The sequence below is a fragment of the Ruegeria atlantica genome, assembly GCF_013032505.1.
Lineage (GTDB): Bacteria > Pseudomonadota > Alphaproteobacteria > Rhodobacterales > Rhodobacteraceae > Ruegeria > Ruegeria atlantica_F.
Genome location: NZ_WQCG01000003.1, coordinates 281,006 through 338,676, shown reverse-complemented (window position 1 = coordinate 338,676; position 57,671 = coordinate 281,006). Strand labels below are relative to the sequence as shown.

Annotated in this window: 54 protein-coding genes (2 of these 54 running past the window's edge); 40 read left to right on the top strand and 14 right to left on the bottom strand. The window is 58.1% G+C overall.

Going from position 1 to position 57,671, the window contains the following annotated elements; genetic code table 11:
• From GOW92_RS13310 to GOW92_RS13295, 4 genes are all read left to right on the top strand, one after another.
• A protein-coding gene (locus GOW92_RS13310; RefSeq protein WP_170561083.1) for an NAD(P)H-dependent oxidoreductase subunit E crosses the window boundary here: on the top strand, positions 1-58 show its 3' end. The gene continues 1,643 nt to the left of window position 1, outside the view; only the last 58 of its 1,701 coding nucleotides appear in the window; the start codon falls outside the window, past its left edge; it ends in the stop codon at positions 56-58.
• 13 nt (positions 59-71) lie between these two features.
• Entirely contained in the window at positions 72-2,855 is a 2,784-nt protein-coding gene (gene fdhF / locus GOW92_RS13305) for a formate dehydrogenase subunit alpha (protein ID WP_170561082.1), read from the top strand.
• Positions 2,856-2,961: 106 nt separating this feature from the next.
• The gene (locus GOW92_RS13300; protein ID WP_170561081.1) at positions 2,962-3,768 is read left to right on the top strand and encodes a cyclase family protein; all 807 of its coding nucleotides are present in this window, start codon (positions 2,962-2,964) and stop codon (positions 3,766-3,768) included.
• Positions 3,752-4,273, top strand: a complete 522-nt coding sequence (locus GOW92_RS13295; protein ID WP_170561080.1) for a thioesterase family protein — start codon at positions 3,752-3,754, stop codon at positions 4,271-4,273. The genes GOW92_RS13300 and GOW92_RS13295 overlap by 17 nt, the downstream gene beginning before the upstream one ends.
• Positions 4,274-4,285: 12 nt before the next feature.
• Here GOW92_RS13295 and GOW92_RS13290 read toward each other — a convergent pair whose 3' ends face one another.
• From GOW92_RS13290 to GOW92_RS13275, 4 genes are all read right to left on the bottom strand, one after another.
• Positions 4,286-8,365, bottom strand: a complete 4,080-nt coding sequence (locus GOW92_RS13290) for a translocation/assembly module TamB domain-containing protein (protein ID WP_254453025.1) — start codon at positions 8,363-8,365, stop codon at positions 4,286-4,288.
• A complete protein-coding gene (locus tag GOW92_RS13285; protein ID WP_254453024.1) occupies positions 8,362-10,110 on the bottom strand; it encodes an autotransporter assembly complex protein TamA in 1,749 nt (582 codons plus the stop codon). Before GOW92_RS13285 ends, GOW92_RS13290 begins: the two co-directional genes overlap by 4 nt.
• A 746-nt stretch (positions 10,111-10,856) precedes the next feature.
• Positions 10,857-11,843 carry a type I glyceraldehyde-3-phosphate dehydrogenase gene (locus GOW92_RS13280; RefSeq protein ID WP_170561078.1) on the bottom strand — a complete coding sequence of 329 codons (987 nt, stop codon included), beginning with the start codon at positions 11,841-11,843 and terminating at the stop codon, positions 10,857-10,859.
• Between the two features lie 54 nt (positions 11,844-11,897).
• Positions 11,898-12,221 (bottom strand): hypothetical protein, encoded by a 324-nt coding sequence (locus GOW92_RS13275; RefSeq protein ID WP_170561077.1) that lies wholly within the window; start codon positions 12,219-12,221, stop codon positions 11,898-11,900.
• Positions 12,222-12,313: 92 nt separating this feature from the next.
• Between GOW92_RS13275 and GOW92_RS13270 the strand changes: the two genes are divergently transcribed.
• Positions 12,314-12,649, top strand: a complete 336-nt coding sequence (locus GOW92_RS13270; RefSeq protein WP_170561076.1) for a hypothetical protein — start codon at positions 12,314-12,316, stop codon at positions 12,647-12,649.
• Between the two features lie 168 nt (positions 12,650-12,817).
• Complete coding sequence (locus GOW92_RS13265) at positions 12,818-13,174, top strand: hypothetical protein (RefSeq protein ID WP_170561075.1); 357 nt, start codon at positions 12,818-12,820, stop codon at positions 13,172-13,174.
• 7 nt (positions 13,175-13,181) lie between these two features.
• On the opposite strand, the gene GOW92_RS13260 is transcribed toward GOW92_RS13265, so the two are convergent.
• Positions 13,182-14,117, bottom strand: a complete 936-nt coding sequence (locus tag GOW92_RS13260) for a 2-hydroxyacid dehydrogenase (RefSeq protein WP_170561074.1) — start codon at positions 14,115-14,117, stop codon at positions 13,182-13,184.
• 127 nt (positions 14,118-14,244) lie between these two features.
• Here GOW92_RS13260 and GOW92_RS13255 point away from each other — a divergent pair, with 127 nt between their 5' ends.
• From GOW92_RS13255 to GOW92_RS13240, 4 genes are all read left to right on the top strand, one after another.
• On the top strand, positions 14,245-15,480 hold the full coding sequence (locus tag GOW92_RS13255; RefSeq protein WP_170561073.1) for an acyl-CoA dehydrogenase family protein: 1,236 nt from the start codon (positions 14,245-14,247) through the stop codon (positions 15,478-15,480).
• Positions 15,481-15,488: 8 nt separating this feature from the next.
• Positions 15,489-16,295 (top strand): thioesterase family protein, encoded by an 807-nt coding sequence (locus GOW92_RS13250; RefSeq protein WP_170561072.1) that lies wholly within the window; start codon positions 15,489-15,491, stop codon positions 16,293-16,295.
• 74 nt (positions 16,296-16,369) lie between these two features.
• On the top strand, positions 16,370-17,017 hold the full coding sequence (locus GOW92_RS13245) for a DUF1007 family protein (protein WP_170561071.1): 648 nt from the start codon (positions 16,370-16,372) through the stop codon (positions 17,015-17,017).
• Positions 17,002-17,961, top strand: coding sequence for a nickel/cobalt transporter (locus tag GOW92_RS13240; protein WP_170561070.1), 960 nt, complete (start codon positions 17,002-17,004; stop codon positions 17,959-17,961). Before GOW92_RS13245 ends, GOW92_RS13240 begins: the two co-directional genes overlap by 16 nt.
• Here the strand turns inward: GOW92_RS13240 and truA are convergent.
• Positions 17,958-18,725, bottom strand: a complete 768-nt coding sequence (gene truA / locus GOW92_RS13235) for a tRNA pseudouridine(38-40) synthase TruA (protein ID WP_170561069.1) — start codon at positions 18,723-18,725, stop codon at positions 17,958-17,960. The two genes, GOW92_RS13240 and truA, sit on opposite strands and share 4 nt — an antisense overlap.
• Before the next feature lie 107 nt (positions 18,726-18,832).
• On the opposite strand from truA, the gene GOW92_RS13230 reads away from it, so the two are divergent.
• From GOW92_RS13230 to GOW92_RS13195, 8 genes are all read left to right on the top strand, one after another.
• Positions 18,833-20,248, top strand: a complete 1,416-nt coding sequence (locus tag GOW92_RS13230) for a YcjX family protein (RefSeq protein WP_170561068.1) — start codon at positions 18,833-18,835, stop codon at positions 20,246-20,248.
• Positions 20,245-20,700, top strand: a complete 456-nt coding sequence (locus GOW92_RS13225) for a GNAT family N-acetyltransferase (protein WP_170561067.1) — start codon at positions 20,245-20,247, stop codon at positions 20,698-20,700. Before GOW92_RS13230 ends, GOW92_RS13225 begins: the two co-directional genes overlap by 4 nt.
• Complete coding sequence (locus tag GOW92_RS13220) at positions 20,693-21,682, top strand: YcjF family protein (RefSeq protein WP_170561066.1); 990 nt, start codon at positions 20,693-20,695, stop codon at positions 21,680-21,682. The genes GOW92_RS13225 and GOW92_RS13220 overlap by 8 nt, the downstream gene beginning before the upstream one ends.
• Before the next feature lie 54 nt (positions 21,683-21,736).
• Positions 21,737-22,447: a VIT1/CCC1 transporter family protein gene (locus GOW92_RS13215; RefSeq protein ID WP_170561065.1), complete on the top strand. Its 711-nt coding sequence runs from the start codon at positions 21,737-21,739 to the stop codon at positions 22,445-22,447.
• 207 nt (positions 22,448-22,654) lie between these two features.
• Positions 22,655-25,354: a DUF2339 domain-containing protein gene (locus tag GOW92_RS13210; RefSeq protein ID WP_170561064.1), complete on the top strand. Its 2,700-nt coding sequence runs from the start codon at positions 22,655-22,657 to the stop codon at positions 25,352-25,354.
• 163 nt (positions 25,355-25,517) lie between these two features.
• Positions 25,518-28,430, top strand: coding sequence for an isoleucine--tRNA ligase (ileS, locus tag GOW92_RS13205; RefSeq protein ID WP_170561063.1), 2,913 nt, complete (start codon positions 25,518-25,520; stop codon positions 28,428-28,430).
• Between the two features lie 81 nt (positions 28,431-28,511).
• On the top strand, positions 28,512-28,967 hold the full coding sequence (locus tag GOW92_RS13200) for a methylated-DNA--[protein]-cysteine S-methyltransferase (RefSeq protein WP_170561062.1): 456 nt from the start codon (positions 28,512-28,514) through the stop codon (positions 28,965-28,967).
• 76 nt (positions 28,968-29,043) lie between these two features.
• Positions 29,044-29,511, top strand: a complete 468-nt coding sequence (locus tag GOW92_RS13195; protein ID WP_170561061.1) for a hypothetical protein — start codon at positions 29,044-29,046, stop codon at positions 29,509-29,511.
• 3 nt (positions 29,512-29,514) lie between these two features.
• Here the strand turns inward: GOW92_RS13195 and GOW92_RS13190 are convergent, their stop codons facing one another.
• From GOW92_RS13190 to fsa, 4 genes are all read right to left on the bottom strand, one after another.
• Positions 29,515-30,210, bottom strand: a complete 696-nt coding sequence (locus GOW92_RS13190) for a CDP-alcohol phosphatidyltransferase family protein (RefSeq protein WP_170561060.1) — start codon at positions 30,208-30,210, stop codon at positions 29,515-29,517.
• A gap of 86 nt (positions 30,211-30,296) precedes the next feature.
• Positions 30,297-31,217 (bottom strand): tyrosine recombinase XerC, encoded by a 921-nt coding sequence (locus GOW92_RS13185; protein WP_170561059.1) that lies wholly within the window; start codon positions 31,215-31,217, stop codon positions 30,297-30,299.
• Positions 31,214-31,921: a DUF484 family protein gene (locus tag GOW92_RS13180; RefSeq protein ID WP_170561058.1), complete on the bottom strand. Its 708-nt coding sequence runs from the start codon at positions 31,919-31,921 to the stop codon at positions 31,214-31,216. Before GOW92_RS13180 ends, GOW92_RS13185 begins: the two co-directional genes overlap by 4 nt.
• Positions 31,922-32,115: 194 nt before the next feature.
• Positions 32,116-32,769, bottom strand: a complete 654-nt coding sequence (gene fsa, locus GOW92_RS13175) for a fructose-6-phosphate aldolase (RefSeq protein ID WP_170561057.1) — start codon at positions 32,767-32,769, stop codon at positions 32,116-32,118.
• A 90-nt stretch (positions 32,770-32,859) separates the two neighbouring features.
• On the opposite strand from fsa, the gene GOW92_RS13170 reads away from it, so the two are divergent.
• The 4 genes from GOW92_RS13170 to GOW92_RS13155 all read left to right on the top strand — a co-directional run bounded on the left by GOW92_RS13170 (position 32,860) and on the right by GOW92_RS13155 (position 37,754).
• Positions 32,860-35,055, top strand: a complete 2,196-nt coding sequence (locus tag GOW92_RS13170; RefSeq protein WP_170561056.1) for a primosomal protein N' — start codon at positions 32,860-32,862, stop codon at positions 35,053-35,055.
• Between the two features lie 79 nt (positions 35,056-35,134).
• Positions 35,135-36,367, top strand: a complete 1,233-nt coding sequence (locus tag GOW92_RS13165; RefSeq protein WP_170561055.1) for an MFS transporter — start codon at positions 35,135-35,137, stop codon at positions 36,365-36,367.
• A 66-nt stretch (positions 36,368-36,433) separates the two neighbouring features.
• Positions 36,434-37,306, top strand: coding sequence for a 50S ribosomal protein L11 methyltransferase (locus tag GOW92_RS13160; protein WP_170561054.1), 873 nt, complete (start codon positions 36,434-36,436; stop codon positions 37,304-37,306).
• 103 nt (positions 37,307-37,409) lie between these two features.
• Positions 37,410-37,754, top strand: a complete 345-nt coding sequence (locus tag GOW92_RS13155; protein ID WP_170561053.1) for a hypothetical protein — start codon at positions 37,410-37,412, stop codon at positions 37,752-37,754.
• Between the two features lie 104 nt (positions 37,755-37,858).
• On the opposite strand, the gene GOW92_RS13150 is transcribed toward GOW92_RS13155, so the two are convergent.
• The gene (locus GOW92_RS13150) at positions 37,859-38,071 is read right to left on the bottom strand and encodes a DUF1127 domain-containing protein (protein ID WP_108861009.1); all 213 of its coding nucleotides are present in this window, start codon (positions 38,069-38,071) and stop codon (positions 37,859-37,861) included.
• A gap of 335 nt (positions 38,072-38,406) precedes the next feature.
• On the opposite strand from GOW92_RS13150, the gene ruvC reads away from it, so the two are divergent.
• From ruvC to GOW92_RS13130, 4 genes are all read left to right on the top strand, one after another.
• Positions 38,407-38,904, top strand: a complete 498-nt coding sequence (ruvC, locus tag GOW92_RS13145; protein ID WP_170326920.1) for a crossover junction endodeoxyribonuclease RuvC — start codon at positions 38,407-38,409, stop codon at positions 38,902-38,904.
• Positions 38,901-39,578, top strand: coding sequence for a Holliday junction branch migration protein RuvA (ruvA, locus tag GOW92_RS13140; protein ID WP_170561052.1), 678 nt, complete (start codon positions 38,901-38,903; stop codon positions 39,576-39,578). Before ruvC ends, ruvA begins: the two co-directional genes overlap by 4 nt.
• Before the next feature lie 4 nt (positions 39,579-39,582).
• On the top strand, positions 39,583-40,602 hold the full coding sequence (ruvB, locus tag GOW92_RS13135) for a Holliday junction branch migration DNA helicase RuvB (RefSeq protein ID WP_170561051.1): 1,020 nt from the start codon (positions 39,583-39,585) through the stop codon (positions 40,600-40,602).
• Positions 40,603-40,665: 63 nt separating this feature from the next.
• Positions 40,666-41,289: a hypothetical protein gene (locus tag GOW92_RS13130; RefSeq protein WP_170561050.1), complete on the top strand. Its 624-nt coding sequence runs from the start codon at positions 40,666-40,668 to the stop codon at positions 41,287-41,289.
• 12 nt (positions 41,290-41,301) lie between these two features.
• Here GOW92_RS13130 and GOW92_RS13125 read toward each other — a convergent pair whose 3' ends face one another.
• Positions 41,302-43,011, bottom strand: coding sequence for a SulP family inorganic anion transporter (locus GOW92_RS13125; RefSeq protein ID WP_170561049.1), 1,710 nt, complete (start codon positions 43,009-43,011; stop codon positions 41,302-41,304).
• Positions 43,012-43,199: 188 nt separating this feature from the next.
• Between GOW92_RS13125 and ybgC the strand changes: the two genes are divergently transcribed.
• The 14 genes from ybgC to GOW92_RS13055 all read left to right on the top strand — a co-directional run bounded on the left by ybgC (position 43,200) and on the right by GOW92_RS13055 (position 56,780).
• Positions 43,200-43,607: a tol-pal system-associated acyl-CoA thioesterase gene (gene ybgC / locus GOW92_RS13120; protein WP_170561048.1), complete on the top strand. Its 408-nt coding sequence runs from the start codon at positions 43,200-43,202 to the stop codon at positions 43,605-43,607.
• 110 nt (positions 43,608-43,717) lie between these two features.
• Positions 43,718-44,413 carry a protein TolQ gene (gene tolQ / locus GOW92_RS13115; RefSeq protein WP_170561047.1) on the top strand — a complete coding sequence of 232 codons (696 nt, stop codon included), beginning with the start codon at positions 43,718-43,720 and terminating at the stop codon, positions 44,411-44,413.
• Between the two features lies 1 nt (position 44,414).
• A complete protein-coding gene (gene tolR, locus GOW92_RS13110) occupies positions 44,415-44,891 on the top strand; it encodes a protein TolR (RefSeq protein ID WP_170561046.1) in 477 nt (158 codons plus the stop codon).
• Positions 44,892-44,900: 9 nt separating this feature from the next.
• The gene (locus GOW92_RS13105; protein ID WP_170561045.1) at positions 44,901-46,001 is read left to right on the top strand and encodes an energy transducer TonB family protein; all 1,101 of its coding nucleotides are present in this window, start codon (positions 44,901-44,903) and stop codon (positions 45,999-46,001) included.
• Positions 45,998-47,317 (top strand): Tol-Pal system beta propeller repeat protein TolB, encoded by a 1,320-nt coding sequence (gene tolB, locus GOW92_RS13100; protein WP_170561044.1) that lies wholly within the window; start codon positions 45,998-46,000, stop codon positions 47,315-47,317. The genes GOW92_RS13105 and tolB overlap by 4 nt, the downstream gene beginning before the upstream one ends.
• An 89-nt stretch (positions 47,318-47,406) precedes the next feature.
• Positions 47,407-47,910: a peptidoglycan-associated lipoprotein Pal gene (pal, locus tag GOW92_RS13095; RefSeq protein ID WP_109312610.1), complete on the top strand. Its 504-nt coding sequence runs from the start codon at positions 47,407-47,409 to the stop codon at positions 47,908-47,910.
• A gap of 4 nt (positions 47,911-47,914) precedes the next feature.
• Entirely contained in the window at positions 47,915-48,748 is an 834-nt protein-coding gene (ybgF, locus tag GOW92_RS13090; RefSeq protein WP_170561043.1) for a tol-pal system protein YbgF, read from the top strand.
• Positions 48,745-49,998, top strand: coding sequence for a tRNA lysidine(34) synthetase TilS (gene tilS, locus GOW92_RS13085; protein ID WP_170561042.1), 1,254 nt, complete (start codon positions 48,745-48,747; stop codon positions 49,996-49,998). The genes ybgF and tilS overlap by 4 nt, the downstream gene beginning before the upstream one ends.
• Positions 49,999-50,074: 76 nt before the next feature.
• Positions 50,075-51,991, top strand: a complete 1,917-nt coding sequence (gene ftsH, locus GOW92_RS13080) for an ATP-dependent zinc metalloprotease FtsH (protein ID WP_170561041.1) — start codon at positions 50,075-50,077, stop codon at positions 51,989-51,991.
• Between the two features lie 108 nt (positions 51,992-52,099).
• Positions 52,100-52,675 carry an MOSC domain-containing protein gene (locus tag GOW92_RS13075; protein ID WP_170561040.1) on the top strand — a complete coding sequence of 192 codons (576 nt, stop codon included), beginning with the start codon at positions 52,100-52,102 and terminating at the stop codon, positions 52,673-52,675.
• Positions 52,676-52,840: 165 nt separating this feature from the next.
• Complete coding sequence (locus GOW92_RS13070; protein ID WP_170561039.1) at positions 52,841-54,517, top strand: formate--tetrahydrofolate ligase; 1,677 nt, start codon at positions 52,841-52,843, stop codon at positions 54,515-54,517.
• A 57-nt stretch (positions 54,518-54,574) separates the two neighbouring features.
• Entirely contained in the window at positions 54,575-54,880 is a 306-nt protein-coding gene (locus GOW92_RS13065; RefSeq protein WP_170561038.1) for a chorismate mutase, read from the top strand.
• A gap of 53 nt (positions 54,881-54,933) precedes the next feature.
• Positions 54,934-55,824: a bifunctional methylenetetrahydrofolate dehydrogenase/methenyltetrahydrofolate cyclohydrolase FolD gene (gene folD, locus GOW92_RS13060; protein WP_170561037.1), complete on the top strand. Its 891-nt coding sequence runs from the start codon at positions 54,934-54,936 to the stop codon at positions 55,822-55,824.
• A gap of 218 nt (positions 55,825-56,042) precedes the next feature.
• The gene (locus tag GOW92_RS13055; protein WP_170561036.1) at positions 56,043-56,780 is read left to right on the top strand and encodes a LytTR family DNA-binding domain-containing protein; all 738 of its coding nucleotides are present in this window, start codon (positions 56,043-56,045) and stop codon (positions 56,778-56,780) included.
• Between the two features lie 2 nt (positions 56,781-56,782).
• Here GOW92_RS13055 and pdeM read toward each other — a convergent pair whose 3' ends face one another.
• The gene (gene pdeM, locus GOW92_RS13050; protein WP_170561035.1) at positions 56,783-57,445 is read right to left on the bottom strand and encodes a ligase-associated DNA damage response endonuclease PdeM; all 663 of its coding nucleotides are present in this window, start codon (positions 57,443-57,445) and stop codon (positions 56,783-56,785) included.
• Between the two features lie 41 nt (positions 57,446-57,486).
• Positions 57,487-57,671, bottom strand: partial view of a ligase-associated DNA damage response DEXH box helicase gene (locus GOW92_RS13045; protein ID WP_170561034.1) — the final stretch only. The gene runs 2,227 nt beyond the window's last position; the window shows 185 of its 2,412 coding nt (coding positions 2,228-2,412); the start codon falls outside the window, past its right edge; the stop codon is at positions 57,487-57,489.

Below are 57,671 nucleotides of genomic sequence, written 5' to 3'. Positions count from 1 at the left end.
GCAGGCGGCCCCGAACCCGATCCGCCTGGTCATGAAACATTTCGCTGACGAAATCTGAGGGAGACAGAGCCATGCTTGATGCAAGCCCAAACAAGACCGTCACCTTCAACCTGAACGGCGAAGATGTCACAGTGCCCGAAGGCTGGACCATCTGGGAAGCCGCCAAGGGGCAGGGGTTCACAATTCCACACCTGTGCCACAAGCCTCAGCCAGGCTACAAACCTGACGGCAACTGTCGCGCCTGTATGGTCGAGGTGGAAGGCGAGCGCACTCTGGTCGCCTCGTGTATCCGTCCTGCAGCCGAGGGAATGGTCGTCAAGACCGACAGCGACCGCGCCGAGAAATCACGCGCCATGGTCATGGAGCTGCTGGTTGCCGACCAGCCCGAGGAAGCGCACGATAAATCGAGCCACTTTTGGGATATGGCCAAGCTGAACGATGTCAGCGACAGCCGTTTCCCAGCGAAAGAGGCCGAGAAGATCCCGCTGCTGGATGACAGCCACGTTGCGATGCGCGTCAATCTGGACGCCTGTATCAACTGCAACCTCTGCGTCCGGGCCTGCCGTGACGTGCAGGTCAATGACGTGATCGGCATGGCAGGTCGTGGTCATACTTCGCAGGTGGTGTTCGACCAGAACGACCCGATGGGCGCATCAACCTGTGTGGCCTGCGGTGAATGCGTTCAGGCCTGCCCGACCGGTGCCTTGATGCCCGCCACTGTTCTGGACGACCAGCAGAAGGGTGACAGCAAGGACTACGACAGCGAAACCGAAAGCGTCTGCCCATTCTGCGGTGTGGGCTGCAAGGTCTCGCTGAAAGTCAAAGACAGCAAGGTCAAGTATGTCGAGGGCATCAACGGCCCCGCGAACGAAGGTCGCCTGTGTGTCAAAGGTCGCTTTGGCTTTGACTACATCCACCACCCGCACCGCCTGACCAAGCCGCTGATCCGGCGTGAGGACGCGCCTGAGAAGGGCCTGAACGTCGATCCGGGCAATCTGTCCACCCACTTCCGCGAAGCAACGTGGGAAGAGGCGATGGATCTGGCCGCCAACAAGCTGAAAGCTTTGCGCGCCGAAAATCCGCGCTCGGTTGCAGGCTTTGGTTCGGCCAAATGCACGAACGAAGAAGCCTATCTGTTCCAGAAGTTCATTCGTCAGGGCTTCAAGCACAACAACGTCGACCACTGCACGCGTCTGTGTCACGCCTCTTCCGTGGCGGCATTGATCGAAAACGTTGGTTCAGGTGCGGTGACCGCGACCTTCAATGAGGTTGAAAATTCGGACGTGGTTATCATCATCGGGGCCAACCCGATCGAGAACCACCCGGTTGCGGCGACCTACTTCAAGCAGTTCACCAAACGTGGCGGCAAGCTGATCGTGATGGACCCGCGCGGCGTTGGCATGCGCAAGTTCGCAGACGAAATGCTACAGTTCCGCCCCGGTGCCGATGTCTCGATGCTCAATGCGATCATGAACGTGATCGTCGAAGAGGAACTTTACGACAGCCAGTACATCCACCGCTGGACCGAAAACTGGGAAGCCGAAAAAGAACATCTGCGCCAGTTCACGCCCGAGGCGATGGCGCCGATCTGTGGCATCGAACCGGATCAACTGCGCCGCGTCGCACGTACCTTTGCGCAGGCCAAGGCCGGTCTGATCTTCTGGGGCATGGGCGTCAGCCAGCACATCCACGGTACCGATAACTCACGTTGTTTGATCTCGCTGGCTCTTATGACCGGAAACGTTGGTAAACCTGGCGCGGGCCTGCACCCGCTGCGCGGCCAGAACAATGTTCAGGGCGCGTCTGACGCGGGTCTGATCCCGATGTTCCTGCCCGATTACCAGTCGGTTATGGACGATGACGTCCGGGCCAAGTTCAACAACGTCTGGAACTCGGACGATTTCTCGAACGAGAAAGGCCTGACCGTCACCGAGATCATCGATCAGGCGTATGCGGGCAACATCAAGGGCATGTATATTCAGGGTGAAAACCCTGCCATGTCCGACCCGGATGTCGGTCACGCGCGTGAAGCGTTGGCCAAGCTGGAGCTGATGATCGTGCAGGATATCTTTCTGACCGAGACGGCGAACTATGCCGACATCATCCTGCCCGCCTCAGCGCTGTATGAGAAGAACGGTACGGTGTCGAACACCAACCGTCAGGTGCAGCGGGTGCGCCCCGCAGTTGCACCTCCGGGTGAGGCGCGTGAGGACTGGAAGATCACGGTCGAACTGGCCCAGCGGATCGGTCTGAACTGGGATTACACGGATGTGTCTCAGGTCTTTGCCGAGATGAAACTGACCATGGCATCTTTGGACAACATCACCTGGGACCGTCTGGAGACCGAGACAATCACCTACCCGTCGCTCAGCGAGACCGATCCGGGTCAGGCAATTGTGTTTGGCGATGGTTTCCCACGTGCGGATGGCAGGGCCAAGTTTACTCCGGCCAGCGTCATCCCGCCGGATGAGGCCCCGGATGACGAATACCCGATGATTGCCACCACGGGGCGTCAGCTGGAACATTGGCACACCGGGTCCATGACACGCCGCGCCAAGGTTTTGGATGCGGTTGAGCCCGAGGCGAACTGCTCGATGAACCCGCGGACGTTGAAGCTCATGGGAATTGAGCCGGGTGAAATGATCCGTCTGACCACTCGCCGTGGTTCGATCGAGATCATGGTTCGCGCGGACCGGGCAATTGCCGAGGATATGGTCTTCATCCCGTTTGCCTATGTTGAAGCGGCGGCGAATATCCTGACCAACTCGGCCATCGACCCCTATGGCAAAATCCCCGAGTTCAAGTTCTCGGCGATCCGGGTGGAAAAGATCGAAGACGCCATCGCGGCAGAATAGACTTAAGACGATATGCAAGAAGGGCGGCCCATGTGGCCGCCTTTTTCTTTGCTTGACAGCCGCTTACCTGCAGCCAACCCTGTCACCGGTTCTGAAGGAGGTGCACATGGCTCGCCGTTTTGTCGATTTGTCCGTTCCGCTGGAAACCGGGATTGTGTCCGATCCGCCGATCATGCTGCCTCAGATCGAATACCTGACCCATGACCAGACTGCTGAGCAGGTCATGTCTTTCTTTCCGGGGCTGAAGAAAGATGACTTACCGGGCGGTGAGGGCTGGGCCATCGAACGCCTTCAGATCGCCACGCACAATGGCACCCATCTGGACGCGCCCTACCATCATCACTCGACCATGAACAAAGGCGAGCGCGCGATCACCATTGACGAGGTGCCGCTGGAATGGTGCATGAACCCCGGCGTCAAACTGGATTTTCGCCACTTCGATGACGGGTATGTGGCAACCGCCGCCGACGTTGAGGCCGAGTTGAAACGCATAGGTCATGACTTGCGACCGTTGGATATCGTGGTCGTAAACACCTCAGCCGGGACGCGGTACGGGCATCCGGATTACCTGGCCAAAGGGTGCGGCATGGGGCGTGAGGCAACGCTGTATCTGACCGAACGCGGGGTGCGCGTGACAGGAACCGACGCGTGGAGTTGGGACGCTCCGTTTCCCTTGACCGCTCAGGAGTATGCTGAGACCCAAGATGCATCCATTATCTGGGAAGGGCACCGTGCCTCGATGGAGGTCGGGTATTGTCATATGGAAAAACTGACGAACCTTGAAACCTTGCCGCCCAACGGGTTCGAAATTTCCTGTTTCCCGTTCAAGATCAAAGGGGCCTCAGCCGGATTTATCCGCGCTGTCGCGATTTTTGAAACGCAAGAAGGAGCACCTGATGCCACCGCCGCCTGAAACTTTGGCCGGTCATGACGGACCCTATGACGCCCCGCTTGAATTCCACGGCTTCAAGGCGCGCCCCGAGTGGATCGACTATAACGGTCACATGAACGTGGGCTACTACGGGGTTGCGTTCGACAATGCGCTTGAATTGTTGATGGTGGATCATCTTGGCCTGGGTGAAGCACAGGTTAATGCGATTGGGCAGGGGCCCTACATTTTGCAATCCCACATGAATTTCCTCCGTGAGATTCTAGAGGACGAAGTCTTTAGCATCCGGTTCCGAATGTTGGACGCAGATCACAAACGCGGCCACTTTTTTGCGCAGATGGTGTCCGAGAAGGACGGTGCCATTTGCGCCACGCAAGAGGCGCTGTTCATGAATGTCAGCCATAAAACTGGACGGTCGGTTTCCTATCCGGACTGGGCGGTCGCTCGTTTGCAGCGCATGGTGCAGGACCATGCACCGCTGGGCTCGGCCCCTGAAGTTGGACAGCAGATTGGTATCCGTAGAAAATGAACTGAGGCCCGCTTAGTAGTCGCGCGAAAAGAATATCCCGACCCCGGTCTCACCCCGGCCGTCTACAGTGCCCTTCACGGTGAAATTGTCGGTGACGTCCAGGTTGAGGTTCACCTCGGTGTCACCTTCGGTGTTAACGGTGAAATCGGTATAGAGGTTGTCGCTCAGATACGCCCCTGCGCCGAGCCGGCCCGCGCCACCATCGGACACGCCGATGTCCACGGTGTCGACGCCTGTCGACTCACGCAGACCTTTGGTTGCGTCTCCGCCAGCGCCGCTGAGTTGCGCCAACGAGGCGGCCATCTGAGCGATCACGAACGGCGACAATTCCGAGAACCGATTGCCAAACAACAGCATTGCCAGCGCTTCTTCGGCCGGGCGCTCTGGGTCGGAAAAGACGTTGACCTCGGGCGAATCCAGTGGCCCGGCGATCTCGATCGTTGCGGTGCCGTCAGAGGTGCTGGTCGAGGATTCGAACTCGATATAGGGCGTCAGGTCCCCCTGCAGCGTAACAATGCCTTTGGTCAGTGCCAGCCTGCGACCAAGAATGTCAAAATTGCCACGGATCAGCTCGATCTGACCGGATGGAATGACCGAGGTAGTGGTGCCGCCGATGTGGATTTTTCCCCCTAGCTCTGCGTTAACACCACGCCCGCGGACAAACACGGCCTTCGGGGCTAAAAGACTGACGTCCAGCGCGATACGTGAAGCGCTTTTGCCTGCGCCTTCTTTTTCGACCAGACCAGCGCGCTCACGGGTGACATAGCCCGCCTGGCTTTCGTTAACATGCACGATGTCCGGAATGGGCGCAGCCCCAACGGCACCTGATGCAGCCGCGAGGTTGATATTGGTTTCGTCAAACGTGATCTGCCCAGCGATCGAACTGTTACCCGCCAACGCCCCGGTCATGGCAATTTCCCCGTTCAGCGTTGTTTCATACAGCAACTTGTCTGTCAGAACGACGCTGTTGAGTGCGGTTACGATATTGGCATTGAATGGTGGCGTAAGGTCTACAGGTCCGCTGACGGTGAAGTTACCGCCCGAGCGTGGGCCGCCGCTCACGGAAATCGTGGCGCGGCTGTTTGCAAGTTGGACCGATCCGCTGATGCCTGTGATCGTTTGTCCTGCACCGGGAATTGCCAGCGAGGTACCGGACGTGGTGATCGAACCGGACAGGGATTCCAGCGCGGGTTTACCTGATAGTGTCAGATCATAGCGGGCGCTGCCTTCGATCTTGTTGGGCGTGATAAAGATGTTGGCGATGCCAAGATTGACGCCGCCGACTGCCTTCATGTTGGCTTCACCGGTGCTTTCGTCAAACGTTCCCGAGACGTTGCTTTTGATATCCGCGGGTCCGTCGGCCGTTGCGTCGATAGTCCAAACACCCTTGTTGCGCTTGGCGCTGCCATTGGCGGCTACGGTACCGGGAAATTCAGGCAAAAAACGCTCGATCCGGTTGAACTTGGCGTCAAAATCCAGATCCGCCGATCCATCACTGTCCACCGTCCCGGCAAGTTTGGCGAACGAACTGTCGGGACCATTCAGGTTGACCGTGCCTTCCACGCCCGAAGATGTCGGGGCCACGTTTCCGTCCAGGGTCAGCGGACCGGACATTGTGTTCATCACCCGTGCCAGATCGTCCAGCTTGACCGAGAAATCCAAGCCACCTGACTGACGATCCAGCGTTCCCGATGCTGTGGCAGTTATGGCTGTTCCGTTCAGGCGGAATGTTTGGATGCTTAGGCCATCTTTTCCGTTCTGAGCATCAACCGACAGTGTCGTCTGACCCTGGATCAACTTGTCCACGGCGTCGATACCGGTTTGAATATCTTTCGCGTCTAGTTTGCCCTGCAGATCAAATGCTCGGGTGGCCAATGTGCCATTGCCTTGCACGTTCGCAGCGACAGAACCCGCCAGATCACGCCCAGCCAAACCGGAAAACAACGAGAGGTTTGGCACGCTCATCTGCGCTTGACCATCAGCCGACAGATCGCCGGAGGGATCGTCTATTGTCGCCTGAACCTGCGCGCTCAGGGCACGACCGTTCACGGTTGCGTTGCGGATTTCGATACTGTCTGCGGTTCTGGCACCGTCCCATTCAATCTCGGTTCTGCCGGTAAGCAACGGGTCAATATCAGACATTCCTGTTTTGATGTTCTGACCAATCACACTGGCTGTACCATCAAACTCCAGCGTTTGTACCGTGCCTTTGCCGTTTACGGTCGCCTGCAGCGCACCACCCAGATCGCGTTTTGCCAAGCCCGAGAAAACAGACAAATCCGATGCGTTGACCCGAGCCTGCCCATCAATCGTTAGATTGCCGTTCGGGGTTGTCACAACACCGCTGGCTACGGCCTTGGCGGCCTCGCTGTCCAGATCAAACTCGCGGATGGTAATACCGTCTGTACCGCGGCTTGCGTCCAGAGTGATCGTGGTCTCTCCGGTGATCACCGGGTCGATATCGTCACGGCCAGTAGACAAGTCGCGGCCCTGGACGACGACTTTGCCGTCAAAGCTGCGTTCCAGCGGTGAACCTTTTCCGGTCACGCTGGCCGAGACCTGCCCGCCAAGATCCAGCTTGGCAAGGTCCGAAAAACGCGACAGGTCAGTTGCGTCCAGCTTAGCCGTACCGTCGACCGTCAAGCCGCTGGTCAGACCTGAGATCAGCGCGTCCAGCGCTAATGTGTAATCAGACCCCACAAGCTCGAACCCCGACAGGTTCAACGATTGGTCGCTGCTATAGTTGAACTGGCCATCCAGTGTGATCTGATTGCCCAATGCTGTGGTCAGTGCGTCATCGGCCATATCCAGCCCGTCAACCACGGCTTGAACGTCGCCATCGACCGTCAAAACGTCTCCCTGATCCAGGGTGCCCTGAGCGGTGATCCGGGCATCGCCCAGTTTTGCCTGCGGAGATGTAAACTGGTTGGCCGTCAGGCTCAGGTCCCAAAGGTTACCGTTCTGACGATCGAAAAGCGCTGAAAGCTGCGCCGACTTGATTGAGGTGTCGCCTCCGGCGACCGGAAGAACGACGGCTTCGCCATCTGGCGGGGTGATGCGCCCCTGCAGCGCAGCCAGTTGTAATGTGCTACCTTCGCCCAGCTGCAACTCACCCTTCAGGTCCAGCGCCTGCGTGATGAGTTCCAAATCCGAGATATCCAAAGCGCCTTCGGGCTTGGTCTGGCCATCCACAAAAAGCCGTGATTTTGGGCCAAAGAAGGGATCGACATCCGGCCCCAGGAAAGGGGTCAGATCGCCATTCAGATCCGCGGTGAACGCAATGCCGTCGGCTGCTCCGCCGTCGGCCGCCTGGAGTTGAACCTGTCCGGTGACGCGCATCTGGTTGTCGCTGCTCAGCCCGATATCGGCGGTAAAGTCCGTCAGAGGACCCGTGCCCTTGGCTGTCAGGCCGATCGGCGGGCTGTCGGGGATCTTCAGCGCGGTTGAAATTAGACCACCAGAGGCTTCGTTCACCTGTAAATCTAGGTTGATCTCACTTGTAGAGTTTTGGAACCCGGCCGCTAGCTTGATCTCATCCCCTGCGCGGTCCAGTCGGATCACGTCTAGATTGGTGTCCAGCGCCCCATCTGCCAGCGACAGGTTGCCTGTCACGCTCAGATCAGCGGCGACACCGATCAGTGGCTGACCAAGAGACAGCTCATCCACCCGGATTTCACCGATTTCGATGGAAACCGGTAGTTCGGGCAGTTGAAATGGTTGAGTTTCCACCGAAGCAGGTGGTGCTTCCTTGGTCGTTGTGCCTGGCGCACGGGCAATGTCGATTTCCTGCGCGGTCAGAGAGTTGACCGAAAACCGGCCGCGGATCAGCGCCAGACGGTTCCAGTCAAGTTCGGCGTCCTTGATGGTCAGCCATACACCTTCATCATCGGCAACTGTGATCTCTTCAATTGTCGCGCGGGCGCTCAGCGCGCCTTGCAGGCCCTTAACGGTCACGTTTTGGTCGTCGCCAGAGAGCGTATCCTGCAGGAAGTTCTCCAGCATGCTGCCGCCTTCGTCCTGCGCGGCAAGTGGCAGAGGGGCAGACAGCATCAGCCCCGAAAACAATAACGGATATGCGCGACGTCCAATCAAAATGCCTGTCCGATCCCGATATAAAACTGCAAACCGTCGCCGGTGTCACCCTGCACTGGAACGGCCAAATCCAGCCGCAACGGACCAAAGCCGCCCAGATCATACCGAACCCCAAGTCCGGCACCCGCGTGGTATTCTGCGCCGCTGCCGATGAATGAGGATGTGTCAACGGTACCGTAGTCATAAAAACCAACCAGGGATATGGCTTCGGTGACTTTGCCGCGCACCTCTGCAGAGAGGCCTAGGAAAGATTTACCACCTGCAATACCGGTGCCGACAGGGACGCCAAGGCTTTCGTAGGGTTGGCCTCGAACCGTTCCGGCACCGCCTGAGAAAAACAGGAAGTCAGGCGTTACACCGTCTGGCGAGGGCCCGAGCACCGATCCCAGTTGCACGCGACCGGCCAGAACCAACCTGCCGCCCGTGCCCAAGCTGGTGTAGCCGCGCCCATCGAAAAACATCCGAATTCCGCTTTCGGTTTCGGACAGACCGGCAAATGGAGTGATCTGCGCGTCCAGATAAAAGCCGCGTGTTGCGCTGACTTTGCTGTCGCGCTCGTCCCATTCTGAGCGCAAAGGGAGGATGAAATACCTAAACCTGCGGTCGTCGCCATAAGCGTCGTCCGCACTGGACCACTGAAACCCGGCTGAGGCTTCGGCATATAGCCGATCAGAGAATGTGCGCCGGGCACCATATGCCAGCGAAGCAACTGTGACGTTGTAGTTTTCAGTATTGCGTCGTTCCAGAAGCGCGTTCCAGAAGGTGTTGTCATCAGGGCCAAGTCGGTCGGGTTGATCAAGACGCAGACCGATCCGACCGTCGATGTCCTCGGCACCGCCGATATTGCGGACCGCCACTTCGAACCGCAAGCGTTCAGCACGCCGGAACACGTTGCGATGCGTCCAGGTCGCGGTGACGTCGACCCCGTCGCGCGATGCGATCTCAGCGCCAAATGTCAGTTGGCGTTTTGGCAGATCTTCAAATGTGGCATCGAAATCCAATGTGCCGTCTGGGTTCGGGGTTTCCCTCTCTTCGATTGAAACCACATTGAAGGTGCCGGTTCGTCGCAGACGCGTGCCGACCTTCTGAATTTTCTCGGGCGAATACACCTCGCCTGCCGGAAAGCCGGCGATCTTTTCGATCGACCGATGGCGCACGTCGGTGTCGCCCTTGATGATCATCTTGCCAAATCTCAGGCGCGGGCCGGGGGCAAGGTCGATTTCGGCATCCAACTTGGCCTCGGAGTGGCGGGCAATCACTTTCTGACCTTCGACCGCTGCCTTGGCATGACCTGCGTCGCGCCACCCCTGCACGCCAGCGGACGCGGCTTGTTGGATAGCGCCAGTGGTTGCGAGTTTGCCGACTGCAAAATCTTCAGGCAGTGCTGTTTCAGGTGTAACCGGTTGCACTATGGCTTCGCCGAAAGTGAATTTGGGGCCGGTATTGACCGTGATGACCGCGTTATTGATCTGCGCCGGTACGCTGAGAGAGCTGATCTCAGCCGCTTCCTTGCCATCCAGTTTGATGCTGACAACCGGGCTGAAATACCCCTCGTCATACAGGATCTGAACGAGTGTGCGGTAATCCGACAGCGCTGCCGACAGGATCTCAAGTGGCGTTTCCAGCCCGCGGGATTCCGCGGTTGCAACCGAAGACGTTTCCTCCATCCGTTCGACAAGCTCTTTTGAGGCACCCGGTGCCGTCAACGTGGTTTCCAGCGCGGCCAATGCGGTCGGCAGGGTCATTGCAAGCGCGCCAAGAAGGCATCTCTTCAAATAGGCGCGCGATCTGCTCCCCGTCATCTGATAGCTCCAACTGCCCCAACTCGAATTCACATTTGCCGTTTTGTACGAAACAACGGCTGATTACATTCATGTTAGAGCATCAGAGTACTCACAGGAAAAGGTCAAATCCTGTGTCACGCGAATTTAGCGGTTTGTGTGTTTGATCGGTCCCGGGATCAGGAACCAGCATTGCGGAACCTGTGAATGATCAGATCGCAGCCCTCAGGTTCCAAGCAGGCGACCTTTGCAGCGTCGCGGCTACACCGCGTCAAAATCGGATACCGTGACAACCCGCCGGGAGATTAAAAGCGGGCGACGTACCCGGCTTGAACCTTCGATGCATCCAGACGTTTGAGTTTCTTTTTGTCTTCGTTGTTCGGAACCGCGACAAGGCGTAAACCGGCAAATGTTCGAAAGACGGGTGGCATAGAATCCAAACACAGAATTCAGCGAAGCGTGCTGTCAGGTGAATTCGAACGCTGAGTTTCGGTTGCCGGAGGTGCTGATCTGATTGCGCGGGGCCGATTTGAGTGCCGTGATACTTCGGGTTGGCACGGCGCCAAACCTGGAAGAGTTCAGGTGCGATACTTCGTCGGAGATCGTAGAAAATTTGGGTTCTCCCGCCTGGCCCCTGCGCATCAGGGATGCTTGGGCCCAGTTGGGCCCGGCAGCGTGCGGGCAAGCCCGCCCGCTGCGGCACCGCAAGTTCAGCGGTATGTCATAAGGTGGGCAACATCCAGCATACGCGCTGAAAACCCCCATTCATTGTCATACCATCCAAAGACGCGGACCTGATGCTCTCCGACCATCCGGGTCTCGGGTCCGGCGATAACCAGTGACTCAGGGCGTGTACGTAGGTCTGACGAGACCAGAGGGAAATCGGTCCATCCCAAAACGAGCGATGCCTGAACGGCCGCGCGAAATTCGGTTTCGAACAACTCTGCAGACATTCCACGGTTCAGGGTCACGACCAGATCAACGGCGGATACGCTGGCTGTCGGAACCCGAACAGCAGCGCCTGAGATGCGGCCCGCGAGATGCGGCATGACGTCGTCGATCAGGTGTGTGGCGCTTGACGTAGTGGGCACCATCGACAGTGCGCCTGCGCGCGAACGCGCCAGATCGCCGCGTGGCGCGTCGACCATGGGCTGGCTGTTCGTATAGCAGTGGATCGTGGTCATGTGGGCCGATGCGATCCCGCCGATCTGGTCCAGCACCTTGACCAAGGGCGCAAGTCCATTGGTGGTGCACGACGCGTTCGATACGATCCGCGCATTACCCAGCTGGTCTTCATTGGCGCCCAATACGACAGTGATTTCAGTCGCGGGCGAAGGGCCTGAGATCAGCACCTTGCTGGCCCCGGCAGTCAGGCCCTGACTGGCCACATCCGAGGTTCGTGCAACGCCAGTACAATCCATCAGAACGTCAACGCCGGACAGATCGACATGCGCCAGATTGGGGCTGTGAGTCATGGGGAACTTACGCCCATCAACTATGAGTGCCGCATCACCCTGTTCTACCGTTCCGGCATAGGGGCCAAACGTGCTGTCGTATTTGAACAGATATGCGCAGGTCTCAAGCGGGGCGATGTCGTTGATCAAAACCAATTCAATATCGGTATCCTGCGGCAAAGCCAGCAGCTGCCGCAGAATGGTGCGGCCAATACGGCCGAATCCGTTGATTGCAAGTTTCATGCGCAAGCTATGGCAGCGTGCTGCCAATAGCTCAATGGCCGTTGTGACCTATGGTCAGTTGCAGCTGACCTGCGAAAAGAACTGGCCCGAGATGTTCTGATACATGCTGGCCACGATCGGTCTGCAGCCGGTTGCCTGCTGAATGGCGGCGATGGCCTGAATGGTGCGCAGGCGCGGCGGCGGGCCAAAGGGGTTCAGGTTGTTGTTGTCGCGCGTCGCACGGTACGTAACCGGCGCGTCCGAGACCTGTGTCACCGCCCATGTGCGGCTCATGACGAAAACCTGCTTAGTTTCTTCCTTTGCGGCGACAGGCGTTGCATCAAATGCCGTCAAACCAATTGCAGCTGCCAGTGCCAGCATCGTTACGCGCAGTACCATTGAACAATCTCCAGTGCTAAAAACCGCTGTTATTTCACCAGATTCACAGGCTTCTGTGAACCCCTGACCGAAAAAAAGCGTTTAAAAGCCTAGTGTTTGAGCAACGTCAACGGCATGTCCCGGTTCCCAATCTCGTAAAGCGGATGGCGAAAACGCCCCGACCCGCACACACGGCAGAGTTGAGGGCAGGAAACGCACAACTAGATGTAATTGATGGCATATACATCGACTCAATCCGGTTTCAGCCGAAAGACTGCCTTGCCTTCAACTACATACAGCCTGCGTTTCACGACATGAGTTTCGGAAAATGGAACCGCGCCGGGTGCGAAATTGATGATGTCGGTATGCAGGTCATGGTACACGATCCGGTGAACCCGCGCCCCTTGGTTTCGGGCATCTCGACAGGCGATACATCAGATCATCGATGATTTTCGGGTCAGGTGCGGACAAGACGAAAGTGGGCTCATAGGCCTTTTGTGAACCCTGTGGAATTTGGTGGGCTTCGGATTGTTGGAATGTCGGCCAGCAGGGCTTGGCCCTCGCTGCCCCGCGGTATAGTCTTGCGGACAAACTAATTTCAGCAAGGCAAGAAGATCATGAAAGCCTGGATTTCACCCCTGTTTGCAACGGCCATTTTTATAGGCGCAGTTTCCCTGGCTCAAGCTAAGCCACTTTCGAGGATTATCGCGGAGATGGGGTTGAGCCCCGAGGATTATAGCGTCGTTAACGACACGACCAATGCGATGTTGGCAGATGGAACACCGCAGGTCGGAACTGAGCGCACGTGGTCTAATAGTGACACGGGGTCAAAGGGCACTGTCCGGGTGCGCGAGGTCCGGGACAATTGCGTGCATCTTCAACATTTCATAGTTCCCGCAGGTGCGGATCAATCGCGTGAAGTCAGAACCCGCAACTGCCGGGATGCCAGCGGGAACTGGATTCTGACTCCTTGATTTAGGTCTAGTAACCGCGCGTGCGGTCGACTTCATGCAGTAAGGGCGTTCCGGCGGTCAGGCGCTGGAAGTTCTCGGCCACGTCAGCCAGCGCTTCGCCCAAATGCCAGCCCGAGACATGTGGGGTGATCGTTACCCCAGGATGGGACCACAACGGGCTGTCTGAGGGCAAAGGCTCTTTGCTTGTCACATCCAGAACAGCGTGGCCGGGTGCGCCGCGATCCAGTGCGTCGACCAGAGCGCTTTCATTGATCAGATCGCCACGCCCGGCGTTCAGCAACTGACTGCCAGGTTTCATGGCTGCCAGCATTTGTGCGTCAAACAGCCCGATGGTTTGAGGTGTGGATGGCAGAATTGCACAGACATGGTCGCATTGGCCTAGCAGTGTCGGCAGCGAATCCTCGCCATGCAGACAAGTGACACCATCGATCTCTTTTGGCGAGCGGCTCCACCCCATGACCTGAAAACCGATGGCGCGCAGCATCGTGGCGCTGCGGGCACCAATATGGCCCAGGCCCAGAACACCCACGACGGTGTCAGGCGTGAAAATGGGTGCTTTGGGCAACCATTCCGCTTTGCGCTGAGCGGCTTCGTGAAAGGGCATATTCCGTTGATGATGAAGGATGAAGGCGACGAACCACTCGGCAATGCCCTGCGCCGGTGCGTCGGGTTTAAGTCGCGCGATACGAACGTGATCGGGCAGGTTCGGGTTGCCGACGATCGTTTCGACCCCTGCGCCCAGTTTCTGAACCAGCTGAAGGTTCGGCAATCGTTTAGGGTGGTCATTGTCCAGACCGACAACCGCGACCATTGTGATTTCGCTTGCGTCCCCAATCGTTTCCGGGGTGCGCACATCCGCGCCGGGTTGCATTTCCCGGATCGTTTTGGCGATCTCATCATCGCTTATCCAATCAGACAGCCCGGTTTCGATCAACAGCGCCATAACTCATTCCCCCAGTTTCATTTTGATTGAATTGACGTTCCGTCACACAGCTAGACATTCTGTCGGCAGCTAAGTCATTCTCTGATCAAAGGTAAAGCCCGCTCTTTGGGTCTGAGGAGGAAAGCTCATGAACATGTCATTCGGCCTGCGCGAAGAAAACCGCGCGCTGCTGCAACGTGTGGCTGATATGGTCCGGGATGAGATCATGCCGCTGGAAGAAGAGTATCAGGCCGAAATCGATAAGGGTGATCGTTGGGCATACACCGAACGACAGGCGGAAATCCTCGAAGGGTTGAAAGCAAAAGCCAGGGCCGCAGGGTTGTGGAATTTCTGGCTGACCGACAGCGACAAAGGCTTTGGCCTCAGCACCGTTGAATACGCGTATTTCGCCGAAGAGATGGGAAAGACCCCCCTTGGGGCTGAGGTGTTCAACTGTTCCGCCCCTGACACCGGCAACATGGAAGTGTTCGAGCGTTACGGATCGGAAATGATGAAGGAGCAGTGGTTGAAACCTCTGCTCAATGGCGAAATCCGGTCGGCCTATCTGATGACCGAACCGGATGTGGCCTCATCTGATGCCACGAATGTATCGATGTCCTGTGTGCGGGATGGGGACGAATACGTACTGAACGGTGAAAAATGGTGGTCATCGGGGGCGGGCGATCCGCGCTGCAAGGTCTATATTGTGATGGTCAAGACGGCAGGTGACGAGCAACCCAAGCACAAACGGCAGTCGATGATTGTTGTGCCTGCCGACGCGCCGGGGATTGAGATTCTGCGCCCGATGCAGGTTTACGGCCACGATGATGCCCCGCATGGTCACATGCACATTCGCTTTTCTAACGTGCGGGTGCCGACCGAGAATATCCTGCTGGGCGAAGGCCGCGGGTTCGAGATTGCACAAGGTCGCCTTGGACCGGGCCGAATCCACCACTGCATGCGCGCAATTGGTCAGGCTGAATCAGCGCTGGAGCAGATGTGCAAACGCTCGCTGCAACGCGAGGCGTTTGGTAAGAAACTGGCGCAGCTTGGAGCCAACTACGATATCATTGCCGAATGCCGGATGGAGATCGAAATGGCCCGTCTGCTGTGCCTGAAGGCGGCGTGGTACATGGATCAGGGCGACGCCCGAGCTGCGGCCCCGTGGATCAGTCAGATCAAGGTCATCGCTCCACGCGTGGCGCTAAAGGTCATTGATGAGGCTGTTCAGATGTTCGGTGGACAAGGGGTTAGCCAGGACACCCCGTTGGCTACGGCATGGACGCATGTGCGTACTTTGCGTTTGGCGGACGGGCCTGATGCAGTGCACCGTCGTCAGGTGGCACGAGCCGAGTTGACGAAGTACACACAGGAAAAAGTCTGAGGTTTTAGATGGTGTTGAAACCGGACCTGAAGGAACACGCCTATTTCCATATTCGGGCTGACGGTGCTTTTATCGGCAATGATCCCGCACGTGGGCCTTGGTCTGCTGATCATTGCCATGCCGGTCCGGTCGCGGGGCTGATCGTCCGCGCGGCTGAAACAGAGGTCGGGCCGGAAAAAATGCTGACCCGGTTGACGGTGGATCTGCTGCGCCCACTACCGTTGGCAGGTTTGCGTGTGGCGGCGGAAACCACGCGCCATACCAAGACGTTGGCGACCACACGTGTCACGGTACACGATCTGGATGACACGCTGTGCGCCTCGGCTACCACAATGCACATGGTACGGCGTGATTTGGGGCCGGTTCCGAATATCACGTTGCCGCCGCCCAAACTTGACGACGCAGTGACTGGCCCGTTCCCGATTGGCGAAACCCTTCACGACTTGCCGGGATTCGCAAACCATTCGGACATTCTCTACCCCAAGGATGGTAACCAGAACGCCGGTCCAAAGACGGTCTGGATGCGCACCCCGACGCTGTTGGAGGGCGAAGCGCAGTCGCCGATTCAGGCGCTATGCCCACTGGCGGATTGTGGGAACGGGATCTCGTGGAACGCGCCGACGTCTGAGATGGGGTTCATGAACACGGACCTGACAGTGCAGATTCACCGCGAACCCACGTCGGACTGGTTGGCCTCACAGTCCTTATGCCATTGGCAATCGTCGGGAGTAGGAATGTCACAATCGGTTCTGTTCGACACTGAAGGCCCGGTCGGAACAGCCCTTCAGACGCTGGTTTTGTTCCCGCCGAAGTAACCAGTTTAGCGGGTTTACGCGTGGGCGGGTCAAAACACGTTGTCGGGGCCGGACCAAAACCCTATCTTTCGCTTATGCGATGGATCGTAACCCTTTTATCCTGTTGCCTGCCGGTTCCGGCATTGGCCCACCCGCATGTCTTTATCGACACCGGGCTGGAGTTCATTGTGGACGACAGCGGCCAGCTAACCCATGTTAGGGTGACTTGGGCGTATGATGAACTTTTCTCATTGTTTCAGTTGGAAGACATGAAACTGGATCAGGATTCCGACGGCATTCTGACCGAAAGTGAAGAACAGTTTCTGTCGGGCTTTGATGCCCAATGGGTCGAAGGATATAACGGCGATCTTGTGGTGTTCGCCGATGGCGCGCCGGTCATCTTGTCGGGACCGATGGAGGCTAAAGCCACCACCGAGGATGGTCGTATCGTGACATCTCACCTGCGCGCAGTGGAAGGGGAAGGGGTGCCTGCAACTGCGGTCGTCGCAAAGGCCTATGATGAAACCTACTACACAGCTTACGAAGTGACCCGCCCGGTTACAGTGTCTGGGTCCGCCTCTTGCCAGATCAGCCGGATTGACGCCGATATTGACGGGCAGCTGGCGCAGATGCAGGCGTTCCTACAGACATTGGACGCCGACTATGACCTTGAAGAAAACGATATCCCCCTGGTCGGGGAAAGCTTTGCGACCGAGATCCGTCTTTCATGTCCAAGTACCTGATTGTTCCAGTAGCCATCGCCGTTGGCCTGTTGCTGTGGTTTTGGGGCAGCGGTGGTTTTGACCATTTGGCCGCTTGGGCCGCTGGTGAGCAGCGCGAATTCCAGAACCAGATCGCCCGCGCTTTGCGCGCCGCGCGTGCGGAACAACCCGAGGCCGTTGCAACGCTGCTGACCGTCTGTTTTGCTTATGGCTTTTTTCACGCCATCGGTCCCGGCCACGGCAAAGTACTGATCGGCGGCTATGGGTTGGGTCGCAACGTGGCCTTTCTGCGCCTGTCCGCGATCAGCTTGTTGTCCAGCCTGGGGCAGGCGGTAACGGCAGTGGTTCTGGTATATGCCGGGGTACTGGTGTTCCAGATGTCCCGGGCAAGTCTTGTCGACACGACTGAAAAGGTTATGGCCCCGATCAGCTATGGCGCCATTGCTGCGATCGGTTTGTGGTTGATTTTTCGGTCCATTCGCAGTTTTGCGCGGCGCCATCGCAGCGAAAACGTGCATCATCATGGCCATGACCACTCGCACGACCATGACCACTCGCACGATGGCGGTCACGAACATCACGACCATGACCATGGTGTCTGTTCTGATTGTGGGCATCGCCATGGTCCTACTGCCGACGAAGTAGCCCAAGTCGGTAGCCTGCGCGAAGCGGTGGTGCTGATCGCAGGAATTGCCGCGCGCCCCTGTACCGGAGCTCTCTTTGTTCTAATCCTGACGTGGCAGATGGGTATCGCGATGGTCGGTATTGCCGGCGCTTTCGCAATGGCGCTGGGCACGGCGACCGTCACAACTCTGGTCGGTTGGACGTCGTTCGGACTGCGCGGAGGGCTTCTGGCCTCGGCTTCGGCCACGCGATTTGCCTCGGTTCTGGCTCCGACTATTGAGCTTGTGGCAGGCCTGCTGATCGCTGTGATTGCATGTGGTCTGCTTCTGCGCGCGATTTAATCGAAGACCGGTTCCGGATATCCGACCCGCGCCAGATACAAACCTTGCGGCGGGCAAACCGGCCCGCAGGCCGCACGGTCGGTGGCTTCCAACGCATCCCGCACATCCTCGGGCGTCCATGTGCCGGCACCGACACGTTCCAGAGTTCCGACAAAACTGCGCACCTGATTGTGCAGGAAGGACCGGGCGCGAACGTGAAAATGTATCTCTGGCCCTGAAAAACCGTCAATTTTCTCGACGCTCAGCTCATCCAGGGTTTTGACAGGGCTTGCAGCCTGACAAATCGAAGAACGGAACGTGGTAAAATCATGCTGTCCGATCAGCATGTCCGCGCCTGCCTGCATCGCGTCGACGTCCAGCTGATGGTTGATCTGCCAGACCTGACCAGCGTCATGCGTTGCTGGGGCGCGGCGCATCAGGATGCGAAACATGTATTGCCGTTCGAGCGCTGAAAAACGCGCGTGCCAGTCGTCATCCACACGTGCGGCTTTAACGATGGCCACGGGTTGCGGTTTAAGGTGATAGTTCAGCGCCTCGGACAGTCGAAAAGGGTCCCATTCCTTGGTCAGATCACAATGCGCAACCTGTCCCAGCGCATGCACGCCTGCATCCGTGCGACCAGCGGCGGCAATGGTGTGATCGCCAGGCTGGATGAGCGACAGAGCCTGTTCGATTGCCCCCTGGACAGACGGCTGATCTTTTTGCCGCTGCCACCCGGCGAACGGTTCCCCTTGGTATTCGACTTTCAGTGCGTATCTAGGCATGCGCTGCTGGTAACGCGCTGCGTCGCAACGGGCAAGAGCGGGAAAGCGCTGGTATGTCCGACAGCCGCTACCTATCTTGGGGGAAACGATAAAAGCGGGGCGACAGATTGGTCATCTCATCTTTGGCAGACAGTTTGGCGCGCGGTGTCGAATCCGTGGGCGACCGCGTGTCTGAGGCATTGTTTGAGCCGGTGATCCGACTGGGCGTCACCGGGTTGGCCCGTTCGGGGAAAACGGTTTTCATAACATCGCTGGTCGCGAACCTGCTGGATCGTGGGCGGATGCCCGGCCTCGTGGCGCAGCAGGAAGGGCGGATCAACGCAGCCTACCTGCAGCCGCAGCCGGACGACACGGTGCCGCGTTTCGACTATGAAAACCACCTTGCAGCATTGACCGGACCACAGCCGCACTGGCCGGACAGTACGCGCGCCGTGTCCGAACTGCGCCTGTCGTTCAAAGCCCGTCCCGCCGGACTTTTGTCGGGCCTGCAGGGGCCGCGAACCATACATCTGGATATCGTGGACTATCCGGGCGAATGGCTGCTGGATCTGGCGTTGCTGGACAAAACCTACGAGGACTGGTCGCAGGAAACGCTCGAGCGCATCGCCAATCGAACAGAGGCTACGACCTTTCTGTCGCTGGCAAAGGCCATTGATCCATCCGAAAGTCATGATGAACCCAATGCACAATCATTGGCCCAAGAATTCGCTTCATACCTGAACGCTGCGCGCGACGCCGGGTTCTATGACTGCACGCCCGGGCGGTTCCTGCTGCCGGGCGATTTGGCCGGGTCCCCGGTGCTGACATTCGCGCCCTTGCCGGTAGAAGGTCACGGTCCACGACGCAGCCTGCATCGCGAGATGGCCCGCCGGTACGAAGCGTACAAGTCCAAGGTCGTAAAGCCTTTCTTCCGTGACCATTTCGCCCGGATCGACCGGCAGGTGGTTCTCGTAGATGCGCTGGGCGCAATCCACAACGGTCCGCAGGCGGTTGAGGACATGCGCCGCGCGATGGCCGATATCCTGTCGGCGTTCCGGCCGGGGCGAAATGCGTGGCTCAGCCAGTTGCTGCTAGGTAAGCGGGTCGAGCGTATCTTGTTTGCAGCCACCAAGGCGGACCATCTGCATCATCTGCAACATCATCGCCTGACCAACATCATGGAGGCCCTGACCCGCGAGGCGCGTGACCGCGCCAGTTTCGCCGGCGCAGAGACCGCAGCCCTTTCCTTGGCCTCATTAAGAGCAACGACCGAAGAAATTCGCACTCATAATGGGGCCGAACTGCCATGCGTGCGGGGAACGTTGCTGGACAGCGGCAAACAGGCGGCTTTCTATCCCGGAGACCTGCCCGAAGACCCGTCGCATCTGCTCGGTCCGGCGCGTAACGGGTCCGACGGCTGGCTGGGTGAGGATTACGAGTTCATGGCCTTTGCGCCAGCGCACCTGACTTTGCGGCCCGGTGATGGCCCACCTCATATTCGGTTGGACCGGGCCGCCCAGTTCCTGATCGGAGACCGGCTATGACCGTCGTCCTGCGTCCTGCCCGAAGCACAGATGCCGGTGTAGCTGGAGAGATTTTGCACGGTTTCGCCCGTGAAAACGAATGGATGCCGGAACTTCATTCGCGGGCGGAAACCATCGCATTTTGCGGCCGAATGATTGATCTGGAATGGATGACTGTGGCCGAAACCGAAAACGGGGTGATTGGGTTCTTGGCGCTCAATGGCACCGAAATTCACTCGCTTTATCTGTCTCCCGACGCGCGTGGGCGGGGGACTGGTCGGCAATTGCTTGAATATGCCAAGTCCAGCCAGTCCGAATTGTCTCTGTTCGCTTTTCAGGCAAACCATTCCGCCCGTCGGTTTTATGAGCGCAACGGCTTTGTTGAGGTCGCACGCAGCGATGGCGCTGACAATGATGAGAACCTCCCGGACATCAAGTATGTCTGGAACAGTGAAGGAGCAGCCAATGGCTAAGGGCCCGGTTCTGATTGATCTGGACGCTGATGAACCCGCGGCCGACGTGTCGCAAGCGCCTCCGGTACCGGATATCGCGCAGCCTCAGGGTCAGGCGATGCAGGGCGCGGCACGCTTGGCGGCGCGCAAACCTTCAGCCCTGTCGCGTTGGTTCTGGGGTTTGGCGCTTGCCGCGCTTGGGGCCGTGGTGTCGGTGGCGGCTTGGGACTTTGTGAATTCATTAATTCTACGCGCGCCCATTCTGGGGTGGGTAATAACGGGTTTGTTTGCAGCCCTGGTGTTGGTTGCCTTGATCATCGCTGTGCGCGAACTGGCCGCAATCGGGCGATTGTCCCGCGTAGACGGAATGCGCCACGCCGCGGATACGGCCTTGGCTGAGGAAGATCTGGCACAGGCACGCGCGGTCACGAACCGATTGATCTCGTTCTACAAAGGGCGCGAGGAAACCCGTTGGGGTCGCGACAGGCTGTCCGAACGGATCGACGAGCAATTCGACGCATCTGGGCTGCTGACTCTGGCCGAGGATGAGTTGCTGGCCCCACTGGACGCCGCTGCCAGCCGTGAGGTTGAGGCCGCCGCGCGGCAGGTTGCTACTGTAACCGCACTGGTGCCGTTGGCACTTGCGGATGTGGCAACTGCGTTGGCCGCTTCGTTGCGGATGATCCGGCGCATTGCCGAAATCTACGGCGGACGCGCAGGGTTTCTGGGCAGTTGGCGTTTGACACGGGCTGTTTTCGTGCACCTTGTGGCCACCGGCGCTGTGGCTGTTGGCGACGACCTGCTGGAGCCAGTTCTTGGCGGATCTGTTCTCAGTAAACTGTCGCGCCGGTTCGGCGAAGGGTTGGTCAACGGCGCGCTGAGCGCACGGGTCGGGGTCGCCGCGATGGAAGTATGTCGTCCTCTGCCGTTCTCGGATCGGCACCAGCCGTCGACGCGCAGCATAATCAAACGTGCATTGGCAGGTTTGTTTTCCAAAACTTGACCTGAAACAAGGTCCAGTGGTTGGCTGCTGTGCATAAGTGTGTCAGAGCCAGCCATGACCGATCACGGACACAGCCAGCAAGAGATTGCCGAACGCATCAACGCGCCTCCGGGGCGCGGTGTTTTGAGGGACGTGGTCTATGGTGGGATCGATGGGTCCGTAACCACCTTTGCAATTGTGGCGGGCGTGGCCGGGGCGGGGCTGTCACCCTTCATTATCGTCGCGCTGGGGCTGGCCAATGTATTGGCGGACGGATTTTCCATGGCGGCGGGAAACTACTCGGGCACTAAGGCCGAGTTGGATAATATCCGCCGCATCCGGTCCATCGAAGAACGCCACATCAGGCTGTACCCCAAAGGCGAACGGGATGAAGTGCGGGCGATCCTTTTTCAAAAGGGGCTGTCCGGTCGCGTGCTGGATGAGGCGACAGACGCCATCACGGCCAACCGCGACAACTGGATCAATCTGATGATTGAGGGGGAATACGGATTGGGCAGCGTCGATCCGAATCCGTTCAAGGCAGCGATGGCGACGTTTTTAGCGTTTCTTGTGGCAGGTATGGTTCCACTGTTGCCGTTTCTGCTGTCGCTGGACCAGGCCTTTCAGTTGTCGGCTGTCATGACCATGGGGGTCTTTTTCGTCATTGGCGCCCTAAAAAGCCGTTGGTCGCTGGCCCCGTGGTGGCGGTCAGGTCTTGAGACATTTGTGATCGGTGGTGCGGCAGCTCTGATGGCATATTTCGTGGGCTCGTTATTCCATCCCTAGCGACCAGAACCGTCGCTGGGCACATGATGAGTCTGTTGCCCTTCCGCGGCAGCGCTGAACATCGTCAGGCTGATAATCGATAGACCGTTTCTTGCCTGGGATAGGTTCACGATGAACGACGATACCCGCAAAAAAATTTGATTTTTCGGACTGTTGCGCAGACCGACACCCGGCTAGGTTGTCGGCACACTCGCCCGGAGGCTTCACTTGGAATCCCTGCTCGTTCTCGTTGGATTGATCGTACTGGCCATCCCGGTGGCAATTCTTGTCCTGTTGGTGTCACACGTCCGCCTGCGCCGCAGAGTCGAGCAGCTTGAACAGCAGATCCGCGCATTTGATGGCAACCTGCCAGAGCAGGAAGCAACAGCGGAAGCGCCGCAATCGGATGAAAAAAAGGGCTCTCCCTGGCCCGCAGTCAAAGCAAAGGAACCAGAAGTCAAAACGGAGGTGGAGGGCACCGCACCGAAGCCGCAGAAGATACCGGCACCGGTGTCGGCCGGAAGTGACCGTATTGCAATATTGAGCGCTTGGTTGCGCGAGAACTGGTTCTACGCGGTTTCGGCGCTGTCATTGGCTTTGGCTGGCATATTCCTGGTTCAATACGGAGTTGAAAGCGGGCTGTTGTCGCCATCGATGCGCGTCGTTGCCGCTTTGATATTCGGCGTCGCGTTGATCGGTGCGGGGGAGGTGATCCGCCGGAGGTTTGGTGACGACGAGTCATCGGCCACGGCTTACCTGCCATCGGTCTTTTCCGGGGCAGGGCTGGTGACGCTCTTCGGTGGGTTGTTGGCGGCTAGGCAGTTATACGAACTGATTGGCCCCGAAGCGGCACTAATCGCAATGGTGGTCGTTGCGCTTGTAGGGCTAATTCTGGGCTGGTTCCACGGTCCCCTGTTGGCTGCGGTCGGTCTGATCGGCGCGTTTGCCGCACCTTTCGTGGTAGGCGGTACTTCATCGGATCCCGGCTGGTTGTACGGGTACTTCTTTGTGATCACAGTCCTTGGGTTGGGTATAGACACCGTGCGGCGTTGGGCATGGATATCCATCCTGACGCTAGTAGGGGCATATGTTGCGTGCCTACTGCTTGTGCTTTCCGCTCCTGTGACCGAACCGGGGTATCTGGTTGGTGTGACGGCATTGGCGATCATCGCAATTGTTATCCCCGTTAGGCGCATCTGGCCTGATCACGAGGGACCGATGATCAGTGAGATCATTGCGACTAAAAAAGGCCTGCAGTGGCCCGAGTTTCCCACGCGCCTTGCCTTTGGCGCGGTGACGGTCACCTCAGTGATCCTGGCAATACACTGGCCTGACACGGCCGCCGAATTTTGGCTGGGCGCCATGCTGTTGGCAGGTCTCACGCTGGCATTGCTGACTTGGGCCAGCAACGCGCGGGCGTTGCAGGATCTGACCGTACTGCCTGCTGTCGGGCTGATGTGGTTCGTTCTGATCCACGGTTGGGACTATGGCGTTGTCGCGCGCCGTTTCGCCGAAACCTACGCCGAAACCGCTGAGGCGGATGCCCCATGGGCAGTAACTCTGCTAGTGGCTTTGGGCGCGTTGATCTCGGTCCTTGCAGCTTGGCGATCTTTCCGCGCAACCGAGTACCCGGCAATTTGGGCCGGTGGCGCTGCGGTTTTTGCGCCAGGGTTGGCTATCGCGCTAGAGCTTGGATGGCATCCTGCAGAGGTAATCGGGGCATACCCTTGGGCCCTGCATGCGGTTGCGTTGGCGGTGATGATGGTCATTCTGGCCGCACGCTTTGCGCAGGTCGATGGCGAAAATCGGCTGCGGGCGGCATTGGTGACCTTGTCGGCTTTGTCCTGCCTGACCTTTGCTTGTGTAATTGTCCTCAGCTCAGCCGCCTTGACCATTGCATTTGTCGCCCTGATCGTGACCGCGGCTGTGTTGGATCGGCGCTTTGATTTGCCACCGATGGGGTGGTTCATCTGGGCCGGTGTGTTTACCGTAACGCTCCGACTTGTGCTAAACCCTGGTCTGGATTGGGCAGACGCCGCGCCGGTCGCGGAAATGACGCTTGTCTATGCTACAGCGACCATAGGATTTCTCGGGGCATGGGCCATCCTGCGACCGTTGAACCGACCGGTCGTCGCCCTGCTTCTGGAAAGCGCGGCTTGGGCGACGGCTGGCATTTTGCTGTCCTTGCTATTGCTGCGCTGGCTCGAAGGTTTTGGGGATGGCGGTGCCCACGACAGCCACTGGGGTCTGGGGCTGATGTCCCTGATCTGGCTGTTGCTGGCCTGCGCGCAGGTGCGGCGGTTCGAATTGGGCGGGAAACTTAACTATGCGCGATACGGGCTGGCGTTGTTTTTTGCGGCACATGGTGTTGTTCGCCTGGCGCAAGCGCTGACTGAGGCGAGTCCTTTGCTTAATCCGCAAGCCGACCCGGTGCTTGGGGGGGCGTTGTTGAATACACTCGCGGTTGCCTACCTGTTGCCCGCAATTGTTTTGGCGTTGTCGGCATCTTGGCTGCCCGCACTGCATCCGCGCTTGAAGCAGGCGTGCTTTGGGCTGGCGATAGCATTGGGGGCAGTCTGGCTGGGCTTGACCATTCGCCATGTCTGGCAGGGGGCCAGCGGTATGTATGAAGGCAATGGCGTGACCCAGCCCGAGCTTTATACATACACCATGGCTCTGCTGCTTGTTGGTGCGGGGCTATTCTATCAGTCACTCGCCCGCCGGTCGGACATGATGCGCAAGGCGGGATTGGTTGTCATCGGGTTTGCCGTGGCCAAGGTTTTCCTGGTTGATATCGCTGGTTTGGGTGGGCTGATCCGTGTGTTCTCTTTGCTGGCGCTGGGCCTTGCTTTGGCTGGCCTGGCATGGCTGAACCGTTGGGCCAAACTGCGCCATTCGCCGCAGGACCCGGAACCACTGGACCATTAGGCGCGGGCGTCCTATAAGCCCGGCATGTATGACCGTATGGCCATCATTATTCGAATTATATCCCCGGCGCTCTGATATCGCGAGACGCCGGGCAAAGGTGCTTGAGAATTCGCACTGACCGCTTCGATCCAAACACGACAAGATCATCCTGAGGACGCCCCCAATGTGCGCCGACACGACCCAAACACCTGACTACAAAGACACGCTGAACCTGCCCAAAACCGACTTTCCCATGCGCGCTGGCCTGCCCAAACGCGAGCCCGCATGGTTGGAACGCTGGGAGAAAATCGGTGTCTATGACCGCCTGCGTGAAAAAGAGAACCGCACGCCCTTCACGCTGCACGATGGCCCCCCTTACGCCAACGGTCACCTGCACATCGGGCACGCGCTGAACAAGACGATCAAGGACATGATCGTACGATCCCATCAGATGATGGGTCATGATGCGCGCTATGTGCCTGGCTGGGACTGCCACGGCCTGCCAATCGAATGGAAGATCGAGGAACAGTACCGCAAGAAGGGCAAGAACAAGGATGAGGTGAACATCGTCGATTTCCGTCAGGAATGCCGCAAGTTCGCCGAAGGCTGGATCGACATCCAGCGCGACGAGTTCAAGCGTCTGGGCATCACCGGCAACTGGCCGGACCCCTACATCACAATGGACTACCACGCCGAGGCCGTGATCGCAGACGAGTTCATGAAGTTCCTGATGAACGGCACTTTGTATCAGGGCTCAAAACCTGTGATGTGGTCGCCCATCGAGAAAACCGCTTTGGCCGAGGCTGAGGTCGAGTACCACGACAAGGAAAGCTTCACCATCTGGGTGAAATTCAAAGTCGTAAATGCGGGCGATCTTGATGACGCTTTTGTTGTGATCTGGACGACGACTCCGTGGACCATGCCGTCGAACAAAGCGGTCGTGTATGGTAAGGATATCTCTTACGGCCTGTACGAAGTCACGGGCGCACCTGAGGAATGCTGGGCCGGTGTCGGAGAAAAGTTCCTGCTGGCGGACAATCTGGCCGCCGACGTGCTAGGCCGCGCCCGTCTGAACGACGACCAGTGGACTCGTGTCCGCGATGTGACAACCGATGAACTGGAAGGTGTCCAACTGACCCACCCGCTGGCTGGTGCCGAGGGCGGCAATGGCGAATGGGACGACATCCGTGACTTCCGTGCGGCTGAGTTCGTGACCGATACCGAAGGTACCGGCTTCGTTCACTGTGCGCCGTCGCATGGTATGGAAGAATTCGAGCTTTATCGCGATCTGGGCATGCTCGAGCAGGTCATCACCTATAACGTAATGGATGACGGCTCGTTCCGTGCCGATCTGCCGTTCTTTGGCGGCAAATACATCCTGTCCCGCAAGGGTGGCGAGGGTGACGCGAACAAAGCTGTCATCGACAAGCTGGTCGAGGTTGGTGGGTTGCTGGCGCGTGGCAAGATCAAGCACAGCTATCCGCATTCGTGGCGCTCGAAAGCTCCGATCATCTATCGCAACACGCCGCAGTGGTTTGCATCCGTTGACCGCAAGCTGGACGATGGCATGGGCGAGATGGGCGACACCATCCGCGAACGCGCTCTGCGCTCGATCGACGAGCTGGTGAAATGGACGCCGCAGACCGGCCGTAACCGCCTGTATTCGATGATCGAAGCGCGCCCGGACTGGGTTCTGTCCCGCCAGCGCGCCTGGGGCGTGCCGCTGACCTGCTTCACCAAAAAGGGTGCTCTGCCCACCGATGCAGACTACCTGCTGCGCAACGAAGACCTCAACGCACGCATCAAGGCGGCGTTCGAGAAAGACGGCGCGGATGTCTGGTATACCGATGGCTTCAAAGAGAAGATCCTCGACGGTATCGCCAACCCCGACGATTACGATCAGGTCTTCGACGTGCTGGACGTGTGGTTTGACTCAGGGTCCACCCACGCTTTCGTTCTGCGCGACCGCGAAGATGGCACCGAGGACGGCATCGCGGATGTCTACATGGAGGGCACCGACCAGCACCGCGGTTGGTTCCATTCCTCGATGCTGCAGGCTTGCGGTACCAAGGGTCGTGCGCCGTATCGCAACGTGGTGACCCACGGCTTCACACTGGATGCCAAGGGCAACAAAATGTCCAAGTCGCTGGGCAACACCATCGTGCCGGAAGAGGTCATCAAACAGTACGGTGCCGATATCCTGCGCCTTTGGGTGGCTCAGACCGACTACACCGCCGATCAGCGGATCGGGCCGGAGATTCTGAAAGGTACCGCCGACAGCTATCGTCGCCTGCGTAATACCATGCGGTTCATGCTGGGTTCGCTGGCGGACTTCACCGAAGCTGACCGGGTGGACGCTGCGGATATGCCGCGTCTGGAACGCTGGGTGCTCAGCCGCCTGGCCGATCTGGATGAACAGGTGCGCAAGGGCTATGCTGCGTTCGATTTCCAAGGCGTGTTCAGCGCTGTGTTCACTTTTGCTACGGTCGATCTGTCTTCCTTCTATTTCGACGTCCGCAAGGATGCGCTGTACTGCGACGGCGACAACCTGCGTCGTCGCTCGGCGCGCACCGTGTTGGACATCCTGTTCCATCGCCTGACCACCTGGCTGGCGCCGGTTCTGGTCTTCACCATGGAAGAGGTCTGGCTGGAGCGGTTCCCGAGTGACGACAGCTCGGTCCATCTGATCGATTTCCCCGACACGCCCGCCGACTGGCGCGACGCCGAGCTTGAGGCGAACATGGCCAAGGTTCGCCGTGTCCGTCGTGCCGTCACGGCTGCGCTTGAGGTGCAGCGTCAGGACAAGGTCATCGGCTCGAGCCTCGAAGCCGCGCCGATTGTTCATGTCGAAGATGGAGAGATCCGCGATCTGCTGGCGACCTTCGACGTGGATGACATGTGCATCACATCCGGCTTGTCCGTCACCGGCGATCCGGCCCCAGCCGAAGCATTCCGCGTGCCCGAGATCGAGGGCGTCGCGGTGGTCTTTGAAAAGGCCGAGGGCGAGAAGTGCCAGCGTTGCTGGAAAATCTTGCCCGACGTCGGGCTGCACGCCCATCCGGGCGTTTGCGGACGCTGCAACGACGCATTGGGATAATCAACCAACCCCCGGCCAGATTGGCCGGGGGTTTTTCGTTCCAACCTTGCGCGCCGGTCGTCGATCTGAGACGCTGTTTTCATGTCGATGATTGCCGTTGAAACTCAGTTTGGCCGTCTTGGGGTTGAAGAAACCGACGGGGCCATCACCCGCCTTGTCTGGAACGGGCGCAACGAAGGCCCCGCCACGCCGCTGTTGCAAGAGGCTGCCGCACAGTTGACCGCTTACGATCAGGGGCAGTTGGATGCGTTCGACCTGCCTTACCATGTTGACGGCTCAGAATTTCAAAGACAGGTTTGTGACCTAATGTACGCCATTCCGTTGGGGGAAACCCGCACGTATGGAGACATCGCAAAAGAGCTGGGTCAGCCTCCGCAGCCGGTGGGGCAGGCCTGCGGCGCGAACCCGATCCCAGTGATCATTCCCTGCCACCGGGTGCTGTCCGCCAATGGTCTTGGCGGTTTCTCTGGCGATGGTGGGGTTGAGACCAAAGTGGCCCTTCTGCGCCATGAACGCGCGGCTGGCTTGCTGATCTGATCCGCGAAAACCAGTTGCAATCCACGTGTTCGCGGCCCAACCTATATCAGTTACTGAATTTGAAGGACCGCATTGCATGACTGCCCATACAGACCCGGCCGCTCGCAAAAAGGCCATCATTGACCGCTTGATGTCGCTGGAAGAACAGGAACTGGCAACCGCGCAGGCACATTACGATGCCTTTTTGAAGGACTCGCAGCTGGATGACCGCGAAGGCCACGATAAGGATGATATTGCTGCCTCGCGCGAAAATGCGGATCTGGCGGCGGCATTTGATGCACCCGTTCATGCGCATCACGCCAAGATTGATGTGATCGAAAACACGGATTTCAGCCTGACAGACCGGGTTCAACCAGGCGCAGTGGTCAAGTTCAACAATCGTCGGTTCGTCGTCTGTGTTTCGACCACGCGGTTTGATGTGGACGGCAAGACCTATATGGGGATTTCAACCCAGAGCCCGATTTTCCTAGCCATGACCGGTTTACAAGAAGGCGATGTGTTCACTCACAACGGGACCGAGTTTGAGGTTGAGGAAGTCCTGTAACCCCTAGCTGTTGCGTTGCGGGATCAACTGCTGTGCGATGCCCGCCGAAACCAGGTAGAGGCTGGTTATAACCAGACCCCAATGCGCCCAGCTTTCTGGGTGAAAGTCGACCCATGCTGCCCACCCAGCGAAAAACGTCCAGGCGAATGCAATCGGCAGTGAGACGTTACGCCAGCGTTCCGTTCGCACCGGGTGAATGAATTTCAATGGCAAGAACATTGCCAGCGACAACAGCGATACCAGCAGCAAGATCACCCAAAAATTGGGTTCCAGCGCGAAGATCACGATGACGAACATGTTCCAGCAGCCCGGAAACCCAGAGAAAGAGTTGTCCTTGGTCTTCATCCGCGTATCCGCGAAATACATGGCGCTGCCGAAAGTGATCACGATGATTGCAAACCACCCGGTCCAACCATCCATCAGCCCCGATTTGAACAATGCGAAGGCCGGGATGAAGACATAGGTCAAATAGTCGATGATCAGGTCCAGCAGAACGCCGTCAAATTCGGGCGCGTTCTTTTTGACGTGGTAATGGCGCGCAAGCGGACCGTCGATACCGTCGACGATGAACGAGATCACCAGCCATAAATACATCAAGCTCCATTTTTCTTCGACGGCCGCGAGCATGGCCAGCATTGCAAAGACGGCACCAGTCGCGGTGAACAGATGTACGGAAAGGGCTTTGAGTTTTATTGTCATTTGTGTCTCTTGGACGATGCGCGCTGCAGATGCAAACTAAAAGCCCGGCCAGTGTTGAATTCCGGACGTCAACGGGTGAATCGGAATTAAGCCTTGGGGTGGGCGCGGTTGTAGACTTCCATCAGCCGGGCGGTGTCAACGGCCGTATAGGCCTGAGTGGTGGACAGCGAAGCATGGCCCAATAACTCCTGAATGGCGCGCAGATCGCCGCCGGCCGATAGTAGGTGGGTGGCAAAACTGTGCCGCAATGCGTGCGGCGTGGCGGTTGCCGGCAGGCCAAGTTGCATCCGGGCCTTGGCCATCACACCCTGAATCGCGCGAGGATTGAGAGCACCACCACGTACACCGCGAAACAGAGCCTTGTCCCGGGACTGTGGGTGAGGGCAGAGCTGCAGGTAACGCTCAACGGCGGTGCGGGCCGCCGGAATAACAGGAACGATGCGTTCCTTATCACCCTTTCCCAAAATGCGCAGGCTGTCCGGCAATGGAGCGTCGCGTCCTGTCAGGGACAATGCCTCGGAGATCCGTAGGCCACACCCATAGAGCAGCGTGACCACAGCGACGTCGCGGGCCGAGATCCAATCGTTGGTTGACTGCAATTCGACCGTGTCGATCATCGCTCGAGCGGCGTCTTCTGCCAGCGGTCGGGGGAGTTTCTTGGTGAATTTTGGAGCGCGTGTGGACAGAACGGCGGTGGGTTCAAAGCCTTCACGCTCGGACAGCCAGCGGTAGAAGCTTTTGACCGCTGAGAGTTTTCGCGCCAGTGAGCGCGCGCCAACTCCTGCACCGCGCTGATCGGCCATCCATGCGCGCATGTCAGACACGGTGATCCGGGCCAGCGGGGCCAGTCCCTGACGTTCATTGTGGTGCAGCGTCATGAATGACAGAAACTCGGTGACATCACCGCGATAGGCGGCCTGCGTGTTTTCCGATCGCCCCGCCAGCGCGCTCAAGCTGTCCAGCCAATGTTGTAACGCGTCGCGGCAGGCGGGTGAGATCAGGCTCACGACAGCCAGTGGCGCATCGAACGTTCAAAGACGCCAGCGAAGAATGAAAGAAGGTCGGTGCCCAATTGCGGCGAGAAGTGATTGCGGTCCCGCGCGCTCATCACGATCATGCCCGGAAGGCGGCCATCGCCCAGATCCAATCTCAGGCAGGCCTCTGACCGCAGGTGATCCGCGTTGGCTCCGAAAATTCTGTGAGTCGGGTGGAGGATCTCGCGTAGCACCACGTCGCGGGCTGGCCCGCTGCGGTCGAAGGTCAGGTAGTTGTCTACGAAACCGGGTTCGACAACGGACAGAACACCGCCCAATGTGTCTATGGCGGGGTCTTCCTGCGTGGCCGTGGATTCCAAAATCAGTTTGACCCGATCAACACGCAGGATTTCGGCCACATCCGTGCCGAGCGTGCGCAGGAAGTCTTCGAATTCGGCCGGTTCCAGCATGCGGATGATCGCGCGATGAACCTGATTTGTGCCCGCGAGGTTTTCGTATGCAGCGGCGATGACTGACCGGTGTGTATCTTCCAGCCTGTCCAGTCGTTCCTCGAGCCGCTGCATGGCGATGCCGCGCAAATCGATGACGTTGTCACCGCGCGCCTGCTCGTTGGCGGTTACAAGGGCCTGCATCAGGTCCTTGTCGTCCAACACGGCGTCTGGTTCGGCCAGAATCGCGGCGCGCAAGTTATCCTTGAGTTTGGTGTTGCTGCTCATGTCCCGCTCGGTCTTTTTTTGTTGAGGGGCTTATAACACGAGTTTTAGCGGTTTCCTTGGAAAAAATGCATTGGCAGTGCATTTCATTCCAGTTGTTGCGAATGGCTCCCGCCTGCGAAACCTTGATCAAAGATCAAGGCTTGGCAGTTGGGCCGGGCGCGGCACCTGGCGGTGCCGCGCGGTCGCGCAAATGCTTAGAGGATTTTCTGACCGGTCTTGGCCCAGTCGGCCAGGAAGGTTTCCAAGCCTTTGTCGGTCAGCGGGTGGTCAGCCAGTTTCTTGATGACCGCTGGAGGTGCCGTGATCACGTCGGCGCCGATGCGGGCGCTGTCGGTGACGTGGTTCACGGTGCGGATTGAAGCCGCCAGGATTTCGGTCTCGTACCCGTAATTGTCATAAACCTGACGGATGTCTGCGATCAGGTCCATACCATCAAGGTTGATGTCATCCAGACGCCCGATAAATGGCGAGATGAAGGTAGCGCCCGCTTTTGCGGCCAGAATTGCCTGATTGGTCGAGAAGCAGAGCGTCACGTTAACCATCTGGCCTTCGTCGCTGAGCGTTTTGCAGGTTTTCAGACCGGCCCATGTGAGTGGCACTTTAACAGCAATGTTCGGTGCAATCTTGGCCAGCTTGCGGCCTTCGGCGATCATATCTTCGGCTTCGGTGGCCACGACTTCGGCCGAGACAGGGCCGTCGACCAGATCACAGATCTCTTTGGTTACTTCCAGAATGTCGCGACCTGATTTCAGGATCAGCGAAGGGTTGGTGGTCACACCGTCCACCATGCCCAGATCGTTAAGTTCGGCGATGGCGTCGATCTCGGCTGTGTCTACGAAGAATTTCATGCGGGCAGTCCTTTGATGGGTTGGCCTTGGTCGCGGATGGCTTTACCTCAAAGAGACCCATGCTGAAACCCCCTGACCCAAGGATATGCGGTGAGCACTCAGGAGTATTTTGACCAAGGTGAGCTGGTGGCGGTCCTGACCACACAGCCCCTGGACCGGACGCTGGACTACAAGGCGCCCGAGGGTGGTTGTTTTCTGGGCGCGTTTGTTGAGGTTCCGCTGGGGCCACGAAAAGTTCTGGGTGTTGTTTGGGGCCCGGGGCAAGGTGGGTTCGATCTGAACAAGGCGCGGTCGATAATCCGCGTGCTTGAGGTCGCGCCAATGCGCGAAGAGATGCGCCTGTTTCTGGGGAAGGTCGCCGATTATACGCTGACGCCGATGCCTGCGATGTTGCGTTTGGCAACCCGGGCGCCGGGGTTGGGTGACCCACCGTCGATGCGCAAAATCTACCGGCTGGGAACTGGCGAGCCGGATCGAATGACCGACGCCCGGACGCGTGTGCTGGAGGTTTTGCGTGATTATGGTGGACTGGCTTTCACCCTGAAAGAACTTGCAGAACAGGCCGGTGTGACGTCTTCGGTTGTCAAAGGGTTGGTCAAGCAGGGCGCAGTTCGGGAAGAGGACAGCCCAAGGGACTTACCCTATCCGCATCTGGATCCGGATCTGCCTGGCAAGGCGCTGACCAAGGATCAGGCGGCTGCGGTTCAGAAACTTCATGAAGGTCAACGGTCCGGAGAATATGGAACAACGCTGCTAAAAGGCGTTACGGGCTCGGGCAAGACCGAAGTATATCTGGAGGCGGTGGCCGAGGCGCTGCGCATGGGAAAACAGGCGTTGGTCTTGCTGCCTGAGATTGCGCTGACAGCGGAGTTTCTTACGCGGGTGGAGGCGCGGTTCGGTGCGCGCCCGGCGGAGTGGCATTCAGGCGCGACCATGACGGAACGCCGCCGGGTCTGGCGGATGGTCGGGCAGGGGGATGCTCAGATGGTGATCGGCGCGCGCTCGGCCCTATTCCTTCCATTTCGAAATCTTGGTCTCGTGGTGGTAGATGAGGAACACGACACTTCTTACAAACAAGAAGACGGTGTGCATTACAGCGCGCGGGACATGGCCGTGCTGCGGTCCGCTATTTGCGGCGCGCGGGTGATATTGGCCAGCGCGACGCCTTCGCTGGAAAGCTGGGCAAATGCCGAGGCGGGCAAATACGAACGGGTTGATCTGACTTCGCGCTTCGGTGCTGCTGTCCTGCCCGAGATGAAGCCAATCGATATGCGCGCTGAACAAATGCAGCCGGGAACATGGATTTCTCCGTCGCTGCGGCAGGCTGTGCGGCAACGGATCGAGAGGGGCGAGCAATCGCTGTTGTTTATTAACCGACGTGGCTATGCGCCGGTGACATTGTGTCGGGCTTGCGGGGAACAGATCGCCTGTGATCATTGCGACGCCCGGATGGTTGAGCACCGCTTCTTGAAACGGCTGATGTGTCATCAATGCGGTGAGACCAAGCCGATGCCCGAGGAATGCCCTTCGTGCGGGGTCGAGGGGAAACTGGCCCCGGTCGGGCCAGGAATTGAGCGTCTGGCCGAAGAGGCCGAAACGACCTTTCCCGAAGCGAAGATCGCGATGCTGAGCTCTGATCTGTTCGGATCGGCCCGGGCCCTGAAAGCCAAGATCGAAGAGATTGCCCAAGGCGACGCGGATATCATCATCGGGACGCAGTTGGTCGCCAAAGGGCATAACTTTCCCAAGCTGACTCTGGTCGGTGTGATCGACGCCGATCTCAGCCTCCACGGCGCTGATTTACGCGCCGCTGAACGGACGTTCCAATTGATGCGCCAGGTTGCAGGCCGCGCAGGCCGGGCGGATAAGCCAGGGCAAGCGCTGTTGCAAACGTTCCAGCCCGAGCACCCGGTCATCCGTGCGATCTTGTCCGGGGATGAGGAAGGCTTCTGGAAGGCCGAGGCTGCCGGGCGGCAGGCGGCTGGTGTACCACCTTATGGACGAATGGCGGGGATTGTCCTGTCCGGACCCGAGGTGGGACCGGTGTTCGATATTGGAAATGCGATGGCCCGCAACGATGCACCCCTGCGTGATATCGGGGCGCAGGTCTTTGGACCGGCTCCAGCCCCCATCGCCCGCATTCGTGGCCGACACCGTGTGCGATTGCTGGTCAAAGCCCCGAAAGGTGCACCAATTCAAGATGCAATCGCACGATGGATCGCGCCCTTGCGTCTTAAGGGCGACCTGCGATTAACCGTGGATATCGACCCACAGAGCTTCTACTGATCTCTGCATCAGCGCAGACCCACTGTGCGCGCGCTGCTTCCCTCTCGCCAAAAACAAAAAATGGGCGTAGAGGAGTCCCATGCTGAAACCAATGCCCCTATCCGAGGCGCAGAGCCTTCCGTTCTGGCGTCGCCCAGTGACGCTCCTGTTCATGATGGCGCTGACCATGCCCATCGCCTTCAACGGGTGGAGCGCGTTGCTGAACAACTTCGTCATCGAAGTGGCGAATTTCGATGGAGCGGACATCGGATTGCTGCACACGGTGCGTGAAATCCCTGGTTTCCTAGCCGTTGGCGTAATCGCGGTAATCATTTTTGTGCGCGAGCAGGTATTGGCGATGATCTCGCTGATGATGCTGGGCGTGGCGACTGCGGTTACCGCATGGTTCCCCAGCCTTGGTGGGTTGCTGTTTGTCACTCTCTTCAGCTCGATCGGGTTTCACTACTACGAAACGGTGAACCAATCGTTGCAGCTTCAATGGCTGCCTAAGGACCGCGCACCGCAGGTTTTGGGTTGGTTGGTTGCCATGGGGTCCGCCGCGACAGCCGTGGTCTATGGCCTGATCGTTCTCACATGGGACCGGTTTGATCTGTCCTACAACCTTGTTTTCATGGCCGCTGGCGGTGTGACTACCTTGCTGGCGCTGTTCTGTCTGTTTGCGTATCCGCAATTTGATGCCCCAACTCCGCAGACAAAAAAACTGGTCCTGCGCCGTCGTTACTGGTTGTATTACGCGCTGCAATTCATGGCCGGTGCACGACGTCAGATCTTTGTCGTGTTCGCGGGCTTTATGATGGTCGAGAAGTTCGGGTTTGAAGTTCACGAACTGACCAGCCTCTATCTGATCAATCTGGTGATCAACATGGCGGCGGCTCCGATGTTGGGCAAGGCCGTATCGATGTTTGGTGAACGCCGCACGCTGATCTTCGAATATGCCGGCCTGGCGATCGTCTTCGCAGCCTATGGCGGGGTCTATTGGTTCGGTTGGGGCGTCGTGTTGGCCGCAACTCTGTATGTGATCGACCATGTACTGTTTGCGTTGGCACTCGCGTTGAAGACCTACTTCCAAAAGATCGCCGATCCTGCGGATATCGCACCGACGGCTGCAGTGGCCTTTACCATCAACCATATTGCCGCTGTGTTCTTGCCGGCGCTTTTGGGTCTGCTGTGGGTTATCTCGCCGGGCGCCGTCTTTGCGCTTGCCGCTGCGATGGCGATGATCTCGCTGGGTTTGTCTTTGCTGATCCCACGTCACCCGGAACCAGGGAACGAAACGATCCTGTCGAAATACGCAGCAGCGCCAGCTGAATAGGCGCCAAAGCTTGACCTTGGCGGGCCATCGCCATAGGCGCTGTGTCAATTGATACAGGAGGCCCCCATGCCCACATTCACTGCGCTGACCACGTTGACCGGTAAAAAATCTGCCGAAGGGCTGGGCGAAGCGATGGAGCGACTGGATCCGGAACCCACTGGTGTTGGCGTCTTTGAGGTAGAGGACGGTTCCGGCCTGTGGGAAGTTGGCGGGTATTTCACGGAAACGCCGGACGAAACCGCGCTGGCCGTTCTGGCCGCCGCGTTTGAGGCGAAGCCTTTCGTAGTGTCAGAACTACCTGAAACGGATTGGGTGGCCCATGTGCGCCGGGAATTGGCCCCGGTCGAAGCAGGGCGGTTCTTTGTCTATGGCAGCCACGATGCCGACAAATTGCCCGAAGGACGTATCCCTTTGCTGATCGAGGCTGCAATGGCCTTTGGCACTGGTCACCACGGGACCACTTTGGGGTGTCTGAAGGCGCTGGATCATCTTCTGAATGACGGATTCACGGCCACGAAAGTGGCCGATATCGGCTGCGGAACGGCCGTGCTGGCCATGGCGGCAGCCCGAGTCTGGGAAGGCGAGATCATCGCCAGTGATATCGATCAGGTGGCTGTTGATGTCGCCGAGGCCAACCTGAAGGCAAATGGAATGGCAGGCGAAGTCCGTTGCGTGGAAGCGGCTGGATTTGATCATCCTGAGTTGGGCGCGATCGCGCCTTACGATCTGATTTTCGCAAATATCCTCAAGGGTCCCCTTGTTGCTTTGGCCCCCGAAATCGCAGCGAATCTGCGTGTCGGAGGCTATGCGGTTTTGTCCGGAATCCTTAACGAACAAGCCGATGACGTGGTTTCTGTTTATCTACAAAACGGGTTCAATTTAGCAAGAAAAGACCAAATTGGTGAGTGGACGACGCTAATATTAAGCAAACAGGGCTAAATCTAGGCCATTTGCTGGAGCTTTCTGGAATTTCGCCTCGATTTTGTCGCATTCTGTTTTTACCGTCTTAACCTGGAATCGGGGGGCGGTTTTGGAGGCTGCCATGACGGGAAAACAACTTGAATTCGATCAGCGCGTTAATCGCCTGAACAAGAAACATGCTAAACTAAGCCGTGGCTATCGCGCGACGATGCGCAAGGACGGGCTGGTTGTGATGAAACCACAAAGGGTGAAGTCAGCTTTGCCCCTGAAGTTTCTTCTCATGTGCCTGCTTGGGTTGTTCGCGTTCAAGACGTTCTTACTGACAAGCCTTGGCCCATCGGGCTATCAGTACAGGGTTGATGCATTGAACGAAGGCACCTCGGTTGAAAAAGCGGGTGCGTGGGTGATGCAAATCGACCCGGTTTCGCTGATGCTTTCGCAACAACTGGCGGGGCTTCTTCCTTAAAATCAGGGCAGATGTAACAGAAACGCCGCGCATTCTGCATGCGCGGCGTTCTGCTTTGCCCCCGAGGGAGGGAAGGGGCATATGAGTGGGTGGTGCGTTAAATCTTAACGACGACCTTCGGCCACGACGTCAATATCGCCACGGCACAGTCCGATATCTTCCAGTTCGCGATCCGTCAGACCGCTCAGCGTGTTACGTGTCACACGGGCGTCATTCCATTCGACAACGGCGTTCACGACCGATGCGAAATATGCGCCGATACGGCCAACGAGGCCGAATGAGCCAGTGGTGGTGCGGGTTGTGTCCAGTGCAGCCATATCCTGTTTCCTTCTGGTTTGAGTTTACGTTTTGATCGTTCGTTCTGAGCCGCATCTAGTGCCGCCAATTCGGCTGTGCAAGTGCGGAAATTGCAACCGTCCTATGCATTTTTTGCAGGGCTAGAAATTCATTAGAACCCCTTAATTTATTGGCCATTTTTGGTTCATGAAACGTGTCGATTTCAGACTTTTGGCTGTCGCAAACCGGCCGTTTTGTCGCGCGCGAAACAGGTCTGTCGTTTTTGGACATTCTGTCAATTCGCTTGGAAAATGTTCACGCTTCGTGCTAATCCGTAAGAAAGATCACAAAAAACCCGAGCAGGCCGAGGCAAAACATGCGAATTTTGGGCATTGATCCGGGGCTTAGGACCCTGGGATGGGGCGTCATCGAATCGCATGGTAGCCGCCTGAGCCATGTTGCAAACGGGTTGTGCAAGTCTGACGGCGATGATTTGGGCGAACGCTTGCTGTCGCTGCACAATCAGATCGTCGAGGTCATTGCAGAACATCAGCCCGACCAGGCAGCGATCGAACAAACCTTCGTCAACAAGGACGGGGCCGGCACGCTGAAGCTGGGCCAGGCGCGCGGCGTGGCCTTGCTGACGCTGGCGCAAGCAGGGTTGCCTGTCGGCGAATACGCACCCAACCGCGTCAAGAAAACCGTTGTGGGCGTTGGCCATGCTGAAAAAGAGCAGGTCCTTCACATGGTCAAATTGCAACTGCCTGGTTGTCAGCCCAAAGGGGCGGATGCGGCAGACGCGCTGGCGATCGCCATCTGTCATTCATATTACGGTGCCGCGCCGCAGGCGCGCATGAAAGAGGTGCGGGCATGATTGGAAAACTGACAGGACGTCTGGATTATCGTGCAGCCGACCACATTCTGATTGACGTCCGTGGGGTCGGATACCTCGTCTATTGTTCAGACCGGACCATGGCCGCATTGCCGGGCGTCGGCGAGGCCGTCTCGATCTATACTGACATGGTCGTTCGCGAAGACCTGATGCAGCTTTACGGTTTCCTGTCATTGGTTGAGAAGGAATGGCATCGCCTGCTGTGTTCGGTTCAGGGTGTTGGTGCAAAGGTGTCGCTGGCCATTCTTTCCGCTCTGGGTCCGGATGGGGTCAGCCGAGCCATTGCGCTTGGCGATTGGGGCGCCGTAAAGGCCGCGAAAGGCGTGGGCCCGAAGACGGCGCAGCGGATCGTGCTGGATCTCAAAGATAAGGCGCCGGGTGTGATGGCAATGGGTGGCACTGTGACCGAGGCGATGGATGGCCCCGAGTTGGAGGTCGTTGAGCTGTCTGAACCGGCACCGGTGCCGAAACGGGTGGCCAAACCTGTTTCGGGATCAGCTGCTGCATCCGCGGGCGCATTGTCGGCCCTTGGCAATTTGGGCTATGGACCGTCCGAGGCGGCCTCGGCCGTGGCCGAAGCTGCCGCAAGCCTGCCCGACGCGGGTGAGGCTGAATTGATCCGGGCGGCGCTCAAGCTGCTGGCACCGAAAGGGTGACTGAATGGTAGACGCCGATCCCACTTTGCGCCCCGAGCCCATGCCCGAGGATAACGATCGCGCCCTGCGTCCGCAGGGGTTGGATGAATTCATTGGTCAGGCCGAGGCGCGGGCCAATCTACGCATTTTTATCCAATCCGCCCGCCAGCGAGGCGAGGCGATGGATCACACACTGTTTCACGGCCCGCCTGGGCTGGGTAAGACGACGCTGGCACAGATCATGGCGCGCGAATTAGGGGTGAATTTCCGCATGACCTCAGGGCCGGTTTTGGCCAAAGCCGGTGATCTGGCCGCGATCCTGACCAATCTGGAATCCCGCGATGTGCTGTTCATCGACGAAATCCACCGGTTGAACCCGGCCGTCGAAGAGGTCCTGTACCCGGCGATGGAAGATTTCGAGCTGGACCTGGTGATTGGCGAAGGTCCGGCGGCACGGACGGTGCGGATCGAATTGCAGCCGTTTACTTTGGTCGGCGCAACCACGCGAATGGGCCTGCTGACGACACCTTTACGCGACCGATTTGGCATTCCGACGCGATTGCAGTTCTACACGGTGGACGAGTTGCATGAGATCGTCACACGCAACGCCCGCAAACTGGGCGCACCTGCTGATGACGCAGGCGCCCGCGAGATTGCGCGCCGATCACGCGGCACGCCGCGGATTGCGGGCCGATTGCTGCGACGGGTGGTGGATTTCGCCATCGTCGAAGGCGACGGGCGCATTACCCTCGATCTGGCAGATGGCGCGCTGACGCGGTTGGGTGTGGATAATCTGGGCCTGGATGGCGCCGACCGGCGATACCTAAAGCTGATCGCTGAGAACTATGCCGGTGGTCCGGTTGGGATTGAGACCCTGTCGGCTGCACTGTCGGAAAGCCGCGACTCGCTGGAAGAAGTGATCGAGCCCTATTTGCTGCAGCAAGGTCTGATCCAGCGAACGCCACGGGGGCGAATGCTGGCGCAGAAGGCTTGGACGCATCTGGGAATGGCGGCACCAAAGGGCCAGAGCGATCTGTTTGGTTGAAGCTGAGGCCTTTAGATTTTATGCCTTCGGCGAGAGTACTTTCGAAAAGATGAAGGATTGGGCGTGACCCCCGAAGACATTCAGTCGTTGTTCACCCGTGAAAGCGGAGAGTTCCTGTTCGCACGTTGGGGGCGACCCATCGTGCCCATCGTCTTTGGGGTCGAGGATGAAACGTTGACCACCGTCAAGGGCGCTTTTGAGGCCGTCGTAAGCTTGGCCGATCACAAAATGGCCGAGACGGATCCGGAACTTGGTGCGAACTGCATGGTGTTCTTCTTCCGTGACTGGAAGGAACTGTTGGAGGTCCCAGATCTGGATCGGTTGGTTCCCGATCTTGCGCCGCTGGTGGATCGGCTGATCGCGGCGGATGCAAATCAGTATCGGGTGTTCCGCTTTGAAGAAGACGGTGCGATCCGGGCCGCGTTTGTTTTCCTGCGCATGGACGAAGAGCTATCCAAGGTTCCGGCCGAGACTCTGGCACTTAGTCAGGTAGTGCAGACCATCCTGTTGTGGTCCGACACCGCTTTTCGAACGCAGTCGCCGCTGGCGGTCGCGGGTGAGGCGACGATCTTGCGCCCGGACATCGCCGGGTTGATCCGCGCAGCATACGATCCGGTATTGCCGGGAGCCTCACAGGATCCGGCGCACGCTTTGCGGCTGTTCGCGCGGTTGCAGTCGCAGTCTTAGGGCCGATAGAGGCTATTTACGATTGGATGCGTTTCGGTGTTGAAATGCAGTCAACAGGTCGCTTCCCGCGTCGTAAAAGGCATCACTACCCACCAAATCTGTCACACCGTATCTGTCCAGCTCTGACCGCACATGGGGGTCGACCAGTAGGAAAACCAGCTTGATGTTCCTCGCCTGCAGGAGCTTTAGGACGTTGCGCAGCGTGTAGCCTGCGGTGAAATCCACGTCATCAATGGCCGAGGCCTCGATGCAGAACCACCGAACTTCGGTGTCGGGGTTTCGAGTGATTGCGGTGATCTCATCCGACAGCCGCTGTGCATTCGCGTAGTAAAGGCTGTGAGAGAAGCGATAAATCACCAGGCCGGGTTCGAATTGGTTCGGCCCGGCTATGGATTTTGAGTGCCAGCCGCCGTCTTTGTATTTGACGATCACCGAGTTCTTGGGGTGGTACCCACGTCGGGTATGGTCGATCAGTGACAGGACCATGGCAAAGATGATGCCCTGTTCGACCCCAACGAAGACGACAACTGCAGTTGTGGCGACTGCAATCCAGAATTCGGATCGGGCTTGTCGGTAGATTGCAATCAGGCCCTTCAGATCGATCAGTTTGAGGCCGATCAGAAACACGACAGCCGACAGCGCCGCATTTGGCAAATAGGCTAGTGGGCCAGTCAGGAAGAGGATAACCACTAAGACAATCAATACGGTCGTTAGTTGAGCCACCTGACTGCGGCCACCTGCGCTCGCCACCATCTCGGTTTTTGTCGGGCTGCCATTTACAACGAATGTGCCCGAGAAGGCTGCCCCAAGATTGGCCAGACCCAGCCCGACAAGGTCCGTGTTCTCGCTGAACCTTTCTTCGTAACGTGCCGCGTAGGCCCGCGAGGTCGCGGCGCTTTGGGCCAGTATCACAACGAAAATGGACAATGCAGTTGGCAGCAGTTGTTTGAAAAGGGTCCAGCTCCAATCCACGTTTGGGATCGACAGAGCAGGCAGGCCGCTGGGCACCGGGCCCAGTACGGCGATGCCGGATGCCGAAAATTGCAAGGCCCAGCTGCAAAGGATCACTCCAAGGATGGCGAATAACGGGCCGGGTAGCTTCGGGGACAACCGACGGCATCCGACAACGACCGACAGAACCGCCAACGAAACCGCCAATGTCGGCCAGCTTGTCTGACCAATGTTCTGAAAGACTGCCTGTAGCTTGGCAATGGTTCCGTGGCCTTCACTTTCGATCCCCAAAAGGCCCGGGATTTCGCCGGTTGCGACCTGAATGCCAACGCCTGTCAGGAAGCCGACAAGGACGGTTCGGGATAAGAAGTCAGCCAAAAACCCCAGTCCGATGAGGCGCGCTGCAATCAACAAAACCGCTGCCATCAGCGCCAGTAAGGACGCCAGCGCCAGATACTCGGACGAGCCCGATACCGCCATGCCGGCAAGGGCCGAGGCCGTGATGGCCGCCGTGGCAGAATCCGCGCCCACGACGAGGTGGCGGGACGAGCCGAACAAAGCGAACAGCGCCATTGGGATAAGGATCGTGTACAACCCCGTCACAACCGGTGTACCCGCGATCTTGGTGTAGCCCATGACCTCGGGGATCGCGAGGCAGGCAAAGGTCAGGCCTGCCAAGACCTCGGCAGGCAAGGTCGCGCGGTCGAACGGCAAAACGCCCTGAAGGACTGGAAGAAGGAAATTTCTTTCTTCATTTTGTCCTTTAGCCATTGAAACCCCTATCGTTTCACTCGGTCTGGCTGAAAGCCTAGAGGGCAAATCGCCAAAATTCGATAGCCGACTTGGGAAGGTAGGAATTTTGCCTACAAGGGGATTGCAGGAGCCGTGGCAACCATGCATCTGTTTCAAAGCAGGCTTTGCCCCGCGCGCAACGTTTTTTAGAGACCGGACCTGATATCATGGCCAATGAAGCTGATGCGCCCCACACGCATATCTTTCCGATCCGGGTCTACTATGAAGACACCGATATGGGCGGGGTCGTCTATCACGCGAATTATCTGAAATTCATCGAACGCGCGCGGTCCGACTATGTGCGCCGGTTGGGCAATGATCAAAACGCGATGCGTGATGGCGGGATCGTCTGGGTCGTGCGCCGGATCGAGGCCGACTACCTTGCGCCCGCAAAGTTCGATGATGAGCTGATTGTTGAAACCTGGCTTTCGTCGCTCTCTGGAGTGCGGTTGACAATGGGACAATTGGTCAAAAGGGGCGATACCGAGATTTTCCGGGCCTCGGTAACTGCGGTTTGTATGAACGCTCAAGGCAAGCCGGTCCGCCTTCCGGCAGAGATTCGCGCATTGATGTAACATTTTGTCGGTCCGGGGTGGTTATGTTGGCTTTTCGTAACCAACTGGGATAGCGTTTGGCAAAACAAGGCCAAATAAACGGCCGTCAGGCAAAAACAAAGAGCAGGTTCATGGAAGCTGAAACGCTGGCGCTGGCGCAGGAGATCGATTTCTCCATGTGGGGGCTGTATGCCCGCGCGACATTTATCGTCAAACTTGTGATGTTGATGCTTATCGGTGCATCCATCTGGTCGTGGGCGATAATCATTCAGAAATTGATCAATTACCGTGCCGCCCGTCGCGAAGCGCAGGTGTTTGATGAATCCTTCTGGTCCGGCAACCCGCTGGATGAGTTGTTCGAACATATCGGACCGCAGCCCGACGGCAGTTCCGAGAAGATTTTCGCCGCGGGCATGATCGAATGGCGCAGGTCACATCGAACAGACGGTGGATTGATCGCAGGGGCCACCGCACGGATTGACCGCTCGATGGATGTGGCGATCGCGAAAGAGGCCGAAACGCTGCAAAAAGGCTTGCCCATTCTGGCGACTGTCGGCTCGACTGCACCATTCATTGGCCTTTTCGGGACCGTTTGGGGCATCATGAACGCCTTTATCGAGATTGCAGAGCAACAGAACACCAACCTGGCCGTTGTGGCCCCAGGTATTGCCGAGGCGCTGCTGGCCACTGGCCTGGGTTTGCTGGCTGCGATTCCGGCGGTGATTTTCTATAACAAGCTCAGCTCAGACAGTGATCGGATCGTGGGTGGTTACGAGGCTTTTGCCGACGAATTTGCCACCATCCTGTCGCGTCAGTTGGACAGTTAAGATGGGCGCCGCGGTTCAGCAATCTTCGGGTGGAAACGGGCGCAGACGCGGGCGTCGTCGCGGGCGTGCCCAGCCGATGGCTGAGATCAACGTGACGCCATTTGTAGACGTTATGCTGGTGTTGCTGATTATCTTTATGGTGGCGGCACCGCTGTTGACTGTTGGCGTGCCGGTGGACCTGCCCAAAACCGCGGCAAGCGCCTTGCCGGGCGACAACGAAGAGCCGCTGACTGTCACGATGACTGCAGAAGGGCGTGTGCAAATTCAAACCACGGATGTTGCGCGCGAAGAGTTGATTGGCAAACTGCGCGCCATTGCGGCAGAGCGTAGTAGTGACCGGGTTTTCCTTCGGGCCGATGGTGCAATTCCATACGCGCAAGTGATGCAGGTCATGGGTGCGCTGAATGCAGGCGGGTTTTCCAATGTGGGGCTGGTGACCGACACCGGTGGCCCCGCGCTGGACGAAGGTGGAGAGTGAGGCCGCGCGGTGGATACCGGCACCAAGATCTCGGCAATTGCCCATGTCAGTTTGATTTCATGGGCTCTGTTTGGCGGTACCTTTCGGTCCGAACCATTGCCTATGCCCGTGCAGGATATCTCTGTGATCTCAGCTGAGCAGTTTGCCGCTATGACAGCACAGAGTGAGGCGCCCGAGGTGCCGACACCAACCGCTCTGCAACAGCCTGATGCGCCTGAGGAAGAAATTCCTACCCCTGAAACGGTGGAAGAGGAACCGCCGACGCCTGAAGTGTCCGAGCCCAACGAACCAGAACCGGAGTTGGAACCAGAACCGCTGGCACCCCCACCCGAACCGGTCGAGATTGAACAGCCCCCCGCACTAGAGGCCCCGGAACCCGAGGCCGTCGTCCTGCCCACGCCGCCAGGGCCCGATGCGCAGCCTCGGCCTGCGGATAAGGTCGCGCCGGAACCCGTTGCGCCGCCACCGCCTGAGGCCACACCGGATGATATCGAGTCCCCGGCCGTATCGCTGGACGAAGGAGCAGAGGTTCAGCAAGAACAGCAGGATCAGACCGCACCCGAGGAGGCCACGGATGAAATCGTGACTGAGGCGGAAGAAGCCGAGGAATACGCGCCGCGTACTTCTCCGCGCCCGCTGGTGCGACCGAACCGACCGACGCCGCCGGCAGAACCTGTGGTGGCCGAGACCGAAGAGCCGACCGAACCGGAGCCTGCGCCCACTGATGAAACCGCTATCAACGATGCACTGGCCGAAGCATTGGCGCAGGGCAGCGAACCGACTGGCCCACCGCTGACCGCAGGTGAGAAGGATGCCATGCGCCTGGCGGTGTCGAAGTGCTGGAATGTTGGTTCTTTGTCCACGGACGCGCTGCAGACGGTTGTGGTCGTTGGGTTCTCGCTGACACCGGATGGCAAGGTGATTGGCGGTACGCTGGAAATGCTTGACAGTTCCGGCGGTACTGACGCGTCTGCAAGACAAGCGTTTGACGCCGCCCGACGAGCGATTTTGCGCTGCGGGGCCAAAGGATACGCTCTGCCTACTGACAAATACGATCAATGGCGGAATATTGAGATTACATTCAATCCCGAGAGGATGCGGATCAAATGATGAGATTTCTGACCAGCCTGTTGCTTGGCCTGACAATTCTGGCAGCGCCGGTATACGCCCAAAGCGGACCACTACGTCTTGAGCTGGATCAGGGGATTATCGAACCCTTGCCTTTTGCGGTGCCGAATTTCGTCCCCGACGGCCCGGCCGCCGCGCAATTTGCCAACGACATCTCGCGTGTTGTTGCGGCCGACCTGACCGGAACCGGGCTGTTTCGCGAAATCTCGTCGGATGCATTCATCAGTCGGGTCAGCAGTTTCGAGGCACCGGTGCAGTTCGCAGATTGGAAGGCAATCAATGCCGAGGCACTGGTGACCGGGGCCGTTAACGTTTCAGGCAAGCGTCTGACGGTGCGTTTCCGGGTTTGGGATGTGTTTTCGGGTCAGGAACTGGGCAACGGTCTGCAGTTTTCCGGCACAACAGACGGATGGCGGCGCATGGCACATAAGGTGGCCGATCAGGTCTATAGCCGTGTGACCGGTGAAAGCGGCTATTTCGACAGCCGCGTAGCATTCGTCTCGGAAAGCGGACCCAAGAACCAGCGGCAAAAGCGTCTGGCCATCATGGATTACGACGGTGCGAATGTTCAGTACCTCACTGACAGTGCGGCTATTGTTCTGGCACCACGGTTTTCACCCACAGGTGATCGGCTGCTGTACACCAGTTATGAAACCGGCCAGCCAAGGATCTACGTTCTGGATGTCGACCGCGTCAAACGCACCGAACTGAAGACGCAGGACGGCACAATGAGCTTCTCGCCGCGCTTTTCGCCCGATGGACGTTCGATTGTGTATTCGCTGATTCAGGGCGGCAACACGGACCTTTGGAAAATGGATCTGGCCTCGGGGCAAAGTGTGCGCCTGACGAACACACCTGCCATTGAGACCGCGCCCAGCTATTCCCCGGACGGTTCGCAAATCGTGTTTGAAAGCGATCGCTCTGGCACGCCGCAACTCTACGTCATGCCTTCAAACGGCGGCGAGGCGACGCGCATTAGCTTTGGCCAGGGCAGGTATGGAACACCGGTCTGGTCGCCGCGCGGTGATCTGGTCGCGTTTACCAAACAGAATAAAGGCCGTTTCCACATCGGGGTCATGCGCTTAGATGGCAGTGAGGAACGCCTGCTGACTTCGTCCTTCCTGGACGAGGGACCGACATGGTCGCCGAATGGCCGCGTCATTATGTTTACCCGGGAATCGCAGGGTGCAAGTGGTCGGGCGACACTGTATTCGGTGGATATTTCGGGCCGTAACCTGCGGCCAGTGCAGACACCTGATGGCGGTAGCGACCCATCCTGGGGACCACTGCAGAAGTGATCGTGGCAGGGGGTTGGAAAAGTTCACAAATTTCCTGCACTGTGATAACAGAGACAGCAATAAAGAAATAAAACGACGAGGCACCTGAAATGAATGTATTGGGCAAAGTCATAGCATTGGGCGCACTGGGCATAATGGCCGCCTGCACCAACAACGATCCTTCGGCACTGGGCGGTGGCGCAGGGGGTAATGGTTCGATCCTGCCGGGTTCGCCCAGTGATCCCCGCTCTCCAGCCTATTTCCAACAAACCGTAGGGGACCGCGTGTTGTTTGAGGTCGATCAATCGACCCTAACCGCGCAAGCACAGACGATTTTGCAGGGGCAGGCAGACTGGCTGCTTGCCAACACGGATTTCGTCGCCACGATCGAAGGGCATGCGGACGAACAGGGCACCCGCGAGTATAACCTCGCTCTGGGCGCGCGACGTGCAAACGCGGCGCGTGAATACCTTATTTCACGTGGCGTTGCGGGCAACCGTTTGACCACCGTCAGTTACGGCAAGGAACGCCCGATCGAAATTTGCAGCACCGAGGAATGCTATTCCAAAAACCGCCGAGCGGTGACGGTTCTGACCGGTTCAACTTTGGGGTAAGATGATGCGAATTGCAGGATGGGTTCTGGCTGCGGTCATGGCGACCGCCGGCGCGGCAAATGCACAGGATCAGCAAACCCTGGCGGATATCCGTCAGGAACTGACGGTGCTGCACGTCGAAATCCAGCGCCTCAAGCGCGAGTTTTCGACCACAGGCTCGCCAGCGCCGAACCTGGCCGGCAGCTCCGTTCTGGAACGCGTCGACGCCATCGAGGCTGAATTGCAGCGCCTGACCCGTCAGACCGAACAGTTGAACCAGCGTGTGCAGAACATTGTCACCGATGGCACCAACCGGATCGGCGATCTGGAGTTCCGGTTGGTAGAGCTGGAAGGCGGTGATCTCAGTACGCTTGGCGAGACGTCGACCTTGGGCGGCGAGACCGAAATCACAGCTGCGGCACCGACAACACCTACTACCCCGACGACACCGAATTCGGTGGAACAGGGTGAACTTGCAGTAGGCGAGCGCGCTGATTTTGATACCGCATCTCAAGCCCTTGCAGAAGGCAACTATCAGGCCGCAGCGGATCAGTTCGCCGCGTTCGAGACGTCATATCCCGGAAGTCCGTTGGCACCCGAGGCCAACCTGAAACGCGGACGGGCGCTTGTTGGGGTTGGTGATACGCGCGAGGCTGCACGGGCCTTCTTGGCCAGTTTTACCGGTGATTCCGAAGGTGCATTCGCACCCGAGGCGTTGTTCGAGCTGGGCTCGGCGCTCGGGCGCTTAGGGCAGACCGATCAGGCTTGTATCACCCTTGGTGAAGTAGGCGTGCGTTTCCCATCTTCGACTTCGGCCACGAATGCCACGCAGGAAATGGCAAGCCTGGGCTGTTCTTGACCGAAAACGTTGAAAGACTGCGCGCCGAGATTCGGGCGTGCTTGCCCAAAACCCTTCCATCGCGCCTTGGTGTGGCTGTGTCCGGCGGAAGCGACTCGGTCGCCTTGCTATTGTTGCTGAACGAAATTGCGCAAGGCGCGCAGGTTGAGCTGTTTGCGGCGACAGTTGACCACGGATTGCGTCCCGAATCCGAAGACGAAGCGCGGAAAGTCAGCACCCTTGCCGCAGGTCTGGGCATCACGCATCAAATCCTGAAGTGGAAAGGCTGGACCGGTGACGGGAACCTTCAGGACCAGGCCCGTCAGGCCCGTTATAGGCTGTTAGCCGAATGGGCCAACAGCAATGCGATCAGTGCGATTGCGTTAGGTCACACCGCGGATGATCAGGCCGAAACCTTCCTAATGCGCCTGGGGCGCGCCGCTGGGATCACGGGCCTGTCCGGCATGTCGAATGAGCGAAACATGAATGGTGTGACGCTGTTGCGGCCAGTGTTGGGCGTCACACGACAGACGCTGCGTGACTACCTGTCGGGCGAAAGGGTTGATTGGATCGAAGACCCCTCGAATCAGGACTTGAGGTTTGACCGGATTAAGGCACGGCAAGCCTTGATTGATCTCGCGGAATTGGGAATCACAGCCAAGTCTTTGACCCGAGTCGCTGAAAATCTTGCACAAGCGCGTGAAGCCTTAGAGCGTTTTACGCAGGAATCCGCCCGAAAAATTGCCAAGGTGGAAACCGGAGACGTGTGTTTGGATCGTGTGGCCTTTCAAACCTTGCCAAAGGAAATCCAGCGACGGCTTTTGGTCGGCTGCGTTGCCTGGATAGCTGGGCAGGGGTATCCGCCACGCCAAACTTCGGTGGATCAGGCAGTAAAGGCCGTTGAAGACGGCAGTGCTACCTCGATCGGCGGTTGTTTGTTGGTCCCGCAGGCCAATAAGATGTGGATTTGCAGAGAGCTAAACGCAGTACAAGGTGAAACCGTGCGTCCTGGCGAACTGTGGGACAGGCGTTGGATTCTGTCAGGAGATTCGGTTGCCGACGCGCAAATTCGCCCATTGGGCGAGGAAGGCTTGCCAAGGGTTCCGGATTGGCGGAGCCTGGGCAAGCCGCGAAAGGTATTGTTGGCGTCACCAGCCGTTTGGAGAGCAGATGAACTGATTTCAGCGCCAAATGCCGGGTTCGCGAACGGTTGGTCCGCTGAATTGGCCGTTGGAACGCCCGAGTTTCACTCTTCTTTTTTATCGCATTGAACCTGCTTGAATCATCTCTATTTTATAGAGCAACCCGGCAGATCCCCATCTGCCGAAATCTTTTGGGAGATTTTCCTTGGGCAACGCTCGCAATATCGCCTTCTGGGTCGTTCTGTTTCTGCTGATCCTTGCACTGTTCAATTTGTTCAGCGGACCAGGCGGAACGCTTCAGAGCAATGAAAGAACTTATTCGGATTTCGTAACTGCTGTTGAAGCAGGCGAAGTTAAGAACGTGACCCTGGATGGCGAACAGATTCGCTATACCACGCAAAGCGGTGCCAGCTATGTCACCATCAAACCCGGCGATGCCGAGGTCACCAAACTGCTGATTGACGAGAGCATTCCTGTTCGCGCCGAGAAACAGCAACAATCTGGCTTTCAGTCGTTCCTGATCACGCTGCTGCCATTCCTGTTGCTAATTGGTGTTTGGGTCTATTTCATGAACCGGATGCAAGGCGGCGGAAAAGGCGGTGCAATGGGCTTTGGCAAGTCCAAGGCCAAGATGCTGACCGAAAAGCATGGCCGTGTGACGTTTGACGACGTGGCGGGCATCGACGAGGCAAAAGAAGAGCTGGAAGAGATCGTTGAATTCTTGCGCAACCCGCAGAAGTTCAGCCGTCTGGGTGGCAAGATCCCGAAAGGCGCGCTTCTGGTCGGTCCTCCGGGTACCGGTAAAACGTTGCTGGCCCGTGCGATTGCGGGTGAAGCTGGTGTTCCGTTTTTCACTATTTCGGGCTCTGACTTTGTCGAAATGTTTGTCGGCGTCGGTGCTTCCCGCGTGCGCGACATGTTCGAGCAGGCCAAAAAGAACGCGCCGTGTATCGTCTTCATCGACGAAATTGATGCCGTGGGTCGCCATCGTGGCGCTGGCTACGGCGGCGGTAACGACGAGCGCGAACAGACCCTCAACCAGCTGCTGGTCGAGATGGACGGGTTCGAAGCCAATGAAGGTGTGATCATTCTGGCGGCTACCAACCGTAAGGATGTTCTGGACCCAGCCCTGCTGCGTCCGGGCCGGTTCGACCGGAACGTGACCGTTGGCAACCCAGACATCAAAGGCCGTGAGAAGATTTTGGGCGTGCACGCGCGCAAGACACCCCTGGGCCCTGACGTCGATCTGCGCATCATCGCGCGGGGTACACCGGGTTTCTCGGGTGCTGATCTGGCGAACCTCGTGAATGAGGCTGCGCTGATGGCCGCGCGTGTGGGCCGTCGCTTTGTCACCATGGAAGATTTTGAGAACGCCAAAGACAAGGTGATGATGGGGGCCGAGCGCCGCTCGATGGTTCTGACACAGGACCAGAAGGAAAAGACAGCCTATCATGAGGCCGGTCACGCTGTTGTCGGTCTTGAACTGCCGCTGTGCGATCCGGTTTACAAAGCGACTATTATTCCGCGCGGTGGAGCGCTGGGTATGGTTGTGTCGCTGCCTGAAATGGATCGCCTGAACTATCACCGCGATGAGTGTGAACAGAAGCTGGCGATGACCATGGCTGGCAAGGCTGCCGAAGTAATCAAGTACGGCGAAGATCACGTTTCGAACGGTCCGGCCGGTGACATCATGCAGGCCAGCCAACTGGCGCGCGCCATGGTGATGCGCTGGGGTATGTCGGACAAGGTCGGTAACATCGACTATGCCGAGGCTCACGAAGGCTATCAGGGTAACACTGCTGGTTTCTCGGTTTCAGCGCATACTAAAGAGCTGATCGAAGAAGAGGTGAAGCGCCTGATCCAGCAAGGGTATGAGCATGCGCACAAGATCCTGACCGACAAGAACGAGGAATGGGAACGCCTGGCGCAAGGGCTGCTTGAATACGAAACCCTGACCGGGGATGAGATCAAGCGTGTAATGAATGGCGAGTCGCCCAGCGAAGGTGATGACGAAGGTGATAAGCCGGATGAAGGCAGTGCACCCAGTGTCACGGCCATTCCCAAGACCAAGGTCAAAAAGACCCCGCCCGAAGGCGGGATGGAGCCGGAACCTTCGGCGTAAAGAAATCAGACCCGGGCACAGTCCCGGGTCTTTTCTTTTGCGCTTTTCATTTGGACCAGTCTGACCTTTAGTGCGATTTTGACAGTCCGCAGTCGAAGAGGATTTCAAATGCCGGTTTTGCGCGAAACAGAATTCACGGGTGAAGTTGTTTGGCTGGGCCATGTGCCTGCGGGTGACTCGATTCGATCCAAAGCGGTCGATGCTTTGGATCTGGATTTCTCAGGCGACAAAGGCGAACGGCATGAGGGGCTGAACCGTCCATCCTGTGTCCGGGTCAAAAACCTGTATCCGCAAGGCACCGAAATCCGCAATGTCCGTCAATTGTCGGTGTTGTCCGCCGAAGAAATGGACGCAATAGCCCAAGAGATGGGTTTGGAGTTTTTGGACCCATCGTTTTTAGGTGTCAGCATCCTGCTGCGCGGTATCCCGGACTTTACACATCTTCCCCCGTCCTCGCGCCTGCAGGTCCACGACGGTGTCACAATCACCGTGGACATGGAAAACCGCCCCTGCATCATTCCCGGACGCGAGATCGAGGCTGATCAGCCCGGATACGGTCCGTCATTCAAGCCAGCGGCACAGGGTCGAAGGGGCGTGACCGCGTGGGTGGAACGGCCCGGGCAATTGCGGCTGGGGGATCGGATGACGCTGTTTGTGCCGGACCAGCGCGCCTGGGCGCCATAAAAGTCAAGCATTTTTGATTTGAAACCGTTGAAGTGACGCTACGCCGTTTCACGGCACGAATATGTCGGAATTTCTATCCATTGGAATTGTACACAACGGTATGGATTGATCAGCACCGACCCAATTGCGTCGGTTTGCAGGGAATTCAACCAGGGGTCTTGCCCAATGAGCTATAAATCCGACATCGAAATCGCGCGCGAAGCGAACAAGAAGCCGATTCAGGAAATCGGCGCAAAGATCGGCATCGAATCCGCTGATCTGCTGCCCTACGGGCATGACAAAGCGAAAGTCAGCCAGGACTTCATCAACTCGGTTCAGGATCGTGAGGATGGCAAACTGGTGCTGGTGACAGCGATCAACCCGACCCCGGCAGGTGAGGGCAAAACCACCACCACAGTTGGTCTGGGTGACGGTCTGAACCGCATCGGCAAGAACGCGATGATCTGTATCCGCGAAGCATCGCTGGGTCCGAACTTCGGGATGAAGGGTGGCGCTGCAGGTGGCGGTTACGCGCAGGTTGTTCCGATGGAAGAGATGAACCTGCACTTCACCGGCGATTTCCACGCCATCACCAGCGCGCACTCGCTGCTGTCCGCGATGATCGACAACCACATCTATTGGGGCAATGAGTGTGAGATTGATACCCGCCGCGTTGCATGGCGTCGTGTGGTCGACATGAACGACCGGGCCCTGCGCCAGATAACTGCTTCGCTGGGTGGTGTGTCCAACGGCTTCCCGCGTGAAGCAGGTTTTGACATCACCGTGGCGTCCGAGGTCATGGCGATCTTGTGTCTGGCCAACGACCTGAAAGACCTGGAAAAACGTCTGGGCGACATCATCGTGGCCTACCGCCGCGACAAAACCCCGGTCTACTGCCGCGACATCAAAGCCGAAGGCGCAATGACCGTTCTGCTGAAAGATGCCATGCAGCCGAACCTGGTGCAAACGCTGGAAAACAACCCGGCATTTGTCCACGGCGGCCCCTTCGCGAACATCGCACACGGTTGTAACTCGGTCATCGCAACCAAGACCGCCCTGAAAGTCGCTGACTATGTCGTGACCGAAGCAGGCTTTGGTGCTGACCTGGGTGCCGAGAAGTTCATGAACATCAAGTGCCGCAAGGCAGGCATCGCACCGTCGGCAGTCGTTCTGGTTGCCACCGTGCGCGCGATGAAAATGAATGGCGGCGTTGCTAAGGCTGATCTGGGCGCGGAAAACGTCGATGCGGTCAAATCGGGCTGTGCAAACCTGGGCCGTCACATCGAAAACGTGAAATCGTTCGGCGTGCCGGTTGTTGTCGCCATCAACCACTTTGTCACTGACACCGACGCCGAAGTGCAGGCGGTCAGCGAGTATTGCGGCGAGCACGGTGTTGAAGCGGTTCTGTCGCGTCACTGGGAGCTGGGCTCGGAAGGTTCCGCGCCGCTGGCAGAAAAAGTTGTCGAAATCGTCGAAGGTGGCAGCGCCAACTTCTCGCCGATCTACCCCGACGATATGCCGCTGTTCGAAAAGATCGAAACCATTGCCAAGCGTATCTACCGCGCTGACGAGGTGCTGGCCGACAACAAGATCCGCAACCAACTGCGTGAGTGGGAAGAAGCGGGCTACGGCAACCTGCCGGTCTGCATGGCGAAAACTCAGTACTCGTTCTCGACCGACCCGACCCTGCGCGGCGCGCCCACCGGCCACTCGGTTCCGGTACGCGAAGTTCGCCTGTCCGCAGGTGCCGGCTTCATCGTGGTTGTCTGCGGTGAGATCATGACCATGCCCGGCCTGCCTCGCAAACCGGCTGCGGAAACCATCTGTCTTAACGACGCAAGTGAGATCGAGGGCTTGTTCTAAGCCGCCGAATAGGACATCTCGTGGTCCGGGGAATCCCCGGGCCATGAGGAGATTGCGATGCCCACTCTGACACCCCCGCAAGACTGCGCAACTATGCAGGACCTGCGGGTTCAGATCGACAAGCTGGACCGCCAACTGATCGAAATGTTGGTGAAGCGCGCAAGTTATATCGACCGCGCTTCCGAGCTGAAGCCGGGTGAGGGCCTGCCTGCCCGCATCCCGGACCGTGTTGAAGACGTGGTGCAACGCGTGCGCGCAAGCTCGGCCGAGTTGGGAATGGATCCGGATTTGGCTGACAAACTGTGGCGCATATTGATCGACTGGTCGATTGCACGTGAGGAACGTGTTCTCGGCCCAGACTGAATGACCGGGCGCTTCATGCGCCCGATCCGTTTTTTGAAAGAAGGGATCAAAGGATGGTAGCCCAGGTTATCGACGGCAAGGCTTTTGCGGCCAAAGTCCGTGCGCAAGTTGCCGATCAGGTTGCAAAGCTGAAAGAAGAAAACGGCATTACCCCCGGCCTGGCCGTGGTACTGGTGGGCGAAGACCCGGCCAGCCAGGTTTATGTCCGCTCGAAAGGTAAGATGACCGTCGAAGTCGGCATGAACTCTTACGAGCACAAGCTTGATGTCGATACCTCGGAAGAGGACCTGCTGGCGCTGATCGCTAAGCTGAACAATGACCCGGCGGTGCACGGTATTCTGGTGCAATTGCCGCTGCCAAAGCATCTCAACGAGGATCTGGTAATCAACTCCATTGACCCGGCCAAGGACGTCGATGGGTTCCACATTTCGAACGTGGGTCTGCTGGGCACCGGGCAGAAGTCGATGGTGCCTTGCACCCCGCTTGGCTGCCTAATGATGCTGCGTGATCATCATGGCTCGCTGTCCGGAATGGACGCGGTGGTGATCGGGCGCTCGAATATTGTGGGCAAACCGATGGCCCAACTGCTGCTGGGCGATAGCTGCACCGTGACCATCGCGCATAGTCGCACCAAGGACTTGCCCGACGTGGTCCGACGCGCAGATATCGTTGTTGCAGCCGTTGGCCGCCCTGAGATGGTGCCAGGCGACTGGATCAAGGAAGGGGCCACCGTCATCGACGTGGGTATCAACCGAATTGAACGGGACGGTAAGAACAAGCTGGTCGGTGACGTCGACTACGCTAGCGCCGCTGAGCGCGCTGGCGCTATTACTCCGGTACCTGGTGGCGTTGGCCCAATGACCATCGCTTGCTTGCTGGCCAACACACTGACAGCCTGCTGTCGCGCCAACAGCCTGCCTGAACCCGAAGGGCTGACGGCCTAACACAAATTGTTGGGGCGCGGATACGTGCCCCAACTCACCTGCATTATTGGCTTGGTTGTTAACAAAGCTGTGACGCCAACATGCTGAATTTCCCCCTCTTTTTGGTTTGAATGTCGGAATGGGGCGTGATAGCCGAAATTTCCCAGCCGCTTAGAATGTGTGATTGTTAGCTTTCCGGGGTTATTGGCTGGGTCCCCGAAAGTGGTTTTCAGTTTGGCATGACTTCAAAGCTAAGACCCCTCTTCAGCCTGTGCAGCCCACAACGTGTGGTGGCCGGAGCGTTCTTTGTTCCTTTGCTAGCTTATGCCTTTCCGCCGTTCCAGATACCTGATTTTCCTTTTGTTCTAAGTTTTTTGTTTTGGTTTGGGGTAATGGGCATCGCTGTGGCGTCCACCTGGCTGGCTCGAAAACTGATCCGCGAAACAAGTACTGACCTGAGCCTACCGGTACGTGAACTGGCAATTGCCCTGTTTGTCATGTTGTTGTTTATACCGTCACTTTGGGTACTGGCTTGGGTTCTGTTTTCTTTTGGGGGCCACAGCCCCCCCGGTGTCCCGCATGTCATAGGGTACAGCGCCTTGTTTACCGCAGGTCTGATTCTGACCAGTCGGGCAGAACCCAAAAACCAACCGCCATCACCCCCGACGCCGCGACTTGTGCGGCGTTTGCCAGCATCTTTTCAGGGACAGATTTACCGCCTGACCTCACGCAATCACTATGTGGATGTGGTGACCTCGGAAGGCACGTTTACAATCCGGTTGCGGCTCTCGGACGCGGTTGCGGAAATGGAGCCCTCGCGCGGGCATTGTGCGCATCGGTCTCATTGGGTGACAGATGACGCTATCATGGGGGCCGAAAAGGTGGCCGACAGAACCTATTTGAAACTGGTGAACGGTGATCTCATTCCTGTTAGCCGGAAATACCGACCCATGCTCGAGGATGACGGGCTTATTTGATCTCAGCGTGGCATTGGAATGATTTGCGGATGAGGGCCGGTCAAAATGGCCATCGCCTCATCACCCATTAAGTCGCACAGAACCTTCTCAGAGCTTCGCAATCCACCAGTATAAGTGCCATAGGCCGGTAGAATAAGCCGCACGTCGTTCAGTAAAAACGCAGGGCGTGTGATTGTTCGGCCGCGAGCCTTGAGGCGGGTTTTGGGATGATAGTGCCCCGAGATTTCGCCGTGCCCCCCAAGCTGGGCGATATGCCGGAAAACCAGCGGGCCAGCGGTATATTCAGCCAGATGTGTCCCGCCCAGATCAATTGGGCCGGGGTCATGGTTTCCTTCGATCCATATCCATTGTCGCCCTGCCTGAAGCGCCGCCAGCGAGAGCTTTTCTGCGGTACCCAAGGCGGACAACACGTCCAGATCGTCAAAGCTATCGCCTAGGCAAACGACAGTTTGCGCGCCAGTTCTGTCGATATCGGCGGCCAGTCGGGTCAGAGTGTCCTGACTGTCGTAAGGGGGCAGGGCGGGGCCGCCACGCCGCGCCATACGTTCGGATTTTCCAAGATGCAGGTCGCTGACGCATAGCAGCTTTCGGTTTGGCCACCACAACGCACCAGATCCCAGCGCACGCAGGTCTTGATCAGAAAAGGAAAACGCCAATTCGTTCATGGTACGTTCTTTGCTTTTTTTGAACTGTGGTGCAAGCGGATTTACGTAGCATCCAAGCCAGCCGCTTGCAGCAGCCGGGCACTTTCTTCGGCCAGCAAGCGTTCTTCGGCTGCACCTTTAACCGGTACTTTGCCAACCTCTAAAAACAACGGAGCGGCAAGCGGAGATACCCGGTCAAGTCGCACCAGATCGATTCGGCCGCCAATGCGTTCGATCATCGCCTCAA

Bases quoted from the DNA above. Each gene is read 5' to 3' on its own strand.
- fdhF (WP_170561082.1), top strand. From the start codon at position 72: ATGCTTGATGCAAGCCCAAACAAGACCGTCACCTTCAACCTGAACGGC.
- GOW92_RS13300 (WP_170561081.1), top strand. From the start codon at position 2,962: ATGGCTCGCCGTTTTGTCGATTTGTCCGTTCCGCTGGAAACCGGGATT.
- GOW92_RS13295 (WP_170561080.1), top strand. From the start codon at position 3,752: ATGCCACCGCCGCCTGAAACTTTGGCCGGTCATGACGGACCCTATGAC.
- GOW92_RS13285 (WP_254453024.1), bottom strand. From the start codon at position 10,110: ATGACCCTGCCGACCGCATTGGCCGCGCTGGAAACCACGTTGACGGCA.
- GOW92_RS13280 (WP_170561078.1), bottom strand. From the start codon at position 11,843: ATGAAACTTGCAATCAACGGATTCGGCCGTATTGGCCGCACCATTCTG.
- GOW92_RS13275 (WP_170561077.1), bottom strand. From the start codon at position 12,221: ATGGTACTGCGCGTAACGATGCTGGCACTGGCAGCTGCAATTGGTTTG.
- GOW92_RS13265 (WP_170561075.1), top strand. From the start codon at position 12,818: ATGAAAGCCTGGATTTCACCCCTGTTTGCAACGGCCATTTTTATAGGC.
- GOW92_RS13260 (WP_170561074.1), bottom strand. From the start codon at position 14,117: ATGGCGCTGTTGATCGAAACCGGGCTGTCTGATTGGATAAGCGATGAT.
- GOW92_RS13255 (WP_170561073.1), top strand. From the start codon at position 14,245: ATGAACATGTCATTCGGCCTGCGCGAAGAAAACCGCGCGCTGCTGCAA.
- GOW92_RS13250 (WP_170561072.1), top strand. From the start codon at position 15,489: ATGGTGTTGAAACCGGACCTGAAGGAACACGCCTATTTCCATATTCGG.
- GOW92_RS13245 (WP_170561071.1), top strand. From the start codon at position 16,370: ATGCGATGGATCGTAACCCTTTTATCCTGTTGCCTGCCGGTTCCGGCA.
- GOW92_RS13240 (WP_170561070.1), top strand. From the start codon at position 17,002: ATGTCCAAGTACCTGATTGTTCCAGTAGCCATCGCCGTTGGCCTGTTG.
- truA (WP_170561069.1), bottom strand. From the start codon at position 18,725: ATGCCTAGATACGCACTGAAAGTCGAATACCAAGGGGAACCGTTCGCC.
- GOW92_RS13225 (WP_170561067.1), top strand. From the start codon at position 20,245: ATGACCGTCGTCCTGCGTCCTGCCCGAAGCACAGATGCCGGTGTAGCT.
- GOW92_RS13220 (WP_170561066.1), top strand. From the start codon at position 20,693: ATGGCTAAGGGCCCGGTTCTGATTGATCTGGACGCTGATGAACCCGCG.
- GOW92_RS13215 (WP_170561065.1), top strand. From the start codon at position 21,737: ATGACCGATCACGGACACAGCCAGCAAGAGATTGCCGAACGCATCAAC.
- ileS (WP_170561063.1), top strand. From the start codon at position 25,518: ATGTGCGCCGACACGACCCAAACACCTGACTACAAAGACACGCTGAAC.
- GOW92_RS13200 (WP_170561062.1), top strand. From the start codon at position 28,512: ATGTCGATGATTGCCGTTGAAACTCAGTTTGGCCGTCTTGGGGTTGAA.
- GOW92_RS13195 (WP_170561061.1), top strand. From the start codon at position 29,044: ATGACTGCCCATACAGACCCGGCCGCTCGCAAAAAGGCCATCATTGAC.
- GOW92_RS13190 (WP_170561060.1), bottom strand. From the start codon at position 30,210: ATGACAATAAAACTCAAAGCCCTTTCCGTACATCTGTTCACCGCGACT.
- GOW92_RS13180 (WP_170561058.1), bottom strand. From the start codon at position 31,921: ATGAGCAGCAACACCAAACTCAAGGATAACTTGCGCGCCGCGATTCTG.
- fsa (WP_170561057.1), bottom strand. From the start codon at position 32,769: ATGAAATTCTTCGTAGACACAGCCGAGATCGACGCCATCGCCGAACTT.
- GOW92_RS13165 (WP_170561055.1), top strand. From the start codon at position 35,135: ATGCTGAAACCAATGCCCCTATCCGAGGCGCAGAGCCTTCCGTTCTGG.
- GOW92_RS13160 (WP_170561054.1), top strand. From the start codon at position 36,434: ATGCCCACATTCACTGCGCTGACCACGTTGACCGGTAAAAAATCTGCC.
- GOW92_RS13155 (WP_170561053.1), top strand. From the start codon at position 37,410: ATGACGGGAAAACAACTTGAATTCGATCAGCGCGTTAATCGCCTGAAC.
- GOW92_RS13150 (WP_108861009.1), bottom strand. From the start codon at position 38,071: ATGGCTGCACTGGACACAACCCGCACCACCACTGGCTCATTCGGCCTC.
- ruvC (WP_170326920.1), top strand. From the start codon at position 38,407: ATGCGAATTTTGGGCATTGATCCGGGGCTTAGGACCCTGGGATGGGGC.
- ruvA (WP_170561052.1), top strand. From the start codon at position 38,901: ATGATTGGAAAACTGACAGGACGTCTGGATTATCGTGCAGCCGACCAC.
- ruvB (WP_170561051.1), top strand. From the start codon at position 39,583: ATGGTAGACGCCGATCCCACTTTGCGCCCCGAGCCCATGCCCGAGGAT.
- GOW92_RS13125 (WP_170561049.1), bottom strand. From the start codon at position 43,011: ATGGCTAAAGGACAAAATGAAGAAAGAAATTTCCTTCTTCCAGTCCTT.
- ybgC (WP_170561048.1), top strand. From the start codon at position 43,200: ATGGCCAATGAAGCTGATGCGCCCCACACGCATATCTTTCCGATCCGG.
- tolQ (WP_170561047.1), top strand. From the start codon at position 43,718: ATGGAAGCTGAAACGCTGGCGCTGGCGCAGGAGATCGATTTCTCCATG.
- tolR (WP_170561046.1), top strand. From the start codon at position 44,415: ATGGGCGCCGCGGTTCAGCAATCTTCGGGTGGAAACGGGCGCAGACGC.
- tolB (WP_170561044.1), top strand. From the start codon at position 45,998: ATGATGAGATTTCTGACCAGCCTGTTGCTTGGCCTGACAATTCTGGCA.
- pal (WP_109312610.1), top strand. From the start codon at position 47,407: ATGAATGTATTGGGCAAAGTCATAGCATTGGGCGCACTGGGCATAATG.
- ybgF (WP_170561043.1), top strand. From the start codon at position 47,915: ATGCGAATTGCAGGATGGGTTCTGGCTGCGGTCATGGCGACCGCCGGC.
- GOW92_RS13075 (WP_170561040.1), top strand. From the start codon at position 52,100: ATGCCGGTTTTGCGCGAAACAGAATTCACGGGTGAAGTTGTTTGGCTG.
- GOW92_RS13070 (WP_170561039.1), top strand. From the start codon at position 52,841: ATGAGCTATAAATCCGACATCGAAATCGCGCGCGAAGCGAACAAGAAG.
- GOW92_RS13065 (WP_170561038.1), top strand. From the start codon at position 54,575: ATGCCCACTCTGACACCCCCGCAAGACTGCGCAACTATGCAGGACCTG.
- folD (WP_170561037.1), top strand. From the start codon at position 54,934: ATGGTAGCCCAGGTTATCGACGGCAAGGCTTTTGCGGCCAAAGTCCGT.
- GOW92_RS13055 (WP_170561036.1), top strand. From the start codon at position 56,043: ATGACTTCAAAGCTAAGACCCCTCTTCAGCCTGTGCAGCCCACAACGT.
- pdeM (WP_170561035.1), bottom strand. From the start codon at position 57,445: ATGAACGAATTGGCGTTTTCCTTTTCTGATCAAGACCTGCGTGCGCTG.